The sequence below is a fragment of the Dendronalium phyllosphericum CENA369 genome (assembly GCF_016056275.1).
Taxonomy (GTDB): domain Bacteria; phylum Cyanobacteriota; class Cyanobacteriia; order Cyanobacteriales; family Nostocaceae; genus Dendronalium; species Dendronalium phyllosphericum.
Genome location: NZ_JAECZA010000020.1, coordinates 36,732 through 89,502, shown reverse-complemented (window position 1 = coordinate 89,502; position 52,771 = coordinate 36,732). Strand labels below are relative to the sequence as shown.

Here is a 52,771-nt window from a genome sequence, read left to right as displayed (position 1 = left end):
CCCTTATCCCCAGAGGAGACCCCACCTTCCCCTTTTCCCGACTTCTGCAATAAGTCCAATAGTTATGATTACTTTTAGCTATTGATTTTAGGGTTTTGGCTCTCGACTATTACTAAGTATTTCTGCTAAATTACCAACATCAGAAAGATAAAATCTCTTGTAGTAAGTAGTTTTCTTTTTCCTATGCTTTGGCTATGGAATAAAAAAACAATCATGACATACAACTCATAACACACCGACTAAAGATTTTTGACAATCCTCTAGATTTATCTATGAGGTTTTTCTTTTGTCTTTTTAATTGAAATGGGGTGCAGCAAATGAAAAAATTATTTCGGCAGATGACAACAGCTACTAAAGATGAGAACTTTATGCACTTTATAGAGAATATAGAGGTGCTAGTTTCCAAAGTTCTTTCTATTTTGATGGTCTTAGTAATTTTTGTAGCAACTGGAGATTTAGTAGTCTTTCTTATTAAAGAATTATTTTATGTCCCCTACGGCACATTTAACACAGTTTTATTTAAAACTTTTGGTTTATTTTTAAATATTTTAATTGCTTTAGAAATTTTAGAAAATATTACAGCATATTTACGAAGACATGTATTTCAAGTTGAATTGGTTATTGTCACATCTTTAATTGCGGTGGCTCGTAAAATAATTATTCTTGATTTAGAAAAAGTTTCAGGTATTGATATTATTGGTTTAGGAGTTGCCATTTTAGCTTTGTCAATCAGTTATTTGATAATTCGTTTAAGTAATTCTAAATAGTAAGTTTACAACAACAGCATAAATTTTTACTTTACATTGCAAGTTTAAATTGCTAGTTATGGCAGATTTTTTTGAATTTGAAGCAGATTTTGTTAATTCTTTGCGTTGCATACCTATGCAAGTACGCTACAAATTAGATACTTGTGGCATCAAACTAAAATTGTCTGATTGGAGCAAAATGACTCAAACCGAACGCGAAGCTCTAGTTGAGTTACCTTGCAATTCTGAAACCGAAATTCAGTCCTACCAAGAGTATCTCCAGCAGTTGGTATTAGAGCGTACAGGTACACCACCTACAAAATTGCCCATCGACCCTTATCCTGCATGGATGGACTTTAGCACCGTACCAGCAAGTCTTCAAGAAAAAGCTCAAGAAATAGGTGTCACTTTCACACTACAACAGTGGGCAGCTTTAACTTCCTTACAGCGTTTTGCCCTAATTAAACTCAGCCGTCCAGGGCATGAAAACAAAAACTTTCCCCTAGCCATAGCAGAATTTCATTTGCTTTAACTTAGTTAATAATCATTGGTCAATCGTCAGTGTTAAATTGCAACTAACAACTGACAACTGACAAAGTAAGTGAGAATACTAAAATATGGCAGCAAAGAAAATTTTAATGCTTGTTGGCGACTATGTAGAAGATTATGAAGTGATGGTTCCCTTCCAAGCTTTGCAAATGGTAGGACACACCGTCCATGCAGTTTGCCCAGACAAGAAAGCTGGAGAAAAAGTGCGAACAGCAGTTCATGATTTTGAAGGAGACCAGACTTACAGTGAAAAACCCGGTCATAACTTCACTTTAAATGCCACATTTGCAGAAGTAGAAGCTGAAACCTATGACGCTTTAGTTGTCCCTGGAGGACGAGCGCCAGAATATATCCGTTTGAATCAGCGGGTATTAGATATTACCCGTCACTTTGCCCAAGCAAATAAGCCTATTGCTGCTATCTGCCACGGATTACAAATATTAGCGGCAGCCGATGTCCTCAAAGGCAAAAGTTGTACTGCTTACCCTGCTTGTAGTCCAGATGTACGCAGTGCGGGCGGTACTTACGTGCAGATTCCAGTTGATGAGGCAATAGTTGATGGCAACTTAGTGACAGCACCAGCTTGGCCTGCTCATTCCCGTTGGCTAGCGGAATTTCTTAAAGTACTTGGAACAAAGGTTGAACACCCAGAAATAGCTAAAGTATGAAAGATGAATAGGGAATGGAAAGTATGAGTTAAAAGTTAGGAGTCAGTTGTCAGTTGTTAGTTGTCAGGAGAAAAAGGGAACAGTGAACAGGCAGAAGTAGTTATTATTTTTTCTTTGTCCCCTCTGCCCCTCTGCTCTCCTGCTGCTTGCACTGGTACAAGCTCCTGCTTTAACCTTCATCCTTGATGAAAGATTTTATGTTTTTTAAATACAAATAAATGTGGCTAATACTACTAATATTTAATCGACTGCTGTGCATTTAATTGGCAGTAGGATTTTAGAACTCATTAACTATGCACGCTGAATTAATATGTCTGCTAAACAGAGCACAAAAACTTTCATAATCGCCAGAATGCTTGTCAAAATAGATTTCTATAAATTTAAATTTTGCATGAGTGAATTTTAAATTTATTAGCAGTAAGTAAAGCTATAGTGTATTTAGCAATGCTGCTGTTGGTGTGGCTAAGGTCAAGTCCTAATGCCAGAAATCTTTTATGAATTAGTTTGGAAAGATACTGTAACTCGATGACAGGCAAAAACGCAAGACATAACGCTCTTCTGCGGCAAGTGTCTGGTAATGGAGTAGCTTCTGGGTCAGATCGCTACTCGCTGCTTACCAGTAAAGAGGTGGTGATTGGACGCGACCCCAGCTGCCAAGTTGTCTTAGATGCCATGACGTATCGGATGGTATCTCGTCGTCATGCCGTGGTTCGTCCCCTTTCTTCATCTCCAGATAGCAAATTTAGCTGGCTACTTTGCGACCTTAATAGTGCCAATGGCACTTATTTAAATGGACAACGCTTGTATGGCTGTCAAGAATTACACGCAGGCGATCGCATTGCCTTGGGTGCTGATGGGCCACAATTCATCTTTGAATATGAATTAATCTCTCACCCTACAGTGTTGTCAACACCAACACAAGCCCCACCCCTGCCATCTCCGGCAGCGAGTCTCCATAACCACACACAAATCAAGCAGCCGGATTCGGTTAGTTTTACTCAACTGTTTCCGATTATTTCTACTGGTAAAGATTTGACGCGTAAAGCTTACCTCATACCAGGAATACTAACAGTAGTATTTGTGGTACTGATGTTTGCTACGGTAGGTCAGCCTCAAGCTAATCAAGTCATAGTAGCAATTTATATAGCGTCCGCTGCCTACTATTTTGTTTACCAGCTTTGCGGAAAACAAAAGCCGTGGTGGGTACTCATGTTTGCAGCATTGAGTACGACGCTGATTTTGCTCAGTCCTCTGTTGGATTTATTTATCTTCGTCTTTCGCGTTGTCTTGCCTGGGAATTTGCCCTCACCTCAAGATTTTCCCACCTTCACAGAATTACTAGTGCGAATGTTTTTTGGTGCTGGGTTGATGGAAGAATTACTCAAAGCGTTGCCTGTAATCGGAGCATATTTCATCGGCAGAGGATTACCTTCACCTTGGCGCGAACGCATTGGCATTTGGGAACCTTTAGATGGGATTCTCTTAGGAACGGCCTCTGCTGTGGGTTTCACCTTGTTGGAAACGTTGGCACAGTATGTACCAGAAATTACAAACAATGTTGCCCAACAGGTAGGTATCGGAGCTGCTGGTCAATTGGTGGGTTTACAACTGCTGATTCCCCGCATTCTCGGCTCTGTGGCAGGACACATGGCTTACAGTGGCTATCTAGGGTACTTTATTGGGTTAGCTGTACTCAAGCCTCGGCGAAGCTGGCAAATTCTTACAGTTGGTTATCTTAGTGCTGCCGCACTCCATGCCTTATGGAACGCTACGGGATCGATCAACGCTTTACTTTTGGTAGTCGTTGGAGTGTTATCTTACGCTTTTTTGATGGCAGCGATTCTCAAAGCACGGGCGTTATCACCGACGCGATCGCAAAATTTTGCCACCCGCTTTCTCGGCCCTAAATAGGAGAGGCAGGGAAATTAAAGAAGGATAAAGGGTAAAGGTTAAAGGGAAAGGGGAAAACTTTCAGTACTTACGCACAAAGATTGTCTATGTTATAAGCTGTTACGCTTTGAAATTGCCCATTGACCTAAGTTGACTGTTGACACTCAACAGTCAGCGGTCAACAACCACTATGAGTATTTCCGAAAATTATAGCCGTAGTCACACCTTTTAGGACAATTGCGATTGCTCAAATCCTTACAGCAACCGGATTTTACTCAGCACTTAGTACTCAGCACTCAGCACTTTGCTATGAATGCGCTTTAGCTTATTAATAAATGAAAATTCTTTTTTATGTCTTAGGATAGATAGCGCTAGTTTTGAATATTAACTTATGGTGAGATTACTCTGGAATACCTATACCTAAAGACTGATAGTTGAGGAGTTTTAAAACTAGCAGCACAAGTGCCACCGAGACACAAAATTATCTGCGGTCGAGATTTAATCAAAGCTAAGAGATGCGGTAGGAAAATAACAGAGTTACGCTTTTGGCTGAAAGCTATCTAGTTGTTTGAGAGCGTAGTAAGCGATCGCTATACTAACTTTTGCTTGCTCTACTTCTGATAGACTTGTCCACTCTCGATTCTCAACGTTATTTATTACAGATGTTACATTGTGCGATTCACTACTACGCATAGCATAAGCAAAGGGGCGAGCTAATACAAAAAGGTCGTCTGCTGCCCATGTAGGTAGTACAGCTTGAGCGCACTGCACTAGTTGTTCGCCCATAGATTGTTGCAAAGAAAAAGTTTCAGTAGCTTTGGTAGCAATGTCGTTGAGCCACCCTTGGGGTACACCAGCAGCAAAAGCAGTATGTAAAGTTTTTTGAAGCCTGTTAATCAGTGACTGTTCCATACTACACTTGTAATATGGTTGATTTGAAACTTCTGACCAGAGATTGTCTAGTTGGTTGTAAAAACTTTGCGAACGTATAGACAGTTCCTCGTCTAGCAATTCCTCCATACCCAACTGCCGTTCTAGTTCGTCAAAATATACTTCTGATTCATTATCAGTCGGATTCCAAGGATAAATAGTATCTTCTGGTTCTAGTAATACTTCTAATAGCTCTAATTCCACTTGAGACTCTAAAGAGTGGAAATTATTTGAAGTGTTGATTTTGTTTGCCATTGATAGTCTCCAGATGAATTAATTAGCGTTATTGACAGCTACACCTGTCATTGTCATATTTCCGAAAAAAACTAGATTAATCTAAGAGAAAACTAGCTTTTGAATGCTGGTGCTAATAAAGCAAATCCAAATTTTATTAATAATTAATGAACTGTCAGTTGTAATTTCCCTCTCTTCCCCTGTTCCCTCATCCCCAGTCTCAACCTAAGCATCTTCAATCATAAATTCCCAAGTCTCACCTCTAGAACTTCCAAACTTTAATTGCATTCCCGACTTGAGAGGGACTTCCTCTCGGAGGATTTGTTGCCAACCATTGGGACTGGAACACCAAGTTGTTCCGTAAGTAGAAAAGTCTTGGAGGTAATATGTTCGCACTGGAGTGTTGTTGGCAAGATTGTTCCGACAGAGGATTTCGGCATGACGCTTGGAAACAGATGGTTCTGGGATGACAATATCATTCTCTTTTGTACGACCAATGCGGGTAACACCAGATCGCAAAAACCATGTTTTACCTCCTGGTGCGAGCGATCGCAAACAGGCTCTAGCAAAACTAGAATTTATGCTGGGGATAGCAGTGTCTGGTAGTTCGGTAATTCCTTCATCAAAGCTTTTAATTAGTTCGCCATCAAAATCTGGATGCATGTACAGAACGGGCAACGTCCAAGCAGGTTGGTTGAACTTATATACTGTTAACAAATCTTGTCTGGCTTCTGCTACTGCTTCATCAATGGGTTTACGCGATCGCAAAGCTTCGGCAAAGGATTGAATAAAACTACAGCTTTCGCGATCGGCAATTTCATCGCGCATTCCTAAAACAGCAGGCACACCATGACGAATCATTACTTCTGCCATACTGCTAGCAGGGATAGCTTGATGATTCACAGCAGCCGGTTGCGCTCCCCAACAGGCATTAAAAACCGCCAATTTTAAACCACTACGGGTTAGAGCTTGTGCTAATTCTATGCCATTGAGCGTCATACCCGAACGTAAAAAGAATATACCTCCGTCTGGGTCTGGAAGTCCGTGACCAGCATAAAAAAAGACGTTGTACGCTTTTGTTTCTAGCTCTTGAATCAACTCTTGTGGAGTTGGTTGTATGAGTGTGTTCACTGTACAAGGTGCATAAGCGTTATAATTGTTACCTTTGTGAACGCTATTTGAGAGGGTTTGTTCTAAACTAGCGGCTTCTTTTGACAATTGCAGATTTTCATCATGTCCTAAAACCAGCAAAATGTTTAAAGCTCGATCGGCTCGCAAATATGGCAGAGCTTCAACTTCACTAGTGGTACGACTAAATAGCAAATCTTGCGAAAGAGACATTGCCGATTGACCGGGTTCGCGCTGCATAATTTCCCAAGGCAGGGCGATGAGGTCTGGATCGCGAATTTCTAGTCGAAAGCGCAAACGTGTATGCTGACCCATAGCAATGCCGCGACTGCGTTCGAGACTCCCAAGAATCGGCCCGTCAAATACCCAACGCCATAAATTAATGCCCAGGTGTTGCATCAAACGAATACTGTAACTAGTTTGACCTAAAGGAGGCGAACCTAAGTCTAACGATGGGTTTGCCTGAGTCTGCGTGCCCTTGGAAGAAATATTTAAACCACTATGACCTGTAAATAACTGCTGCCATTCTTGCCAAACTTGAGAAAGTTCAACAGGCCATACACAGTCACGCAGAACATAGCCACTGGGATAGGGAGCTTTGACCACCCAAATGGCAAAGTTATCTGTGCCAGTGTTGATGAGACGGGCGATCGCCAAGTTCAGGGATGGCATTGATTCATAAAACCAATAGGTAAAAGTAAACAGGGGGGAGCACGAGGGCAGAGGGTCAGGGGAGGCAGGGGAAAAGGATATTAAACAAAGTTTTTACCCTTTCCCTTTAACCTTTACCTTTCCCCTTTATCTTTTTAACTTTTAACTCAGCACTCAGTGAGAAGTTGCAAGGAGGGTCTCCCTCCAGGCAAACTTTGGTGACTCAGCACTCAGCACTTTCAAGTTAGGGGTAAAAGCCATAACAGCTTGAGTTTTTATTTTATAATGACCTGTATTATTTCAGGTTTTTACTAGTTTATCGAGTATTTGACTCAGCTGCACTGGTATCAGTTTGGGCATTTGGTGCAGAAGGTTGGCTGTCTGGAGATTGTGACACGGTATCGCATGGACTTCTATCATCTGCTTGTAGGACTGTGACCTCAGAGCGTTGTAGTTGAGATAAGTCAATCAAAACTGGTTTCTTAGATGCCTGCGAAGGTTTGGAAACTACTGTATTCTTGGGATTAGCTGGAGCTAGCGTTCCTTCATTTGAGCATAGTCGCATCTGCACCGAAGAGCCTCCAGAAATCGCTTGAGGATTAGGTTTTTTATCAATTACTTCCAAATAGCTGCCAGGAGGAAAGGTTTCCCGATTGCTTAAGATAATTTCTCGGTTGGTTTTAATCACCCATCCCGGAGCCAGATTCTTAAGCGATCGCGCTGTTGGTGGTTCTAAGGCAGTTGGCTGCAAGGTAGCAACTGGATTAGAGAATACTGGAGTTGTTCCTGATGATGGCGATAGTCGTTGCTTGAGCCAGTATGCCATCGAACCAACTACTACAACTAATATTAACGGTACTATCAAATGAAACGGCAGTTGAGTAGTTGGGGCAGGCTTGTTTTCTGGAATTACTTTTGTTTTTTGGGGAGGGCTATCTTCTAATAGTGTTGCTTGGATCGCAGATGCAGGAGCTTTGACAGGGACATTTTCTGGGATGACTGCTTTCAGACTCAACTCTGGCTCATGGTATTGGAGTTGATAGTGTACTAAAGCAATGGTGACATTATCATGTCCATTCTTGGTGTTGGCAATTTCGATTAATCTATTAGCAACATTGCCCACATTTTCTTCACCAGTCAAAATTGGCAAGATATCCGCTTCCCAGTATTCTTCAACGCGGTCAAAGTCACTCAATCCATCAGATGTTAAAAGAAAAATAGCATCTTCGTCGAGAATAAACCGTTGAGAGGTGGGATGTAATGAGTTGCTGGAACTCATGCCCAAAGCTTGAACTAGAGAGCCTGCACCATTCTGTTGCACGGCTTCCCGATAGATGGCATAGCCGAGTCTGACTTCCCTAGAAGCAACATCATCGTCGAGGGTAACTTGATAACAGTTATGGTGCGTAATCCAATAAGCCCGACTATCACCAACGTGGGTGATATACATTTCTTGGGCAAGAGGCAACGCCATTACCAAGGTTGTGCCCATGCGTTGCCGTCCATGTCGGTGTTCGCCGTCATTGCGCTGACTAATTTTGTCATTGGCAACTGCTACGGCTATGTCTAAGTCAGCCAGCAAAAGTGAGGGTTCTATGTGGTCGTAGGGAACTTTTGTCAGTTGCTGCACCTGCTGCTGAATCGTTTCAATCGCTAAATTGGATGCGACATTGCCTCCCTCGTGCCCGCCAATGCCGTCACAAACAATGGCTAAGGCTGTTGCTTGGGGTGGTTTGCTCACCAGCGTGCCACTGGGCGGGTAACAAGCATCTTCGTTACGTTGGCGGCTCGGTCCAGTATCAGTTTTAGTGATAATTTTGATGCTGGGTGTTTGAGTACGTCCTAATTCTGCCAATCCTCGATCTAAAACAGCAATTAATATCTCTGAGGAATTAATATCCCCTTGAATTAGCGAACTGCTAATTTCTTTCACAAATTCAGCTATGACTGGTTTTGCATGTGAGTGCAATTGTCGCCAAAATTCACCTAATTGAGTTAAGTTAATTGCTTCGGAGTCAAAACGTAATTCTAATAAGCGGACTAACGACCCTTCTACCCTTAATAAATGCGGGTCGAGTAAGCTTGATGCTACGCCTTCAGTTACAAAAGGTTGCCACAAATGAGCTATCTGCCATAGCCAATTGAGTTGACGCATTGATGTGGCATCGCGCCAAGCAGTAATTAATTGGCTACATAGCTGCACTTGGGAAACAGTAGTATCTGTTAACAGCGGCGGTTTTTCTAAAAGTAAGACTTCTTTTTGCGAACGTCCCTCACCTAAAGCAAGAACTCCATATACCTGCGGTACGTTTAAGCGATAGGGAATTAGTCTTAGATAAGCTCTGATGCTTTGCAAATTTTCTAACTCAGGCGCTTCGGGTAGTAACCCTGGCTTGGTGTCTAAAACAATAGATTTACTAATGACTAAATAGCGATCGCTTAATATTTCTCCGGGGCTACCCCCACTCAGACCATCTCCCACAGCCCAGAGATAACGTTTAGGTAGGGGTGTGGAGCATCGCTGGCAAAACTTATGAGTCAGGGGGTTAGCAGCCTGACAAATTTCGTTAGGGCAGTAGAGCGTTGCCGCATCATTTTCCATAGTGTTCGGGGCGATCGGCGATTTCTTCAACAGTGTTAGCAGCGGCAATCTACACCGCTCATATTTCTTAAACTTGATGTATCCAACTGAGGATCGTAAATTTTAGCTGGCAGATACCAGCAGATACTAAATTAATTTACTTATATCTATGCCAAGAACATACTCCTCGATTAACCCTACAGCCTCATGATAGCTTCTATTGCTCTATGGCTCTCTATGGTCATAGCAGCTAAGTTTAATCCTGTCACCAAAGCATAACCCAAACACATCTAAACTGTTTAGTTATTCATGAATTTACCCATTAGCAAGAGGTAAAGAATGCTGATATTTCTTTAGTTTATAAGTCTCGTGCATCAATTAACTTTAATTAAGAATTAAGATGGCTGAGATGCTGTCTCTTAAAGTACTTTTTTACCATTTCCAGATTTGATGAATACTGATGACTAAATAATTTAGGGGTTTGTCTAGTCGCAGGCTTTGTGCCTAGGCACTAGTTACTACAACTGCGTAGTCGTTAATTTAGGAAAACACTTTATCAGGATATTTTTTGGTAAAAAGGAGATAAAAGTCGGAAATTAGCTGAGAAACAGCAAGTTATCTAAAATTTAAGGGTATGGCACTGCCATACCCCTAAGAGTTAGGCGTAATAGTAATTATTACTCATAACTGGTCAGTCTGAAATCTACTTATTCTCGTCAACTGCAACATGAGGAAGTCCCATGCTGTAGTTGGTGACGCGAGCAGAGAGATTGTAGCTGATTTCGCCTTTTTGTAGGAGCGATCGCAAATGATGCTCCAAGTCTGACCCAATGCGGCGTAAGTTATAGTCTGTCAGGTCTGCGCCACTAGATGCTTCTACAAGTTCATCAAACTTCCGATAAACCTGTTGCAGTGCATCTTCATTCCAATTGAATTCGTTGTCTGGGTCAACATCCAACGTTAAAACCTGACTACTGGGAACCAGTTCGCCATCCCGGTCAATTTCTGCCGCAAAAATGCGGATATGCCGGGTTGTGGACTTGAGCAGCATTGGATTGTCCATAGAAGGGTGTAAGGTTTGAGTTGATTACACTGAAATCATTGTAAACGCTATGCTTGGGCTAAAATGCACTTCACGCACAAGCAAGGAATGTAACTTAAACTTCTTGACAAAAGTATAGTAGCCGCAGGAATTGGAACAACAGGGGAAAAGCAAAAGCTTAAAGGGCAAAGGGGTAGTTATTTCCCTTTTTTCTTACCCCTTACCCTTTTGCCAATTCCCAGTTCCCTGCAATTCAAAATGGTATCAGTTAACTTGAGGTTTACTTACACTAAATTTATTCATCAAAGTCTCCTGATTTTGATGATGAATAAAACGTACATCCAGTAATTTTACGTAATTATCCTACAGCTACGTCTGGCTTTAATAAAAGCAAAAAAAAACAGCGTATTTACTTACGTGTAAACACCAAAAGTTCAGTAAAAACTCAAACTATTGTTGACGTTAAGATAAAGTTGATGTAAAAACCTTTAAAAAGCCATAACAACTTCTTACAAAAACTTTATTGTATAGAATCTTAAAAACTGAATAATAGTTATGGCTTACCTAAAGCATATTTAGGGCACGAAGCTCTTGACAGAGGCAGTGTAAAGTTTAGCTATGAAAAAATCACAAGAGAGTGAAATGGAATATAAATGCTATGGACTGAGGAAAAATTTTTAATTTTTGGGCTGTGAACTTAAAAAACATCAAGAATTTTTGCTCTTGGATATAGCTCGCTCACTCTCATGACCACCAAGTACAGGAACCCTCAAAACTATGAACTCGAAAGCATTACCACGCCAAATAAATAATATTGAAGTAGGTGTTTATGAGTGCGAAATACATCTCAAATTTCGGTTGATTGAGGAAAAGAGTTTACTGGGCGATCGCGAACAACTGTTGCAGGTGCTACTGGATGCTTTAACCGAAGGTTCGGATGACTTCCTAGAGACGCTGCAAGCATCTGTTAAAGCTCAAGAAGTATCTGAGTTTAAAGCCTCACCCCAAATGCGCCGCCAACTAATGCGCTTACGCAATTCTGTTGATACAACAACAGCCAATAGTTAAGGCTCAAATTAAAATTTGAGTGGTGGCAAATTGTTGATTGAGGATATGATGGTAAATTTTTATAATTTAAACTTATTCTCTTTGACAATGACTTAGTTTGTACCACCTAACTTTTAGGCTACAAGCTAAAGATGATACTACTCTCTCAAAAGCCAAAAAAGTATCCATAGGGTCTTTGCCCTTGAGGCTACGAATATTTTTAAGTACGTAGTAATGAAGTAATACCTTGCTTGAGGCGGGTTACGGTCTTTGAAAATTTATCTTTCAGGGAAAGAAGCCCTAACTGGGATTTTACTTGAATTTGAAGAACTATGAACTAGTGTATCTACGCTAGAAATAAAACTACCATTCAAAACAGCACAAAAACAACGATTGACCCTACATTACTAAGGCTTTTTTGGGTTTTACTGCGGCTAAAGCCAACCTACAATTTGTCTTACCTCAACTGCATTATCTTGATAGCAGTGAAGTCAGGAGTTAGAAATATCCCTGTTAAGGTAGGTGCAAACGAATTCAAATCCAAGCACAGAAGACTAGTTTTATCTCAACAGAATAAAAGTGTCAGTCGTCAGAATTCATCCTCAATTCTGACGACTTGTTTATAAACTCAGTGTTGTTTGGTGATGCTGTAGCAAAGTGCTGAGTGCTGAGTGCTGAGGAGCCAGCCGCACAGGAAAGGTTTCCTGGGTACTGGGAAATTGCTCCCAAATTTGGGAGGGGTTAAAGCACAATTCCACAATATGAGCGTTTGCTCTACCACTACCCCAATCCCTAATCCCTAATCCCCAGTCCCTTTTACGTTTATTTAGCAAGACCGTGTTCTAGGGCAAAACGAACTAACTCAGTACGACTATTTGTACCTGTTTTACTAAACAAACGACTGACGTATTTTTCTACATTGCGAACGCTGGTTTCTAAGCGACGAGCAATTTCTTTATTCATCAATCCTTCAGCGACCAAGTTTAGAACACTTTGTTCTCTGGGGGTCAAGTCGATTTTAAAGGGAGTTGGGGATTGAGCGATCGCATTTCTTTGGGTTAATAGAGCCTTGATTTGGGCAATCTGACTGGCTAGTTCGGCAATATCTGGTGTTTCACCCTCTTCAGCCTTAGCCAGAAGCTTGGCTGAACGGCGGGTCAGTAAGTTTTCAACTATTGCCACTAATTCATCTGGATCGAAGGGTTTAGGCAGATAAGCATCAACACCAGCATGATAGCCTTGAATGCGATCGCCTGTCATTCCTTTAGCAGTTAAAAATACGACCGGGAGTGATTGAAAGCGGGGGTCTTCTCGCAGTTGTTTGAGGAACTGATAACCATCCACCTGAGGCATCATGATATCAGAAATCACTAAGTCAGGTGTGTTCTGCTGCATCCAGTCCCAACCTTCACGGGCGTTACTGGCGACTTGAACACTGAAACCGCTTTCTTGTAAATAGTCTTTCACGGCTTCCCGCAATCCTGGTTCATCATCCACCAGTAACAATTGTGCTGACATTGAAAATTTCCTTGTATTTACCTTTTTCCAATTTAGCGAAAGTTGACAGTCAGCGATCGGTTATCGTTTGATATTTGTCAGTCAAATACGCTTTAGCTTAGTAAATATCATTAGCAACAATTCCAATTAAATTCAACTGGCTTAAAATTCCTGTAGCCTGAGTCAATTCATTTTGGTTGACCTGACCAATACGCCCCACCATAATGATGCCATTACAAAAAGCTGCTAAAATTCTGCCATCTACCGTGTTTAAAATGGGCGGAGCATCGATCAGCACTAGGTCATAAATTTGCTCAAACAACTCTAGCAATTCTTTCATTCGCTGGGAACTCAGCAGCTTGACTGTATCTTCTGGTGTCGGGCCAGCAGTCAAAATGTCAATGGCGGGGTGAATAGGCTGGATATAATCTTGAACGCGGGTATTTGTCTCATCGAGTAATAACAGCGATAGTCCCCAATCATTGGATAGTTTGAGAGTTTTGTGCAGCCTGGGATACCGAAGATTGCCGTCAATCAGCAGTACCCGTCGATGCATGTGGGCGGCGCTAGCTGCAAGCCCCAAGGATAAGGTTGTCTTACCTTCTCCAGATCCGGCTGAAGTCAACATCAGCGACTTAAAGGTGAAGGGATATTTTAATATTTGAATGTTTTGGTAGACCATATCCAAAGTTTCGTGGTAAGGCAACCAACTGTCTGCTTCGACTAAAGAAGGAGTCAAATAGTGCCTTTCCTGTAAAGACATTGGCAGCCGCTTCTGAGCACGACGGGGCTTGAGGTTTGGCACTGACCCCAGTAATCGGAGATTTGTCAGCTTTTGTAATTCTTGTGCCGAGTAGATTGCATAACTGAACATTCCCCAAGTTAAGGCTACTGCAACGCCTAAAATCGGCCCGGCGATCGCGCCTCCTAGTAAAATGAATAATCTATTGTCACTTGTAGAGGTTTCTAAATCCGATTCTCCTAATACCTGCCAGTCATATCCTCCTTGAGGAATTTTCAATCCTAAAGATTGTTGTGTCTCTAGCAGTTGTTCGAGGATTTTGCGATTGTTTTCGACTGCTGGTAGGAGGCGGTTGTATTCTAATATCAGGCTTGGGTACTTACGTAACTTAGCGCGAAGCTGCTGTTCTGATTGAGCTAGACTTTGTTCGTTGGCACTTAGTCCTTGGGCTGTTGCCTGCAACTGAATTAATTCTTGTGCTAGCTGCGGATTAATTTCTGCCATCTGCCCTTGTGTCAAGGACGCTTTTTCTGTGCTATCAATGGGAGCTTCTTGTTTTAGGGATTGTAACTCTTGCTCTAATAATTTCTGTTGACTTTTGCGTTGCCGCTCTAATTCCTCTACTGTTGGAGATTCATCTGTATAGCGCAGTCGCTCCTTAGCAAGAGCCTGTTCAGTCTGTTGAATCTCATTTAATAACGATTGGTAACGGCTCGATTGACTTAAACGAAAAGAAATAGCTGTTTTTTGCTCTAGGCTTTTGTAGCGAGTTTGTACGTCTTGAAGCTGGGCGCGAGTACTTTGTAGCTGTTTGTGAGTGTCAGTAAGAGATTGTACAACAATTTTACTTTCTACTTCTGGATCGAGTAAGTTATGTTTTCTGCGAAAATCTTCTAAATTTTGCTCTGCTTGACTCACCTCTTTTTTAATTTTCGGCAAGCGAGCATTAATCAAAGAAATCTCTTTATTTAGACGTTTTTTTTGCTGCTCTATATTGTAGTCTTGATAGACTTTTTGTAGGGCTTGAATTACTCGTTTGGCTTTTAGCGGATCGGCATCTTTAAAAGAAACTTCATAGACTTTACTAAAAACTTGATTAACTCCTGTCCTAACTCCTACTTGAGTCACTTCCAAAGGCGCTTTCTCATCTTCCTGATTTTTACCTTTGATGTCTTCTAAGGTAATATCTGGATAATATGGACGAAGCGAATCTACAGCTTTTTCAATTAGTTTAGAACTCAGCATTAGTTTCATCTGAGCTGCGTAGTCAGTTTGTGGATTAGAGCTAGTCAAATCATTATTGACACCTCTTGGCATATCACTTGACTGGGAGTCACCTAAATTGGAGCTTACCAGTATCTGCATAGAGCTTTGGTAACTCGGTTTGTGAATAACTGCCAGTAAGCCAGCAATTGACATGACCGTACAGGAAATACCCAAGATGAGAAAGCGTCGGCGAAGTAAAATCGTAGATATTTGTCTGATGTCAAACGCTCTTAGTGAAGTGTTAGTAACCAGTTGCTCTTGATTCAGACTCGTATTAGCCACTATTAAAGTCCTCTAATATCGAAACAATATGTCTGGTAGATTGTGAAAGAATATCTTGTGCATGAATTTTTTTAACTTATAGACATAACAATATACTAAATGTTTCCTAATCTAGCGATAAAGATTTCTAACAATAAGTAATGAAGGTAAAATTGACACATACTAACTTTCATTAAATCAAGGTGGTGAACTTTAGGTCGGCTACAAGTGGTCGTGTGAATCTTGAGACTATATTGAGGTTATGACGACAGTCAACCCTCTGAGTTCATCTTCACGGTATCCTTAATAGTTAAAATTGTTCTTTTATTTTAGATGTTTTATTATTGATGTGATTTAAGTTTTCTCAGTACTACAGTACATGAATTTTGCTGCTAAGGAAAAATATAAATTGAATAATAATCAATTTGCTAGACTAGAAAAAAGTATATAAAACTACTTTAATAAACCCATTCAAACTTTGTTGTAGTTTACTTGTTGAGAACTGGATGCTTTGTTTGAAAAGCGGTTAACAATCAGCTTTCAATATTGATACTACTGAGTTGATGTGCTCAATAATAATAGGTAGAAATTTAGAAGTTTATTTACAATAAAATCTCTGGCAGTCGGATTAAATTGTATATTTAATGTATGTATTCTTTTTGTAACCTGTTTAAACCTGTATAATAAAATCTGCTATATTCAGTGTTGTCTGTATATTAAAAAAGTAGATTAAATTACAGTTTTATTTTGTCTTTAATATTTTAGATTTAAGATTATATAAAATTAGTCAATTATTTCCGGTTCCTAATTTCAAATGGTAAAAATTCAGAAGCCAGAATTCAGAAATGAGAATAATGGAAGAATCAGGAATTAATTTTCCTGATGAATGTACTTGTAATATCAAATTTTCTCTAAATTCTGACTTCTGACTTTTAATGTAGATGTATTTGCCGTCAATGCTATTTAAGCATTTACCTTAGTTAACTCTACTTCTCTGCGTCTGGGGACATCATAAATCAAGAAATCATAAGCCATATCTGTATTGGGAAAGATTGCACGAGCTTCTTGAAGCAAATCCTTTAACTCTAAAGAATTTCCGGGAGCATAGCGGGGACTGAAATGAGTCATAATTAATCGATGCGCTTTGGCGACTAAGGCTGTTTGTGCTGCCATCGTAGATGTAGAATGCAGCCGCTGAAAAGCCATATCTGCATCTTGATGGGCAAAGGTAGCCTCATGAATTAAAACATCTACATCTTGCGCCAATTCAACTGCGCCCTCGCAATAAACTGTGTCTGTGCAATAAGCAATCTTGCGTCCAATTTCTATAGGGCCGCATAGTTCTGTGCCATTAATCACTCGTCCATCAGTAAGGGTCACTGTTTCACCACGCTTGAGTTGACCGTAAACACGACCGGGAGGAATTTGCAAAGCCTGAGCTTTTTCAACATCAAAACGTCCGGCTCGGTCTTTTTCTGCTACGCGATAACCAAAAGCTGGGATGCGGTGATGCAAAAGACCACAGCTAACAGTGAATTCATCATCTTCATAAATGACTCCAGGACGGATGGTATGAACTTTGACGGGATAAGAAAAGTGCGTATGGGAATAACGAGAAGCAGCTTGGATATATTCATTTAATCCCGGCGGGCCGTAAATATCAACTCGTTGCACGTTACCAGCCAAGCCGCAACTAGCCAAAAGTCCCATTAAGCCAAAAATGTGGTCGCCGTGCATGTGGGTGATAAAAATTCGGGATAGTTGGCTGCTTTTCAGGTCACTCCGCAAAAGTTGATGTTGAGTACCTTCGCCACAGTCGAATAACCACAGTTCTGCCCGTTGGGGTAATCTGAGGGCAACGCTGGAAACATTGCGTCCTCTTGTGGGTACACCAGAACTAGTCCCTAAAAATGTGATCTGCACAGCGTTCTTTAGCCTTCCTCTTGCTCAATTGGAATGAAGAAAGGTTAAAGGATGAAGAATGATGGATGAAAATTTTATTTTTTATTTTTAGTTCAGAGAAGCCTGAATTCATTTCTTAAACTCCAGGATTTATCCTTGAAGTAAACTTCATCCTTCATACTTCATGCTTTACCCTTCTGTTCGCGCTCTTTTTTCTATAGTGGCATGGTTATTGAGCAAAATTCTTTTGAACGGTTCTCAATTGTCGGTAAATATGCTTTATTGTCACAGAAGAGATATAAAGCGATGGCAGCGCCGCTAGTTAGGCTACCATACTGCAACTAAAATTTTGTTACAGGCCAAGATAACTCACAAATAGTTCCTTTGGGAGAAAGGGGCGATCGCAGAAATTTCCCTTTGAGTTGTTGAGCTAAATTGATAAACTGTTGTGTACCGCGACCTTCTCTAAAGGAATTAATTCCCAAGCCGTCATCAATAATACTCAGAGTGTACCAGCCTTGAGATGCAGTGCAGCTGACTTCAAGACAAGTAACTCCTGTAGCATGTTTGCCGACATTGCATAAAGCTTCTTCCAGAAATCGGCACAGTCCTCGCTTGTGTTCGGTATTCATGCATTGCTCATCTAAAGGTTCAAAGGTGCGAATTTTAAGCTTGATAGTTCTAAAACAAGGAAAGTCTCGCTCTAAAGTATGGGTGTAAACTTGATAGAGAATTTCATGAAGAGGATCTTGCAAGTTTAGTACTAGATGATTTCCTAAGTAAAGGCTACTATCTTCAGTTGGAGGTTCGCGTTGCAAAAAATCATAAATTCCCCGCAGTTCGCGATCTAATTTTTCTAGTTCTTTTTCTAGTTCTGGCAATAGTTCTTGCATTGGTAAATCTTGGTATCGAACCAGCTTCAAAACTTTAGCTAGACTTTGTAGGGGGCCGTTATGAATGGTTTCAAATGTACGCTCAATAATAGCTTGACGAGCTTGAATTCTTGAGCGCAAAGCTTTGTCATATTGATATAAAGCAGTCAATTCCATACCATTTATTACCAAAACTAAAACTGCTGGTACTATTGGAACCCACCAACCCCAGGTTAAAAGTAGATAACAAATCAGGACTAAGCTAGAACTAACAACACCAATAACTACTAAATTTGTTAAAAAAGATTTAGTTATTCGAGCAATAGCAATTCCTAAAAAACCCCAGGCAAAAATCCACGTATATTCCCATGCATTGTCCCAAGTATTTAAGAGCGGTCTAGCATCAAGTACTGCACTGATAATTTGGCTAACAGCATATGCTGGGATTTTCACTTCGTAAACTCCCTCTGTTGCAGGTTTATAGATGTAATTGCAGAAGTATTTATGAAGTCTGACGGCTGGGATCGATTATGCCAATAATTGCAAGGCGATCGCGTATTCAATAGTAATGAAAATTATATTAATAACTCTAAGTAATAACCTTCCTAAAAGATTGATTATTCTCTAATCAATCAAACCTTCTTCTCTGGCTCGCATTTCAGTTTGAATCCGAATATTTTTACCCTCAAGAGGATAAATATTTAAAGCGTCTTGTAACTTACTCCAGTAATGACGTACCATTCGTTCGGATATACACATTCTTTCAGCAATAATTTTATCTTGCAATCCTTCCTCAAATGCCAAAATCAAAACTTTCAGCCATTCTGGTTTTACTTCTAATCCTGTATGAATGCCTTTAATATCTTTTGTATGTGTTAATCCCTGTAATGCCCAATCAACTCTAGTCAACATTTCTGGCGTAGCAAGACTTTTATCGGCGACTGTAAAACCTCCTTTATGACTATCAATATCTGGTCTAATTCTGACCAGAGTTCTCACATGGGCACTTTGAATAACAAAATTAAAGTTGGGATAATTTTTCATCAGAGTTCTGAGAAGTTGCACGCCTATCTCCGGTCTGGCCTTAACTCCAGAATTTTCTGGAATAGAAAGATCCATAACTACGATATCTGGCTGTATGATATTGACTTGTTCGAGAGCATTATTAGCGTTTGTAGCAGTGCTAAATTTGGCATGAGGATAATGTTGTCGCAGTACTTCTACTGTTCCATTCAAAACAGATTCATGATCGTCAATTACTAAAATATTTAACAATATTTTTTCAGACAAATCCTGTTTCATAAATAATACTATATTGAGTCACAATCTCGGCATAATATTTATTGTGTTATCTACAATAATTCTTGTTTTATATTAAATTTTCTCAGTTATATAATGCTTCCCTAGAGGGATTTTTTTCAGTACCAATAGATGATTCAGCAAGAACACTTACCAAATAAAATACCAAGTAACTCTGAGTTCTTGAGTACGATATAAGCATTTGCCTGATGTTAAAAATCTAAATGTTTCGCAAAGATGCTTAAATTCTGGTATATGAGAATTAAAGACAAATGTAGATACATCAGGATAATTAATTTGTACTTTTAACTCTCCGACATTTTCCTTTTGTTTTAAACTAAAATAAATTGAAACGGAAGCTAATATTTCTGACAAAATTATTGTTAGTAATTCTTCTAAAGACATTAAAACAATCAGACCGCGTTCTAGTGGCTCATATCGCCAATCAAGCGGCATATCGCTCTGAAAATGTATATGAGGATTGGATACTAGCCAACGTTCCAATAAGCACTGAATAGCTAAAGGAAGGCTATCTTGCAGGAATGGTGGAAACAAGCGATCGCTCAATTGCACTAAAGAATGATGTAAATTGTCTATTTTGTCTAGATACTTTTGAGTTTTATCACTTGATATACTCATATTCTCTAGTTTCAATAAATATAAATTGCAACGAATTGTGAAAATTTCCTGCAATAATTCATCTCGAATTTTCTCAGCTTCTAGGAAAAGCTTGATTGACTGTCTATAATGCCACCATTGCAATGCTTGTTGAATTCTATAATAAAATATCAGAACTTGAACATTGGTCATAACTTCGACAATGAAAAGTAGAACCTACTTTGGATAGTTTTAGAGTAAGAAAACTAAAATATTGTGGTGTGAGTTATTTTACTATCATCAAATAACATTTATAGTAAATTATGTTATTTTTCTGCGAACTAGAGTGTCTGAATGGTATTCAACAATTACCAAAAGATACTATGATGCTTCCCAAAACTACACAGTATCTTATTAACTAATTTAATCTGAAACTAAGCTTTGTTGCATAATTTATAAAGACAATATTCTCTTCCATACATATTCAGGTTACGGCGGATCGCAAGTCGAAAAAACTGCTGCAAACTAACTTGAAGTGATAGTGGCGTAACTGGGTATTTTGTGTATTAACAAATTCTTGTGGGATAAGTTTGCAGCCCGTCTGGTGCGGGCGGGAATGAATTAAACATCCAATTTCCTAGATATAACAGTTGAAAATTCCAGCAAGAAATCATAAATCAGCGATTAATCTGGCTTTTCGGAGCATAAATTGCATAGCTGTTTCTTGTTGAGAAATAATGTTAGCTTTCACCTCCATCCCTGGTTGGATATGACACTGGCGATCGCGATTTCCAAATTCAACATTTTCAGGTTGAATAGTTGCTTCAAAATAACTAGTAAGAGAATTTACAGTACTTGAAGTTTCTGTAGCAAAATTTTTACCTTCGGGTGTAATTACATCTGGAGAAATAGCACTGAGAACAGCTGAAAGAGTGCCATAATCGGGATACGGACAAGCATCAACTCGTAATTGTACTTTTTGACCGATGGCAATTTTGTTAATCTCCGCAGTCGGAATCATCGCTTTGATCACCAAAGGAGCATTTTGCGGCACAATCTCAGCAATAGCTTCGCTAGTACTTACCACTTGACCGGGGTTACGCAAATTGAGTTTCAGAATGATACCGTCACTAGTGGCACGAATAATGCTACTTTGCAGTTGAGTTTCTACCTGTTGCAGGTCTTTTTGAGACTGCTTGAATTGAGTTTGCATTTCAACTCCCTGCTGGATTAAAGCTTGTTTTTCTTTTTGCAAGTTAGCGATGGTTGCTTGACCTTTAGCAACTTCTTGGGCAATGCGTTCTTGGGCGATCGCCACTATCGCTATACTAGGATTGGTAGCAACTCTAGCCGATTGCATTTTGGCTTGAGCAATTTCTACAGTTTTTTTAGCAGCTGCAAGTGTAGATTTAGTTTGCTCAACCACTAATTTTTTTTGCTCGAATTCACGCCGACCAATTGCTCCTATTTTGGTCAGCTGCTGATAGCGATCGCGATCCATCTTGGCAAAATCTAAATCGGCTTGGGCTTTTTGCAAATCTGCCTGTGATTTTTGCCAGCTAGCTTGTGCAGCGATGTATTCATTTTCAGTAGTTACTTGCTGTTCTTGGTAATCTCTTTGGTTGCGGATTAAATCTACTTTTGCAGAAGCAACCGTTCGTTCTATAACTTTGGTTTCAGCTAATATCTGAGTATTTAAATTGCTAATTTGAGCATCAATTTGAATTAGTTGCAATCTCCCTTGTTGGATATTAACTTGTAGTTGGCTTTTTTTAATTTGTAATTGCTCGGTATCTAATCGAGCAATCGCATCACCCTGTTTGACAACCTGATTTTCGCGTACGAAGATATCTCGAACAATTCCCTCTATTTCTGGTTGTACTAGCCGAATGTTACCCGTAGGACGGACAACAGCAGGGGCATTCACCATCACATTATATTTAATCCATGAAGAGAGAGCGATCGCAGAACCAACAGTCCCGACAAGGAATACTCCTAATAAAGATGTCCAAGTACTAATAGGAGGAAGAAACTCCTCATCTCGAACTAATGGGAGAATTTTCTTATTATGTGTGTAAAGCATATTTTTCCGAATAATTGCTAATATTTAAGGATTGACAAAATCTAGATATTCTCTTGATTGTGTTCGCAATTCATCCAGCGAACCTTGAATTTTTAATCTACCTTCCTCTAGCAAAACAATCCAATCAGCCCGATTAATTACTTGGGGGCGATGACTAATTAAAATTGTGGTTTTCCCTTGACGATGCTTTAGTAATCGCTCCAAAACTTGCGCTTCACTCACAGGATCGAGACCGCTAGTAGACTCATCTAAAATGATAATTGATGGATCTGCAATTATCGCTCTTGCTATTGCTAGACGTTGACGTTGACCGCCAGAAATATTTACGCCAAATTCACCTAAAACAGTTTGATATTTTTCCGGAAGTTTACTAATAAATTCATCAGCACCAGTAATTTCACAAACTCTGACAATTTGCTCAAAAGTAGCATAGGGCGCTCCTAAACGGAAATTTTCTACAATAGAACGACTCCAAAAATGAGCATCTTGAGGAACAAGCACCACTTGTTGTCGCAAACAATCAAGCGCAAGGTCTTGCAAATTATACAATCCAATCCGAATATTGCCAGATTGTAGAGAATATAAGCCAGCAATTAGTTTAGCTAAAGTACTTTTACCGCATCCAGATTTACCAATTACTGCTATAACTTCACCACCAGGAATTGTTATGCTAAAGTCTTCTAGGAGGTCAATTCGCCCAGCATAATGAAAGTTAATATGGGCACAAATAATATCAGCATTACCGGGAATCTTCGCAAAAGGTTTTTTACCATCATCTGCATTCTCTGGTGTGGTATCTATAACTTCTGCCAAACGTTGAATGGCAGTTTTGGCACGAGTAAATTCCTCAACAAAACTGATTACAGTACCAATTAAGCTTAAAAAATTCCCATTCATAGAGTTAAAAGCAAATAGTTGCCCGATACTCATGTGTTCGTGAGGATTTATTACTAAGTTTCCGCCAAACCAGAGCAAGACAATACCACCAATTGCAGCCACTAAACCAGAAAAAGTATTATTAATAATTCCAATATTAATTGTCCGAAATGCTAGATTGGCAAGATTACCAAATCGGCTTTGAAATTCATCTAAAAATTGTGTACCTGATGTAGTAGTTTTGAGAGTAAGTGCACCTTTAAAGGTTTCTACTAAAACTCCTTGAGCTTCAGCCTCTTGAACTAAAAGCTCGCGGGTTTTTTGTCGTAAAGTTGGTAAAAATATAATTGTAGATATAGTCATTAATAAAGAAACTAATGTAGCTACTAGAGTTAGTTTCCAACTATAAAAAACCATGAAACTATAAGAAATTACGGCAATAAAAAATTTACTAGGGAGACTGATAACAACTTGAGCAACTAACTGATTAATCTGGCTAATATCTTGCAAGCGGCTAACAATTTCGCCACTCCGACGCGATTCGTAATAAGCTAGAGGTAATCGCAAAATTTGCTTGCCAAATTCCATGACAAGTCCTAATTGGAGGCGTTGAGCAAAGTGGGCGATTAAATTAGATTGTACCCAAGAAAGACTGCTGAGAATCAAATTCATAATTACTACAGCGATCGCCATAGTAGTAAGTAGCTTGGTATCGCCTCGGACTAAAACATCATCAGTGAGAATTTGCAACAAAAAAGGAGATGCTAAAGATAAGACTCCTAAAAGTAAATTGAGAGGTAAAGCTTGCGCTAAAATCGAGCGAAAAATCCAGACGCGCTTGAAGAAACGCCAAAATCCAGTAACTTCATCATCTTCTGTGTTCAAAAATAGTTCTGGATTTGGCTCTATTAAAAGCATTAACCAATCTGTCCAACCCTCGACTAAATCTTTTTGAGAAAGATAACGCACGCCTACTGCTGGATCGGCAATTATACATTCTTTGCCTTTCTTACCATATAAAACAACCCAGTGATTCCCTTTCCAATGAATAATTGCTGGTAGGGGTGCTTCATGCATTCTATTTAAAAGTTCTGGTGAAGTTTTGACCGAGCGAGCATTAAAACCAAGTGTTTTTGCTCCTCGCTGAAGCCCCAACAAAGTTGTGCCAAATTGTCCAGTTCCAACAGCTTCCCGGATGCGATTTAGAGTAAAATTACGTCCATAATATTTGGCGATCGCAGCAAGACAAGCCGCACCGCAGTCTTCTTCACTGTGCTGTTTAACAAATTGATATTTCATAAAAAATTACCATATATTGTGACGACTCAGCGCCTCAAAAGTTGTCAAATGTCTATTTTTTAAATCCTCAATAAATTATTACTACTTTGATAAAGTTAAGGATTTAACTTTAACTAAAAATTGACATTACGTCCAATAATATATTTAATAATCCTAAGTTGCTCGAACTTGAATCACCTCTGCTTTTTCTGTCATTTCTATTGAAACCAATATTAAATTCTGAAAGCTCATAACCAGTATTTTGCGCGTTGTAAAGTTTGTTTATACCGTTATTAAAATTATTTTCATTATTAGCAAATGATTTTACATTCTTAAATTGAAAATATATATCATATATATTGTTAAAAGAAGAACTGCCACCAATTATTGTTTCTTGAAAGTTCTCTGATAGAATAGTAAATAATTCCAATTTTTGAGCTTCTTTATGGTTAAACATGGTGTTATTTCTTACGTTAAACATCTAACTTGTTAGCCAAAATAATTATTTTGCTAACAACAAAACAACAGTATTGCAAAATAACTATGTTTAATGCTTAGTTTTATTTGCAGATAATAATTAACTGAAAATAAATTCGTTTTTAGTTTTAGAAAAATAGGCAATTAATTATTTTCAACTAATTGCCTAAAAATCTGAATGTTTACCCAAATCAAAAGGGGATATTTAGTTATACATACAAATTGACAAATTTATTAGCTGTAGACTTATTGAGATATTTTGCAGCTTGGATATTCTGATATACTGTACCACCGTCCTCATTAGATTTCACATCTGCATAGAGATCGAAATAGTTATCTGCGTCAAAGTAACTAGTACTAATGTCATCTTGTAATTTAGTATTATCATCCCTATCTGGTGTGTAAGACCAAGTGCCACCAGATACAATTTCTTGTTGTTCAAAAGACAAATTGCTAAATAGTTCGTGCAACATGATTGTAGTTTCCTTTGTTTTTAGATAACTTCGAGAGTTGTCTGCCTCTTTTTTGTGTTCCACTCCTCGCTTAATTAATACAATAACGGTAGCTAATAGCTCAGTCATTCTCATTTTCTGCAAACTTAGTTACCCAATCTAGAAAAACATGTTGCACAATTAAGCCAATAATATTTCTGAAAAATACGCAGATAAAAATCAAATACCCGATTTATCAAAAAAATCGGGTATCTCTGGTTTGTAATTATAAAAATTAAATAAAATTGTCATATATAAACTTCAAGTTTTTAACCTATTTTAGGATGCTTTCAAAAGTTTATTAAGTAACTCTTTTACAATCCAAAATGGCATTAAAGGAACTCCAAGAAATAAATTATCCAATTTATGCCTGTAACACTGTTATTTAATTCTTCTCTCCCAGCCTCCCCCTACCTCTAAGCTGGGCCTACAGCATCTATCGCTGCTTCTAAAGCGATCGCCACATGAGTCCAATGAGTCCCACCTTGGCAATAAACTACATACGGTTCGCGTAAAGGCCCGTCGGCTGATAATTCCAAAGTACTGCCCTCAATAAAAGTTCCCCCAGCCATGACTACTTGACTTTCATACCCTGGCATTTCATCAGGAACGGGGTCGAGGTAAGAACCTATAGGAGAATGCTGTTGTATAGCTTTACAGAACGCAATCAACTTTTCGGCACAGCCAAGTTTAATCGCCTGAATCACATCTCCACGAGGAGCCAGAGGTGCGGGATTTACTGCATAACCAAGTTTGTCAAATACATAACCAGTAAGATACGTCCCCTTCATTGCCTCCCCTACCATTTGCGGTGCTAAAAATAACCCTTGGAACAACAAGCGATTTTGATCGAAAGTAGCACCACCATAACTACCAATACCAGGAGCCGTGAGGCGACAGGCTGCTGCTTCCACTAAGTCAGCACGACCGGCAACATAACCGCCAGCGTTGACAATAGTCCCACCAGGATTTTTGATTAATGACCCCGCCATTAAATCAGCACCAACAGCAGTGGGTTCTTTAGTTTCAATAAATTCGCCGTAGCAGTTATCTACAAAGCAAACAGTGTTAGGGTTTTGTTGCTTAACCAAATGAATGATTTTTTCAATATCGGCAATTGCTAAACTAGAACGCCAAGAATAGCCACAAGAACGCTGAATTAACACTAAACGCGTGTTATCAGTCACACTAGTACTTAAAGCTTCCCAATCTATCGTTCCTTCTGGGGTTAGCTCTAATTGACGGTAATTTATGCCAAACTCGATAAGGGAACCTTGACCTTGACCCCGTAAACCAATAACTTCTTCAAGCGTATCGTAGGGAGAACCCACTATTGCTAACATTTCATCTCCAGGACGAAGCACGCCAAATAAAGCGCAGGCGATCGCGTGAGTTCCAGAAACAAACTGCACTCGCACTGCCGCAGCTTCGGCAGCCATCACTTCAGCAAAAACTTTATCTAAAGTTTCTCGTCCTAGATCGTCATGACCGTAACCAGATACACCAGCAAAATGGTGTGCCCCTACACGGTTATTACGAAACCCATCCAGTACTCGTTTCAGATTATGCTTGACCTGAGCGTCAATTCCAGAAAAAATTTTTAACAGTGCCTGTTGTGCTTGTTGCAGCTGTTCCGAGCTGTTCATTAGTTCCTCAATCAAAAAAAAACATTAAGATATGCGGATTTTTAAATCGCGCAGATTAGGCCAAACAATTCCAATTCGGGTTACTGCATGACAATTGCTACCTCAACAAAACCTCAAATTAACTGGGTTAACACCCTATTTTTCGTCGGACTGCACATCGGTGCTTTGTTTGCTTTTGTTCCTGGTAACTTTAGCTGGCAGGCAGTTGGTGTAGCTTTCTTACTTTACTGGGTGACAGGTGGTTTAGGCATTACCTTGGGATTTCACCGCCTTGTTACCCACCGCAGTTTTCAAACTCCTAAGTGGCTAGAGTATCTTCTAGTTTTCTTCGGGACACTCGCCTGTCAAGGAGGCCCAATTGAGTGGGTAGGGACACATCGCATTCATCATTTACATTCTGATACCGATCCCGATCCCCACGATTCTAATAAGGGCTTTTGGTGGAGCCACATGGGTTGGCTAATTCATAAATGTCCGGCTCACGCTGACATTCCTCGCTTTACCAAAGATATTGCCGAAGACCCAGTTTATCAGTTTTTAGAAAAAAATTTCATCTTCATCCAAGTCGCTCTAGGTTTAGTACTATTGCTTTTGGGCGGCTGGTCGTTCGTTGTCTGGGGAATTTTTGTTCGCATTGTCTGGGTTTACCACTGCACTTGGTTGGTGAACAGCGGTACTCATAAGTTCGGTTATCGCAGCCATGATTCTGGCGATCGCTCGACTAATTGCTGGTGGATAGCCCTACTCGTTTTCGGCGAGGGCTGGCACAATAATCACCATGCCTTTCAATACTCAGCCCGTCACGGACTGGAATGGTGGGAAATCGATTTAACTTGGATGACAATTCAATTGCTGCAAATAATTGGTCTAGCCACTAACGTGAAGCTGGCTCCAACAAAGCAGTAAGTCAATTGTGATTAGTCATTAGTCATTTAATTTAAGACTAATGACTAATAACGAAGGACTCAACATCTAAGAAATGGCATCCAAAAGCTATTTACGGGTGCGCTTGGGTAAGTTAGGTTGCTATAATCCAAGACGCTGATATTCGCTATATGTTAATAAATTTTGCGGCAAGTTACTTTTTTAGTGACTTGGTGGAGGAGTTTTGTCGTTTTTCAGGTTTTCATGACTACATCAATAATCAACAGCCAAAAAGTAAATAATGACCTTGGTAATTCCGATCTGAGGCTAAAAGATATTATCAAAACATTGCCACGCGAGTGTTTTCAACAGAACCGTCGTAAAGCTTGGATGCAAGTGCTGTTCAGTGTCTTTGCTGTTGGTTTGGGCTACTTTATTCTGACAATCACACCTTGGTTTCTGTTGCCCATAGCTTGGATTTTTACGGGCACTGCTTTAACAGGTTTTTTTGTAATCGGTCATGATTGCGGACACCGTTCGTTTGCCAAACGTCGTTGGGTAAACGATTTGGTAGGGCATATCTTCATGATGCCCCTGATTTATCCCTTTCACAGTTGGCGGATTAAGCATAATTATCACCACACTCATACCAACAAGCTAGATGAGGACAATGCTTGGCATCCCATTACACCAGAAGTTTTTGCAGATTGGGATAAACCCAGGCAGTCGGCCTTTGAGTTGTTCATGCGTAAACGCCTCTGGTGGGTAGGTTCAATTGGACATTGGGCTGTTGTGCATTTTGATTGGCGGAACTTCAAAACTAAAGACCAATCGAGTGTGAAACTTTCTGTCGCTGTAGTAGTTTTGTTTGCAGCGATCGCATTCCCTCTCCTAATAGCTACGACTGGGATTTGGGGATTTGTCAAATTTTGGCTGATGCCGTGGCTCGTTTACCATTTTTGGATGAGTACCTTTACTATCGTTCACCACACAGCTTCAGATGTGCCTTTTGTCGCTGCAAACAAGTGGGACGAAGCTCTAGCACAGTTATTTGGTACGATTCATTGTGATTATCCCCGCTGGGTAGAATTCCTCTGTCACGATATTAATGTTCATGTCCCGCATCACATTTCTACTGCTATTCCCTCTTATAATTTGCGTCTAGCCTACAGCAGTATCAAAGAAAATTGGCAGCCTTATCTGCATAATGAATGTCAGTTTTCTTGGTCTTTAATGAAGCAGATTGTAGACCAATGTCATCTATATAAAACTGATGTTGGCTATGAAACTTTCAATGAATACTACGCAAAACGCTAAATAATTATCTCGGTAATTTCACGGTGGTCAAAATATTGTTGATATAGCAACAATAGCGTTGAGCGTTCTGTAATTTAAATAGATTCTGGCAATTAGCTGCCCACTAACATTGTTAGGCAAATTGCCAGAAATTATCTTGTTGTGTGTCAGCAAAAGCTAGCGACGTAGGCATTGCAGAAGTGGGATTAGCTTGCCTCAAAGGAAGTTCAGTTTTTTATCCAATCTCAAGAATCTAGTGCAATTAAATACCGTAACTTTCAATCATCCTCATGGCAGCGACCAATTTGAGGATAAGACTATCCTGCCCTTCACTCTTCAGGATTTAAAAGCTGCAATACCTGCTGAATGTTTTCAGCCCGATGTGAAAAAATCCTTGTTTTACTTTTTTCGTGACATTCTGATTATCGGTCTGCTTTATGCAGTGGCTCATTACCTAGATTCTTGGTTTTTTTGGCCGATTTTCTGGTTAATGCAAGGAACAATGTTTTGGGCTTTGTTTGTAGTCGGACACGACTGCGGACATCAATCTTTTTCTAAGCATAAATGGCTGAATGATTTAATTGGCCATCTTTCTCATACACCGATACTTGTTCCTTATCACGGTTGGCGCATTAGCCATAGAACTCATCATAAAAATACTGGCAATATCGATAATGATGAAAGCTGGTATCCCATGACGGAATCACAATATAAGGAGATGCAATTACCAGAAAAGATAGTTCGATTTCATCTTTTCTTATTTGCTTATCCGATATATCTGTTTAAGCGTTCTCCTAATAAGCAGGGTTCCCACTTTTCGCCTAATAGCTCACTTTTCAAACCAGCGGAAAAATGGGATATCATTACCAGCACTACACTTTGGATTTGTATGGTAGGTTTGCTGGGCTTTCTTACCTATCAATGGGGTTGGATGTGGTTACTGAAATACTACGCCGCACCATACATTGTGTTTGTGATTTGGCTAGACTTGGTAACATTTTTGCATCACACTGAGCCAGATATTCCCTGGTATCGTGGAGACGATTGGACTTTCCTCAAAGGCGCAATTTCTAGTATTGACCGCGATTACGGTTTAATCAATCATATCCATCACGATATTGGTACTCATGTTGCTCATCATATATTCCTCAACATTCCTCACTACAATTTGTTGAAAGCAACTGAAGCGATTAAACCTGTGATGGGTGAATACTTCCGTAAATCTGAGGAACCAATTTGGAAGTCGTTATGGCGTTCTGCTATCAGTTGTCATTTTGTACCTGATACAGGTAGTAAGGTTTACTACACATCTAATAACAAGTAATTTGCCCTTAAGCTAAAAGTTACTAGCTAAACAAGAAAATCCACCTAGGTGGATTTTTTTGTATGATTTGGGGTTTATAATTGTTCTGACTAGATAAAAATTAACTATATCTGAAAAGTTTTATGAGTCTAACTATTCAAGATGTAGAAAGACTACAGCAAAAGCTAGAAGATGAACAGCAGGACTACCAAATAGAACTGCAAGAAGGAAATATTCTAGTTATGGGGCCATCGGATATCGAATCTAGTGAAATAGGCGCTCAGTTGATATTTTTATTAAAACTTTGGGTTAATCCTCATAAGCTTGGGCGCATATTTGACTCAAGTGGTGGATTTATTATGCCCAATACAGATTTACGCGCCCCTGATGTTTCTTTTGTGGCAGCAGCAAGACTAAAGCGTACTGTGAGAGATTTTGCTGAGTTAGTACCCGATTTGGTAGTAGAAATAAAATCAAAAACAGACAGAATTTCTAAATTAGAAGATAAAATAAAGCTATTTTTGGAATTAGGCGCAAAGGTAGGAATATTAATTAATCCAGATAAGTTAACTGTGAGTATATACCGCCCAAACGTTGAACTAAAAGTGTTAACAGGTGAAGATAAGTTAACTATTGATGAGTTATTACCTGGTTGGGAAGTTGCAATATCTGAATTATGGCCGCCTGTGTTTGAGTAATTAAATAGCTAATAATTTTCTGAAATTAACCAAGGCTTTTTTCCCAAAAAATACTCAATCGTTCTGGTTTATAACAACCAAATGGAATAATTTTATAAAACCCAAACAACCAATTGGCTTATCGTCTAGTCTGGCAAGAAAAATAGTAATGAGTAACGGATGGATGAAGTAGAGCATAAATATCAAGACCGTGATTACTTTCAGGAGGATAAGAACTGCCAAATAAGAATCAAGTTCTGCAATCAATTCCTGAATCACAGAACTATTCGGATTTGTCAGTAAAATTGCCAACCGTGGATTCATAACTTAATCATTCTCTACTGCTAAAATCGCCCATTCCCTTGGACAATATGCTTGACTGTCGTTAAAGTTTCCAAACTAATAAATCCCCGACGGTGGCCTTTTTGGTTAGACATACCCAAAAATACAGAATCTCCTCGCGAAGGGTTGCGGGAAAAACGCGGGGAAGCGTTGATGTAGGTAGAGGCGCTGTTAACTCCTAGGGCAAACTGCCGACTTTCTTGATAAGATTCTGTGACAATACCATCAGCATGACCGCTACTGTATTGATTAATCCAAGCGATCGCAGCCTCTAAGCTATCCACTAGTTTAAAAGCTATTGTCTTGGTTAAATAAGCGTTGCTCCACTCGCCTTCCCTAGCTAGCTGCAACTGAGGAAACGCCTCTACCAGTTCTGCATCGCCTTTTATTTCAAAGCCTTTTTCCTTTAAGCTGTTCCATAAAACAGCCAAAGATGATGGCAAGGCTTGGCGATGAATTAACACCTTTTCAATGGCATTAACTGGGTCTGGTTGGCTTTGATGACTGTTGAGAATCATCCAGCGTACCATCTCTAAGCTGGCATTCAGCGACCAGTAAAGGTAACAGTTACCCATAGCTGATTTTAAGACTGGGCAAGTAGCCTGTCGCATTACCTGCTGCACTAAGCTGGAACGTCCGTAGGGAATTACTAAATTTAGGTAATGGTCTTGAGTAATTAAATCCCGAATTGAAGCACCATGTTCTGCGGGAATTAATTCTAAACAGCCTGTTGGTAGACCAATTTCAGCAAGAGCGTTTTGCAATACAAGAGCGATCGCTTCATTAGAATGGCTAGCTTCAGCACCACCTTTGAGAATTATACTATTACCAGTTTTAATACAAAAACCAGCGGCGATCGCTCCTAGATCGGGAAAGGCTTCATAAATAAATCCAATTACTCCCAAGGGCATTAATTGGGTGTAACTCTGGGAATCTTCTAGCTGATAGTCAGCTGTTCTGACGCGCCGCAGTGGATCTGATAGTTCCCCCAACCTTTGGAGAATTTCTACTGTCGCCTCCAGCCGTGTGGGAGTCAGTTTCAGCCAATCCAAGATTATTTCTGGCACTGCCATTTCCTTACTGGCTTCTAGATCCAAAGTATTGGCTTCTAAAATGTCGTCAAATGAGCGTTCTAGCGCCCGTGCCATCGCCAAAACAGCGCGACTGCGGTCTGCTCCCTTTGTGAACCCCAATTTTAGGGAAGCTTGATAAGCGCGTTTAGCACTAATAATTGGTTTGGGGTTATCGTCCAAAGTGTCAACGGTCATGGAATTAACGTCTGTAGGTAAGCCAGACCATAAGTGCTGGCAGAATGGCCAACAGCACCGCTACCATTGCCCAAGCAATAATGCTCGAACCATTTGCCAATCGCAGTGCTAGTGGTAACCATATAATCACTAGCACGAAAATAATGCCCAATGCTATCGGCAAATAGCTTTCTCCCAGACGAGAATGGACAACATGCCAACTATTTCCCGTCCAGCGCCAAGCTCGCTTATAGGGATAGGTGGTAGAAAGCTGTTCTAGGATATGTCCATTATCTTCTACTACAAAGATTTGCTGACAGCGATCGCAACCAAATGCTTCTGTCAGGGTAATAGGAATCAACCGTCCCCGACGACGACAGGGACAGGGGTATTCGGTGTTGAAATCGATTTTTTCTGGTTTTTGAGATTGCACAAGCGTTCTAATAACTTGAGCGTGTTTTTTACATCAACTGCGAGAATATGCTCCCTTAGTAAATATTTTGGGGCTTTTCTCAATAATTAACTTTTTATATCAATAGGGAGCCAAATACTGACTTTAACTGTCGTATCCGCACTCTCAGAATCAGTAAATCTGATTTACCTATATCTATCTGTCATCCTTCCCTGGATTGGACAATCTTGTTTAAAAGTTTCCTTGTCTTCATCTGTGGCTTCAAATGTAATGTGGTTGCTTTGGTTGGGCATTTGTTGTGCTTGTATGTCTGCTACAATTCTAAGCTTACGTGGCGATAACTTCTAAAACAACTCGTTAGGGAAAGCTACGCTTGCTCATGCAAGGCAGAAGGAAAGAAATTAAGCTAGCTTAACTGCTAAAAGACGTACTTTGCACCTGATAACATTACTATTAACCTAGCCAGCTTTTATTCAGTGTAATATACCCTACACAATACGAATTTAGCCAATAATAAGGATTCTAGCCAAACTAGCCTTAGCTCAGAATAAATTAAAACTGGTATTTATATTTATTAATAAGCGGGTAACGCGATTCGAACGCGCGACATTCACCTTGGCAAGGTGACGCTCTACCACTGAGCTATACCCGCAGTTACCAATTAAATATAAATATCTCAGATTTATCCTTATTTGTCAACCCCAGAGTTTTGGGAGATGAGGGAGATGAGGGAGCAGGGGGGGATGAGGGAGAATAACTTTCGACCTCCGACTTGCAACTTACGACTTCTGCCTCCTGACCACTAACAACTGACAACTGACAACTGACGACTGACTTAACTGAGTTCTTCTGACTCTGCTGTTAGATTGCCGACGCTGGCATTTTGAAAAGAGGCTGGTAAAGATTGGGGATTCAGAGAATACGGCTCTGCTAAGTTAGAGCGAAGTTGCCGCATGAGACTGGCCATTTCTAGAGCATTGAGAGCGTAATCCCAGCCATGATTGGCTTTAATGCCTGCTCTTTCTAAGGCTTGCTGCATGGTATCTACTGTCAAAATGCCAAAAATTACTGGTACTCCGGTTTGAAAGCTTGCGGCAGCAATACCTTTAGCAACTTCAGAGGATACATAATCAAAGTGGGGTGTTTGTCCTCGGATCACAGCACCCAGACAAATTACAGCATCATAACGATGTGAGAGTGCCAACTGGCGAGCTACAATCGGTACTTCAAAACTACCTGGAACCCAAACGTAGTCTACTTGATTACCGTGAGGATTAGGATCTACGCCGTGGCGTTTTAGGCAATCTTGACATCCCTCTAGCAGCTTTGCGGTAACAAGGTCATTGAATCGACCAATGACCACTGCAAAACGCAAAGGTTCTGTTTGAGTAAAAGTTCCCTCGAAAACTGCCATGACTGCCTCTAAAATCAACTATACTCTTGCCAATATACATTTCTTCTTTAAATGCAGAAGAGCAGGAAAACACAATTAGGTAAAAAGAACTGTCTTTTACCCTTGACTTGGCTTTCCTGCTCTTGTAGTCCCTATGCTATTTGCCTGCACTAGGGCGAAGCTATTGCTTAGACCACAAAAAAGTTTAATACACCAACCAAAAGCACTAAAGCTATCCAAACTCCAGAACCAAGCCAAAGCAGCCTTTTTGATTCAACCCAATTTTGCGGAGTTGCATAAGCAACAGGTACGCCAACAACTAAAACAAAAGACAACACGACTAGAGATATCAAAGCCAATTGGAATATTATGGTCATTTTTGCTTCTCCCAAGACAGCGAAATACTAAAAATAGAATATCCTAAAGAGCGACACTAACTGTTTTCCCTTATTTGTAAGCTAGCAGAAATTGCGTCACTATGGTCATTAGTTAGTTGTCAGTTGTCAGTTGTCAGTTGTCAGTTGTCAGTTGTTACTACTGACCATTAATTCTCAAGGAATTGGCCAATTACTCATTTTGGAAACAAAACTAGCGTGCTGACTTACCACTGACTACTGACCACTAACCATTGACCACTGACAAGTATGGATTTAATTCTCTGCCACACAACAGTTGATTTTGACGCACTAGGTGCAGCGGTAGGGTTAAGTCGCCTATTACCAGGAAGTAAGATTGTGCTGACTGGGGGAGCGCACCCACCTGTAAGAGATTTTTTGGCTTTATATCGAGATGAATATCCACTCATTGAAAGGCGTTCGGTCAATGCGGAAACTATTCGTTCTTTGACAGTGGTGGATACGCAACAGCGCGATCGCTTGGGTAAAGTTGCTGAATGGTTAGATTTACCCAATATCCAAAAAATTATAGTTTACGACCATCACCTCGGACAAGAATCGGATATCCCGGCTACCCAGTCTTATATTGAGCGAGTCGGAGCCACAACGACTTTAATGGTAGAGCAATTGCAACAACAGCAAATGTCTCTGACTCCTGCTGTGGCCACAGTTATGGCTTTGGGTATCCACGTTGATACTGGCTCGTTGACATTTGATAGTGCGACTTCGCGGGATGCTCTAGCTTTGGCTTGGTTGATGCAACAAGGAGCTAGTCTATCAGTAATTTCTACTTATCTCGACCCTGGTTTGTCTCCTCAGCTACAACGATTGTTAACCGAGGCACTAGAAAAATTACAATCTTTTTGTTTGCGGGGATATACCATCGCTTGGGTAACTCTAAAAACAGATAAGTTTGTCCCAGGTTTATCGAGTATTGCTTCGCAACTAACTGAACTCACGGAAATAGATGCTTTACTGTTGGCAAATGAGTATGCTTTGGGAGAAGATGAGACGCGTTTAACTGTAATTGGGCGATCGCAAATTCCTGGTGTCGATCTCAATCAATTATTCCAAACAATGGGCGGTGGCGGTCATTCGCAAGCAGCATCGCTGAACCTGCGAGGAGTAAACGCCCAAGAAACCCTCCAGCAAATGTTAGACTCCATCAAAGCTACAATTCCCCATCCTCCTACAGCCAGGGATTTGATGTCCTCCCCTATCCGCGCTATCCGTCCCGAAACGACGATTGAAGAAGCGCAGCGCATTTTATTACGTTACGGACATTCTGGTTTATCTGTAGTCGATACTCAAGGACAACTAGTAGGTATTATTTCCCGGCGGGATTTGGATATCGCCTTACACCACGGATTTAGTCATGCACCAGTCAAAGGCTACATGACCACAAATCTCAAAACTATTGCACCGGATACGATACTGCCACAAATTCAAGCGTTAATGGTGACATACGATATCGGACGTTTACCTGTATTGGAAAATGGACAGTTAGTAGGTATTGTTACTCGCACAGATATTTTGCGAGAACTACATCAGGTAGAGGGGCAGAGGGGTAGAGGAGTAGAGAGGCAAGAGGGTAAACAAGGAGAAGATGTTAAGTTTACCAGCTTAGTGCAATTACGCGATCGCCTTGCTCCTAAATTGTGGCAATTGCTTACCAAGGCATCGCAAGCAGCCGAAAAACGAGGTTGGCATTTGTATCTTGTCGGCGGTGCGGTGCGGGATTTGCTGTTAGCCGACACAACAGGCACTTTGATGATTAAAGACATTGACCTTGTAGTTGATGGCTTTCACAAATCAGCAGATGTTGGGGCTGGGGTAGAACTAGCAAAAGCACTCCAGCAAATTTATCCGGCTGCGCGTTTAGAAATTCACGGGGCTTTTCAAACTGCTGCTTTGTTATGGCACAAAGACCCAGAATTCGATTCTCTATGGGTAGATATTGCCACTGCTAGAACAGAATTCTATCCTTATCCAGCAGCAAATCCAGAAGTTGAGGCGAGTTCAATTCGCCAAGATTTGTATCGCCGCGACTTTACTATTAATGCAATGGCACTGAGGCTTACCTCTCCCCGTGCTGGTGAATTACTCGATTTCTTCGGTGGTTTACTAGATTTACACGCAAAGCAAATTCGCGTTTTACACGCCAACAGCTTTATCGAAGACCCCACCCGTATTTATCGCGGGGTGCGCTTTGCTGTGCGTTTTAATTTTGAAATTGAACCGCAAACAAAAGAATATATCCGCTATGCCATCAATAGCGGCGTTTACGATCGCACTACTCAAGAAAATAGCAGAACTCCAGCGCTGCAAACTAGACTTAAAGCAGAATTAAAACACATCCTAGAAGCCCCTTATTGGAAGTCGGCTTTGCAGTTACTTGACGACTTAGGAGCGTTGCAGTGTATTCATCCTACTCTCAAACTAGAGCGGGAACTTCTGTGGCAACTACGTTTGCTAGAACGCTGTTTGCAACGATTTGACCCGCAACAGACTCTAATTCATTGGCAAATGCGTTTAGAAGCATTAATTGCCCACTTAGCCCCTGAATATCGAGCCAAAGTTGCAGAAAATCTGCAATTGCCAGAAGACAGTATCGCTAGATTGAAGAACTTAGCCCAAAGCTTGTGTCAAATTGTCGAATCCTTACCTAATTGCCAAAGTCCCAGTCAGGTGGTGCAGTTATTAAGACAATTTGATTTGCCAATGCTAATTTTAATTGCCACATACAGTCCACGCGTCTCTAAACTGAGACGGCAGATATGGCATTATTTAACAGTTTGGTCTCATGTCCAGCCGATATTAAATGGTAATGACCTGAAAAAATTAGGTTATAAACCAGGGCCGCAGTATCGGCAAATTTTAGATAATTTATTGACTGCTACCTTGGATGGAGCTATTAGCGATCGCATTCAGGCTGAAGAGTTTTTAGCACAACATTATCCTAAATAAATTGTTGGGCGATCGCTGATTTTGTGGCAAAAACTTGCATTAGAAATTATCCAATCGAATATCCTTCCAAATATCAGAAACCTGCCACCCAGAATTGCCAACAGATTGGACTATTGGGTTATCGCGTACCGGAATGTAGTTAGATTCTCTAATCTCTATATTAGAGATTTGTTTTTCAACTACTGGTTCTGGATGGTCGAAAGTCTCTGCTGGAAAACTTTGTTCTTCTGATTCCTCCATGATCTTGATTTTGTTAAGGAGGAGCTTTTCAGATTTTTTGATTAGTTTCATATCTATCTATATTAAAACTTTGAAAAAGACATTAAAAAATGAAAATCTGAATATAGATTTTGAAGTAGACTACTATAGCCTTTCAAGAATCTTTAGGAAGATTTACATTTGACTTGGATGAAGTCGAATGTCGAAAAAACTACATAAGCTAAACTAGGATACAGCAGATTTATTGAAAATACCAGCAATCTATCGAGAAATTTAGAAAATTGAGACGAAGAACTATGCTAGCTCTCTATTGTCTGCGATCGCTCTTGCTTGGGAAGACACTTCCAATAAAAAAATTTCTGCACTATGCATAAAAAAGGAACTAGGAACTTCATACTTCTTGAATAAGTGAGAAAAGATTGACATATTAACCGAGAAGTATTGACTAAGAAACTGAGTAATAGTATTTTTACTCAGCACTCAGCAACGCCAGTTGCTTCAACAGAGGGAACCTCCGCAACGCACTGGCTCCTCAGCACTCAGCACTCAGCACTCAGCACTCTCAAGCTAGAGACCCGATTCAATCGTACTACCGTTTACCGTCATAGACTGCCAATCTGGCACAAGAGCTACTGAAATTTTTCAAGTCGCAGACTTATGTTGCTGTTGGAGGGGACTGCTTCATCGGAAATCCATTGTTCGCATTGAGGACACATTGGTATATCCCGGTCACGATTACCAGGGACGAACAGTATCTACATATTGGTAAAGAAAAACTCTGGAATTCCAGGTTTGTGGGACGCAGCCGCAGCCAGTTCATCGAGTTAATGAACAACCTCAACCTACCTACGCCCAAGAAAATGCTAGAAGCGATACCTGCAAATCAACATTATGTCCGAGTTTAAGTAGCGATGGTATTAATTTTGGCAGCAGTCTTGGTCGAGTTTCTGTTTGAGTGGGAATACTAAGTTTAGCTAACCTAATTTTTGGAAAAATTTGTGAGGCTTTAACTTATGCCAGAAATTAATAATATTGGTGATTATTTAGCTCATCCTTTAGTCAGATATCGCAATCATTTAGAATTTAATGGATATCAGGTTCAAGAAGATAACGATTTACTTTTATGTCGTCATCCTAGAAAGCATAATTTACTAGTTAAGCATATTCCTCATAGAGGAGTATTAATTAGAGCACTTTACTCTTCCAAACCCAATATTCATAAAATGTCTCTTCTAGAATATGTCAACGAGTTAAATTCAGAGTTTATGTTTATGAAGGCATATATTCACAATCCAGAAAATAACCTGTTCATAGAAACTTTTTCTGAAGGTGAATATGACAGAATCATATTTTCTATTCTTCTAGATAATCTCGAATACGATATGGAATTGTTTAGCAACCATCAATTAACACGAGAGTATTTACAGTAAATAATTTGGCAATAAAAATTTAATCTATGTAAGCAAATTCCCAATTTATTTAAGGGTGCGTTACCCGATAACGCACCCGATAATTTAAATTTCTTAATTATAGTTGTAAATATTTTTCCAACGAACATTGCTTCAATAGAAATCAAGTTTATGTAAGCGGGCAGCATAACACTACACAAGAGACCTCTTGCAGAAGTCGGGAAAAGGTTTAGTATTTTCCCTTTCCCTTTAACCTTTTCCCTTTGACCACAAGAGTGCAAAAAGCACTTTTGCTCATAGGTCTACGCTAACCCCAAGGGCTACCTCACCACACTGTCTGACGACGCGACAGGCTCAATTTTGTACAAAATCTCAAATTCCAAATAGAATAACGCTTCACTTACTGTTATCTCAACAATCTTTCTGGGCAAACTAGTCTTAATAACTTCAGGAATTACAAAAAAATTATCTCACCTAAAGTTGTTGACTGTTAACAGTCAACAATAGCTATTGCTCGTTTAAAGTCATGTGTTGAAATTAGGAAATAAAGTGGAATACTAAGCTTGAAAGGTTTGCAAGTCATAATTTTAATTAACACATCTTAATAAATGATAACAAAACTTAATTTTTTTGATTATGAGATTATTTCCATCAAAGCGCAAGTTGAGCATCTAATCCTAGTAGAGGCGGAGGTGTTTCATGTCGCCAGTTAGCTTGAGAAAAATTTTTCATAAAAAAGAATTGCCGTCTTTGGTTGAAAATTTAGTCTATCAGTTCAATATTGCCATTGATGTCGAGCTTGTAGACGGCAGTAAACTGATTAGCATTGGGGAGCAAACTGGGGAAAATCGTTATCCCATTGAGGTATCAGGAGAAATCATCGGTTGGGTTATTGGGGAAGAAAAAGCAACCCTAGTGGCAACTTTACTCTCATTGGTGGCAAAACAGGAATCTGAGAAGAAGGTACTCGCCATAGAATTGCTGGAGCGATACCAAGAAATTGATTTGTTTGAGGATATCTCGACTAAGCTCACAACGAGTTTGGATACGCGACAGATAGCCCAACTGGTACTTCAAGAAATGAGTCAATTGATTGAATCATCTGGAGGCATAATCTTGCTCCTCAATTCCGATGCTACAGCATTTGACATCATTGCTGAATTTGGCATGTTTTTTGACGACCAGCCACCAAAACCGGGCAAGGGAATTATTGGCAGTATTGTAGAATCTGGTCGGGCAGAACTTGTCAATAATGTGCAAGCCGATCCGCGATTAGAGGGGCAAAAAAGCGTTAAATCGTTAATTTGTGCGCCATTAAGAGCAAAAGAACACATACTAGGAGCGATCGCCATTGGTAGCCAAAAAACTGACTCATATACAGCCGAACACTTGAAGTTAGTAAGTATCTTTGGTTCGCAAACCGCGATCGCGATTGAAAAAGCTTTGCTTTACGAGCAAAGTATCCAAGCAACTGCCCAAGCAAAAGCCCAGACACAGAAGCTTCAGCAAGCTCTCCAAGACTTACAACTAGCACAAACCCAGTTAATCCAAAGCGAGAAAATGTCGAGTTTGGGGCAACTGATTGCTGGAGTTGCCCATGAAATCAATAACCCAGTTAACTTTATTTCTGGCAATTTGAATCATGTTGCTGAATACGCTCAAGACTTGTTGCACCTGCTGCGAGACTATCAGAGATTTGTACCTGTTCCTCCACCAGATTTGCAATCAGAGTTAGACGCTATCGATTTGGAATTTCTCATGCAGGATCTGCCTAAGCTACTGGATTCAATGAAGCTTGGCACAGATCGCATTGTGGAAATTGTCCAATCTTTGAAAAACTTCTCTCGCCACGACCAAGCAGAAATGAAAGCCGTTAATATCCACGATGGTATCGACGGCACATTGATGATTCTTCGCCATCGCCTGAAAGCGGTCGCTCGCCGTCCGACAATTGAAATCGTCAAAGATTATGCAAAACTTCCTTTAATTGAGTGCTATCCCGGACAACTGAATCAGGTGTTTATGAACATCTTAGTAAACGCCATTGATGCCTTAGAAGAGCGAATGGTAAATGAGGAATTGGCAACTCAGCAGTCAGAATTAATTCAAGATTCCCCTACTTCCTACTCTCCACTGCCTACTCCTCAAATCATTATTCGCACTGAAGTCTTCGACGAACAGTGGATTTTGATTCGCATTGCCGACAACGGCCTGGGTATGAAAGAGGGAGTAATTCGACGCATTTACGATCCCTTTTTCACCACTAAAGAAATTGGCAAGGGAACCGGGTTAGGTATGGCCATCAGCCACCAAATTATTGTGGAAAGACACCGAGGAGTTCTCAAATGTCGTTCGCAACCGGGTGAAGGAACAGAATTCTGGATTCAAATTCCAGTGAATTGTTCGGTGGAGACTTCCGAGGCAAAGAGTTACACGATTTCTACTCCCAAGAACGCGATCGCCTCGCCAATTTTCCTTGCCGATCCATCCTCCACTTCTGATACAGACGGCTTTATTCCATCAACAACTCCAATACTTAAACCAACTGACTTACTGATCCGCCACACTCAACTGATCCGGCGACTTTCACAGCAAAATCCAGAAGTTACCACTGCATCACCCGACCACATTTACCAGATATTCCAACGCCACCCAATTTCGTTAAAACTGTACGCTACTTTGTTGTCTTGCTTCTATTGTCCTCACTCTAACCAGCAACAGGATTAATCCCAAATTAGGACTAATCAAAAACTCTCTCAAAGCCTCTTTTCTAAGCTTTGTAAAGCCACTACTCTTCGAGAAAAGGAAACCTCAACCATGTCTAGCAAACTTGAGGAATACAATCGGCAGTTATTTGAACAATGTCCCGTTGGTTTGGTACTGTGCCAAATAGATGGAACATTGATTGATATTAATCCTGCTTATGCTGCCATTTTAGGACGCAATATTTCGGAAACTTTAAATCTTACTTACTGGCAAATTACCCCAGAAAAGTATGCTGCCACCGAGCAATCTATACTGGAATATTTGGAACGAACAGGTAGTTATGGCCCTTATGAGAAAGAGTACATTCACAAAGACGGGCATCTAGTTCCTGTCAGGCTTTCTGGACGGCTAATTGAAAAGGATGGAGAACGCCTGATCTGGTCGAGTGTGGAAGACATCAGCAACCTCAAGCGTGCCGAAGAGGAAGGCCTACACTCCGAAAAAATCTTAAAACGGAGCGAAGCCCGATATCGTTCTCTGATAAAAGCTAATACGCAAATTATCTGGGTCAGCACACCAGAAGGAATTTGCTTTGAATTGACAGACTGGATTGCCTACACAGGTCAAAGTCTAGCTGAAGCTGAGAATGGGGGCTGGATTGATGCCGTACATCCCGACGATCGCGGCTATACCGGAGAAGCTTGGGGTATTGCCGTAGCAAACCGGAGTATGTATCAAATTGAATACCGAATTCGCGGCAAAGATGGCAATTATCGCTACTTTTGGGTCTGGGGTGCCCCCGTCATCGAAGAAGACGGCAGCGTTCGGGAGTGGATTGGCACTTGCACCGATATTCAAGATCGCAAACTAGCAGAAGCCGAAAATCAACGGCTGAAAGAACGATATCGTTCTTTAGTAACTGCCACCTCACAGATTGTCTGGGGAGCTACACCAGAAGGACTGGGGATTAGCAGTGAAATGCTCACTTGGATAGCTTATACGGGGCAGACTGAAGAGGAGGTCGAGGGTTGGGGCTGGGTCGATCCAATTCACCCTGATGACCGTGCCCACTCCGCCGATGACTGGAATCGGGCTGTGGCCAACCGAAGTATCTATGAAACCGAGTACCGACTGCGGGGCAAGGATGGCATCTACCGCTACTTTTCAGTTTGTGGTGCTCCTGTACTGGAAGAAGACGGCAGTATTCGAGAGTGGATTGGCACCTGCACCGACATTCACGAGCGCAAGCTGGCAGAAGCCGAAAATCAACGATTGTTGGACATGTTAAATCATTCTAGCGATGCGATCGTGGTGCGCGACATGAATGAAAAAATCTCTTACTGGAATCAAGGAGCAGAAAGGCTCTATGGTTGGACTCGTGAGGAAGTCAAAGACCGATACATTCACACATTTTTGAACACCACTTTTCCCAAACCTTTAGAAGAAATCATGGCAGACTTATTACACCAAGGGAATTGGGAAGGAGAAGTGCAACACATCACCCGTGACGGCAGAGCGATTGTGGTTCAGAGCCGCTGGACTTTACAACGGGATTTATTTGGTCAACCCTGCGCGGTGCTGAAAATTAATACCGATATCACTGCCCGCAAACAAGCAGAAATTGCTCTGCGGCAATTGAATCAACAACTCGAAGCGAGAGTTGCAGAACGCACGGCTGCCCTGCAAAATACCCTAGCAGAAGCGCAAGGTTTAAATGCAATTTTGGATAACTTAGCAGATGGTCTTTTGGTAGCAGATACCACTGGGCAAATTACTCACTTCAATCCTGCCTTTTTAGCTATGCATGGATTGACAGCTAACGCCGTCAGCGGTCACTATCGGGAACTGCCAATATCCGGTTTAGCAAATTTAATTGAACAAACCCAGTCCCATCCTCAAGAGGTATTTGCTGCTGAAGTTTCACTAGCAAAAGAACGTATCGGTCAGGCAGTGGCAAGCGCTATCTTCAAAAAAGCGACAGTCAACGAACCTGCTACCTGTTTCGGTTCGGCGCTGCTGATTCGGGATATCACGGCGGAAAAAGAAATCGACCAGATGAAAACCGACTTTATTTCCACAGTTTCCCACGAACTCAGGACACCACTGACCTCTGTCCTCGGTTTTGCCTCCATTATTAAAGAAAAGCTGGAAACTGATGTGTTCCCCATGCTTTCTACCGAAGACCGCAAACTTCAGAAAACGATCCAGCGGGTGGATAATAATCTCAACATTATTGTGTCGGAAGCAGAACGGCTGACTTCTCTGATTAATGATGTTTTAGATATTGCCAAGATGGAAGCAGGTAAAGTGGAATGGCAGATGCAGCCCATCGACCCCAGCGAGTTACTAGATTGGGCAACTACTTCCACAGCAGGATTGTTTGAAACCAACGGTTTGCAGCTAATTAGCGAGATTGAATCTAGACTGCCTCAAATTGTCGGCGATCGCAATCGTCTGCTGCAAGTCCTGATTAACTTGATTTCCAATGCTGTTAAATTCACTAACTCCGGTTGTGTAATTTGTCGTGTTGGACTACACAACGACGGTGTTTGCATTAGCGTCATCGACACAGGCATTGGTATTGCACTAGAAGACCAACCCAAAGTCTTCGAGAAATTCCGCCAAGTTGGTGACACTCTTACCGACAAACCCAAAGGTACAGGACTAGGACTGCCAATTTGCAAGCAAATCATCGATCATCACGGTGGTAGAATCTGGGTAGAGAGTGAATTAGGAAAAGGTAGCACCTTCTCGTTCGTTATTCCCATTTACACCAGCTACAACAAAATTAATACCAATTTGAATCTGGATGCGCTAGTTAAACAGCTCAAAGAACACGTCATCACCACAAATACCGTGCCAAACGAAAAGCGCAAAACCATTCTGGTAGTGGATGATGATGCCAACATTCGAGAACTGCTCCGCCAACAACTAGAAAACGAAGGCTATAACGTTCGAGAAGCAAAAGATGGTATGGATGCAATTCATCAAATCAAAATAGCTCGTCCCGATTTGATTCTCCTAGACGTGATGATGCCCCAAATCAACGGTTTTGATGTGGCGGCTGTTCTCAAAAACGACCCCAAAACCTCAGAGATTCCGATTATCATCCTGTCAATTATTGAAAATAAAGAACGAGGCTACCACATTGGTATCGATCGCTATCTCACTAAGCCTATTCAAACAGAGAAACTTCTCAACGAAATTGTCTCGCTGCTTTCTCAGGGCACTTCGAGTAAAAAGGTTATGGTTGTTGATAAAAATGCCTCAACCTTAAAAATCATATCCGATGTACTACAAACTCAGGGATACAGCGTCATTGAAGCCTCTGACCCCCAAGAATGCATTAATAAAGCACTCTCAACCAAACCTGACACGATCATCATCGATTCTATCTTCTCTCAAGAAGCTGACTTAGTGAAAAGCCTACGGTTTGCAAAGGGGTTGGAGAATGTATTTTTTATTATGCTGTCCGATCGCTAATTGTTTGGGGACTAATTAATTAAAAATATAAAATTCCAAATTTTTAAATTTTAATTTTTCCCAGAGTCTACCCAATCGCTAATCCCCAATTCTCACTTTCCAAAACATATGATGCAGAAAATTCTCATTGTTGACGACGAACCTAATATCGTAATTTTAATGGAACAAGCCCTAGAAGCATTAGAAGATCGGGGGGTTGAACTTTTGACTGCTAGAAATGGAGAAGAAGCCCTCGAAACTATTAAAACCGAAAAACCAAACTTGGTGTTTCTCGATGTGATGATGCCTAAAATGAGTGGTCTAGAAGTCTGCCATACCGTTAAACACGACTTGCAAATGACTGATATCTATATTGTAATGTTAACAGCAAAGGGGCAGGAATTTGATAAACAAAAAGGAATTGACGTTGGTGCTGACTTATATCTAACTAAACCATTTCGCCCCAAAGAAGTACTGGAAAAATCTAAGCAGGTATTAGGCTTTTAAAAATTCATTGCGAATTTAGACAAGATAATAAGGCTCAAACTAGGCAATTTAGAATCCTTTATTTCGTTACCTAAATTGAACTTCTTGATTAAATCAAGTAAAGATAGTTACATTTACCTTCAGGCGATCGCCTCTTAAAAGCCAAAACTTTTTTCAGATTTTCATAACCGTAAAACATCTCAAACAATCAAAGTGGTAACTCAAGTAATGTAAGATTTTGGAGATAGTAAAAGGCGATTAAAAGAGTCTGAATAGAATGGCACAAGATCGAAAGTCAACAGTTGTAATTACAGGGGCCTCTTCGGGGGTTGGTTTGTATGCAGCGAAAGCACTTGCCGAAAAAGGATGGCATGTGGTGATGGCCTGCCGGGATACAATCAAAGCACAAAAAGCTGCCCAAGCTGTAGGAATGACCCAAGACAGCTACACCATTATGCTTATTGACCTCGGCTCGTTGGAAAGTGTGCGCCGATTTGTGAATAACTTTCGAGCCACTGGTAAATCTTTAGATGCTTTGCTGTGTAACGCTGCAATTTATATGCCTTTGTTAAAAGAGCCGTTACGCAGCCCAGAAGGCTACGAGCTAACTATGACTACCAATCACCTCGGTCATTTCCTCCTATGCAACTTGATGCTTGAGGATCTGAAAAAGTCATCTGCCTCAGAACGGCGACTTGTGATTTTGGGCACTGTAACCCACAACCCCGACGAACTGGGTGGAAAGATTCCACCGCGTCCAGACTTGGGGGATTTGCAGGGCTTTGCAGAGGGCTTTAAACCGCCGATATCAATGATTGATGGCAAGAAGTTTGAACCTGTGAAAGCCTACAAAGACAGCAAGGTTTGTAACGTCTTAACTATGCGGGAGTTACATCACCGCTATCACGATTCTACTGGTATCGTCTTCAGTTCTCTCTATCCGGGATGCGTTGCCGAAACGCCACTATTCCGCAACCACTATCCTTTATTTCAAAAACTCTTCCCCTTGTTCCAAAAGCATATTACTGGAGGATACGTCTCGCAAGAGTTAGCAGGGGAGCGAGTTGCAGCAGTGGTTGCCGATCCGGAATACGGCCAATCTGGTGCTTATTGGAGTTGGGGAAATCGCCAAAAGAAAGATGGTAAATCTTTTGTGCAAAAAGTCTCTCCTCAAGCCCGCGACGATGAAAAAGCCGAGCGCCTGTGGGAACTGAGCGAAAAGTTAGTGGCACTTGTGCCAAGTACAACAGTTTATTAAGTTATTAGGGTGGGATTTTGTGATGTTGCAATTACTTGCCTTAAAGACTAGGGGCGATCGCCACGATCTAACCAATCAATTGAGCGGTTGCATACTCTCTTGACTCCTACTGAAGACAGATATACAATTTTTATCAAACAGAAGGGGAGTAGCTGCTGGCACAAAAATTATCAGCCAGTACACCTGAATCAACATACTGGCGATGAGCCTGGTTCAGGTGACGAGTAATAAATATTTGGAAGCGAGACCTTCACTGAGTTCACACCCAAGAGTGTGAAGCTTAGTGAAGTATTGCACTCTCATTAAGCTTCACATCGATTAGCGATTCTTCAGGAGCTTGAGAGAGTGTTAACAGCTTTTACCGCAGGTTTACTACTAATTACAGTTTCAGAGCTAGGGGATAAAACTTTTTTTATCGCCGTAATTTTAGCGATGCACCACTCCCGGCGGCTGGTATTCATTGGTGTGATAGCCGCTTTAGCTGCGATGACCATACTTTCGGTGCTATTAGGACAAACAGTATCTTTACTGCCAAAAAATTATATTCACTACGCCGAAATAGTTTTGTTTATTGCCTTTGGTTTGAGGCTGTTGTACCAAGCTAAGAAAATGCCTGCTGCTTGTGATACAGAAGTAGTAGAAGAAGCAGAAGCAGCAGTAAAACAAGCAGATTTACAATTACCAAAGCAAAAAAGTTCCTGGGCAATTTTAACAGAAGCATTTCTATTAACATTTATGGCCGAGTGGGGCGATCGCACGCAAATTGCCACTATTGCTTTAGCAGCAGGAAATAATCCCATAGGAGTAACAATCGGTGCAATTTTAGGACATGCCATTTGTGCCGCGATCGCTGTTATCGGTGGCAAAATGATTGCGGGTCGCATCTCAGAACGCCAACTCACCTTTGCTGGTGGATGCCTATTTCTAATTTTTGGTGTAGTTGCTGCCATAGAAGGAGCGTGAGGAGTTAAGAGTTTTATCTCCCTCATCTTCCTCATCTCCCTCATCTCCCCCAGTTTCCTCATGGCGACGGTGCAGGTGATGCAGCCGGAGTTGGAGTAGGAGAAGCGGTTGCTGCTTTGTTAATTTCGTCTTTATACTTGGCAGGAGCTAAAGCCACAGCACTATCAAATAAAGGTTTTGCTTCTGTAACCTTTCCTTGTTGTTTCAAGAGCATCGCTTTTGCTAAAACGGGACGGAAATCTTTAGGATCTTTCTTAATTGCTTGGTCGAATACAGAGGTAGCTTGAGCGTAGCGTTTCTGCGAGGCATGAACGTTGCCTAGTAAAACCTGCACTGCAACTGTATCTACACTTCCAGGCTGAATTGTATTTGCTTGAGCTGCATTTTTGAGCGTGTCTTGCAGCAAGCCAATAGCGGCTTCTGGGCGTTGCTGATTTAGCAAAAGAGCTACCATTCCCTGCAAAGCATTCAAATCACCAGGTTTTGTATCTAAAATAGAGCGGTATGCTTGGGCAGCTCCTTCCTTATCGCCAATTTGTTGCTTTGCTTGAGCTAATAACACTCCGTATTGTGTATTTTCTGGATTCAGCTTTGCTAGTTTTTCTAGAGGTTCAATCACCCCTTGAATATTTCCTTGTTTTAAACTCAATAGTTGTAGCCGTGCCTGCAATAAGCCTTTGAGAGCAGTTTGATTGTCTGGTTCTCTTTGCAAAACCAGTTCATAACCTCGTTCTTCGTCTTCCAATTTTGATTTTTGGTCAGAGGAAGCTAAACCACCTCTAGTACTACCATTATTCTGGTTTGTGGATGGCGTATTATTAAATGCTCCAATTATGGGAACCACTGAAACACCTACAAAAACAAGAACTGCCAGCACCAAAATGACCTGAACTATCCAACGGTTGCGCGGTTGAGACACTGTTTTGTACTTCTCCAGAACTCTAATGACATTATTATTTACATAAATCGGAAAGTTAAAAATTTCCAAAACTTTGCGGAATACCGCCAATGGTCTGTGAATTTTATAACAAATAACTATCTACGCTGCTCTAGTAATTGATGACTTTAGGAGGAGCCATCAAAATAGTAGCTATGATATGCTTCCGAAACTAGTATAAAGGCGCTAAATTACAGATTTATGGTATAAAGCTAAATTTAGCGTCTTGCAGATTGGATGAGGCGCTCTAGTGTGACTTTGGGGAAAGTAAATATACTTTCTTTACTCCGCACAAACGCTCTTTTCATCTGCTTTCGTAAAATCCCACAATTGGGATGTGTCTCCGCCGCAAGGAGTTTTTATGAATTCCGACCTGATGCCTTCGCCTGAATCCTCCAATGCCTCCAACGAGCCTCAAATCAATATAGAGGCAACCGCTAATGTTCATACAGTAGCAACCCAGTCTCCTAAACTTGAAAATTCGCCCGTTAACCCTAGCGAAACTGCCTCAAATGGGAACTTAGCAAATCGGCAGCAACCGATTCCACCTCCCAGCGAACCGATGCAGTACCGAGCGATTGGGTTAGTCCGGGGTCGCTACCTTGCCAGTAGCGAACAATTTACTCAAGGTACATTGCTGACTGTAGATGGTGTAGAACTCAACGCCGTCCTTCTCGGTCGGATTATGAGTTTAGTCAAGAATCATTTAGACCTCGAAAAAGATCATCTGTGGGTAGTTTATCCACGCACAAGGCAAGAAAATGACACCTTGCATATCCAAATTGTAGGCGTTTGGGAGCCAGAAAATCTGGCTCAACATGCCATTGAGGAAGACAAGGAATCGGGGTCACAAGAATTGCCGTCCCCCGATGAAGATTTAACTGACAATCCAGAAGAAACTATCAGCGACTTAGCACCTTCATCTGACATTCCAGATGGTGGTTTTTCTGTTCGAGGTGAAGTAGTTTACCAATCTTTTGACGCTAAAAGCTTAGTGGTCAAAATTAAGCAGGCTGCACGAAAACCGACTGAAAAACCCAAATATTTTAAGCTAAAACTGCGGGGTGTGCTGACTACTAAAGCAGTGGGTAAGTTTTGGGACTTCCAAGTCAAGCGAGAAGCTGACGTATTAGTAGTAGAAAATGCTGAGGCGATCGCTGAATTGCCGAAAAAACGCAGGCCACCATTTGCTAAAGGTGGCCCTCGTGGTGGTGGTGGTGGTAGTAGAAAACCATTTCCCCCCAGACGTAGTACTGGAGAAACACCACGTCCAATTAAGAAAACCAGCGGCGATGCGCCTGTAGTGTCAAAACCTATACCAAAAGCACCCGCCCCTAAACCGATTAAACGACCAAAACCAACACAAGAATAAAACAAAAGTAAAAAGGTAAAAGAAAAAGTAAATTCTTTTCTTTTACCTTTTTACTTTTAAGTAACTACACAAAATTAATTACAGTCATTGCGAGCAAAGCTGCTTTGCGTCTACATTTCACTGCCCTTTAGGCAACCCAAAAAAGTACGCTAAATTTACAGCCGTAGTTACACCCTTTAGGACAATTGCGATTGCTCAAAACTTTACAGCAAATGACTCTTGGAAAGACTTGGGTTAATCGCGTCTCTACTGCTAACTCAGCACTCAGCACTTTGCTAATGCTTTGAACATTGTGTAATTAATTATTCCACATTTTGTCGGTCTTTCAAGTCAACGGACGGTAGACACGATAGTTGATGTTGGGGAAGATATTATCCATTAACTCGACTTTTTCTAGCCAGCTGCTGTCGATTTTACCGATTTTCGCGTCTTCGTAGAGCTTGTTGAACCGCATGAGGTGCGATCGCGTCCGCCGGACTGCATAAGGCACCATTGTCCCCGTTCGCATAATAAATGCCCAGTCAGAAGATTGCGCTAATAGTAATTCCCGTGCTGCTTGGTTCAGCGCCCGCCACTGCAACTCATCCTCTGGTTCTAGGTGCGATATCTCAATCATGCGTTCTGCCGCTTTGTGCAAATGCGGGTAAATCCAAGCATTTGTTTCGTTCAACCAATACTCATGAAATCCTTTGTAACCCCAACTCGATTGCGAAGGACGGCACACTTGCTGAGTAGGTTGTGCCCGTAAATAATCTGCTAAATGAGTCATTGCATAAGTTCCTTGGTCATACCACGATTTCCGGAACAGATAATCAATGAACCAAGGCCCTTCATACCACCAATGCCCAAATAACTCTGCGTCGTAGGGCGAAACAATAATCGGTGGACGCTGCATAATACCATGTAGGTGTTCGGCTTGCCGTTCTCTGTTATACATGAAATTATCAGCATGTTCGGCTGCCTTTTCTCGCGCCCAATAAGGATCGTAGAGTGCCTTATCTGAAAGCCCTAAGCCACGTCCAGTAATTTTGTGATATTTAATTCCCGTATTTTTCCGCTGACCGTTGGGCATGATGTAGGGCTTAATGTAATCATATTCAGCTTCCCAGCCCAAATCTTTATAAAATTCCCGATATTCCGCTGCACCAGGATAGCCGACTTCCGAAGACCATACTTGCTGAGAAGATTCATGATCTCGACCAAAAGCAGCAACACCAGTTTCTGTAAAAATTGGAGCATAAGTACCAAAGCGCGGACGGGGACGAGCGTAAAGAATACCATGCCCATCGGTGAGGAAATAGCGCAACCCGGCATCTGCCAACATCCGCTCTACACCTTCATAGTAAGCGCATTCTGGCAACCAAATACCTCTGGGTGCTTGTCCAAAGGTTTGCTCGTAGTGTTCGCAAGCTACCTGAATTTGTGCCCATACGGCTTGCGGATACATTTTCATCAGCGGTAAATAGCCGTGAGTAGCACCGCAAGTAATAATTTCTAGATTATTGCTGTCTTGGAACTGCTTAAAAGCAGTCACCAAATCGCCTTTATAGCTTTCCCAAATCTGACGTGCTTCGTTAAACTCAGTAGCGTAATGCTCGGCTAGATAACGAATATGTCCGTTGTGGGCATTATGCTCGACTTCCAGTTCTGTAAGTTCTTCTAGCTTGGCTAAGTGGGCATCATAGCGTTCTTGCAGCAGCGGATCGCGGAGCATCGACACTAAAGGAGGTGTCATACTCATCGTGATTTTAAAGTCGATGCCGTCTCGCTTTAAGCCTTCAAATACTTTCAATAGAGGAATGTAGGTTTCAGTGATGGCTTCATAAAGCCATTCTTCCTCCAGCACATAGTCACTTTCTGGGTGACGAACGAAGGGCAAGTGTGCGTGGAGTACAAGCGCGACGTAGCCAATAGCCATAATGATTCTGGGGTGGTACTTGTAAGTTGAAGGTCGAGGAGTGTGGCCGAAATTAACAATATTTTAAGACTTTATCGGGATCGTTATAGTATTTCGTGATTTTTTCCCAATCAATACCACATCTAGGGATTAACCTGAGTTCGCGATCAGCCCAAAGCATGATTCTATCGTTGACTGAAACTCCTATAGGATTTATGCAAAAGACCTCTCAAACTCTCATACCTCTGTGGCCTCTGCGCCCACCGAAGTTTGCAAGGGCGGGGGGAACCCTCCGAAGTTGACGACAGTTGCCTCAAGTCGAGCCACTGCCTTGCGGGGGTTCCCCCCGTTGTGGCAAGTGGCGTGGGAAACCCGCCCACAGCACTGTCTCCTCCACTTGGTGAGGAAGTTCA

General features: G+C 41.0%; 39 protein-coding genes, 1 tRNA gene and 2 pseudogenes. 18 read left to right on the top strand and 24 right to left on the bottom strand.

What is annotated here, in order from left to right; all coding sequences use genetic code 11:
- Nucleotides 1-317: 317 nt before the first annotated feature.
- The 4 genes from I8752_RS07850 to I8752_RS07835 all read left to right on the top strand — a co-directional run bounded on the left by I8752_RS07850 (nucleotide 318) and on the right by I8752_RS07835 (nucleotide 3,874).
- A complete protein-coding gene (locus tag I8752_RS07850) occupies nucleotides 318-767 on the top strand; it encodes a phosphate-starvation-inducible PsiE family protein (protein WP_214431753.1) in 450 nt (149 codons plus the stop codon).
- Between the two features lie 58 nt (nucleotides 768-825).
- Nucleotides 826-1,278: a nitrate reductase associated protein gene (locus I8752_RS07845; protein ID WP_214431752.1), complete on the top strand. Its 453-nt coding sequence runs from the start codon at nucleotides 826-828 to the stop codon at nucleotides 1,276-1,278.
- A gap of 85 nt (nucleotides 1,279-1,363) precedes the next feature.
- On the top strand, nucleotides 1,364-1,963 hold the full coding sequence (locus I8752_RS07840) for a DJ-1/PfpI family protein (RefSeq protein ID WP_214431751.1): 600 nt from the start codon (nucleotides 1,364-1,366) through the stop codon (nucleotides 1,961-1,963).
- A gap of 525 nt (nucleotides 1,964-2,488) precedes the next feature.
- Nucleotides 2,489-3,874, top strand: coding sequence for a PrsW family glutamic-type intramembrane protease (locus I8752_RS07835; RefSeq protein WP_214431750.1), 1,386 nt, complete (start codon nucleotides 2,489-2,491; stop codon nucleotides 3,872-3,874).
- Between the two features lie 516 nt (nucleotides 3,875-4,390).
- On the opposite strand, the gene I8752_RS07830 is transcribed toward I8752_RS07835, so the two are convergent.
- From I8752_RS07830 to ndhM, 4 genes are all read right to left on the bottom strand, one after another.
- Nucleotides 4,391-5,038, bottom strand: coding sequence for a hypothetical protein (locus I8752_RS07830; protein ID WP_214431749.1), 648 nt, complete (start codon nucleotides 5,036-5,038; stop codon nucleotides 4,391-4,393).
- Nucleotides 5,039-5,242: 204 nt separating this feature from the next.
- Nucleotides 5,243-6,817, bottom strand: coding sequence for a CHAT domain-containing protein (locus I8752_RS07825; RefSeq protein WP_214431748.1), 1,575 nt, complete (start codon nucleotides 6,815-6,817; stop codon nucleotides 5,243-5,245).
- Between the two features lie 295 nt (nucleotides 6,818-7,112).
- Nucleotides 7,113-9,398 (bottom strand): PP2C family serine/threonine-protein phosphatase, encoded by a 2,286-nt coding sequence (locus I8752_RS07820; protein ID WP_214431754.1) that lies wholly within the window; start codon nucleotides 9,396-9,398, stop codon nucleotides 7,113-7,115.
- Between the two features lie 682 nt (nucleotides 9,399-10,080).
- Entirely contained in the window at nucleotides 10,081-10,440 is a 360-nt protein-coding gene (gene ndhM, locus I8752_RS07815; protein WP_214431747.1) for an NAD(P)H-quinone oxidoreductase subunit M, read from the bottom strand.
- 756 nt (nucleotides 10,441-11,196) lie between these two features.
- Here ndhM and I8752_RS07810 point away from each other — a divergent pair.
- Nucleotides 11,197-11,487, top strand: coding sequence for an Npun_R1517 family heterocyst differentiation transcriptional regulator (locus I8752_RS07810; protein ID WP_214431746.1), 291 nt, complete (start codon nucleotides 11,197-11,199; stop codon nucleotides 11,485-11,487).
- A 599-nt stretch (nucleotides 11,488-12,086) separates the two neighbouring features.
- Here the strand turns inward: I8752_RS07810 and I8752_RS07805 are convergent.
- The 12 genes and pseudogenes from I8752_RS07805 to I8752_RS07750 form a co-directional block, all read right to left on the bottom strand.
- Nucleotides 12,087-12,299 carry a hypothetical protein gene (locus I8752_RS07805; protein ID WP_214431745.1) on the bottom strand — a complete coding sequence of 71 codons (213 nt, stop codon included), beginning with the start codon at nucleotides 12,297-12,299 and terminating at the stop codon, nucleotides 12,087-12,089.
- Nucleotides 12,289-12,984: a response regulator transcription factor gene (locus I8752_RS07800; RefSeq protein WP_214431744.1), complete on the bottom strand. Its 696-nt coding sequence runs from the start codon at nucleotides 12,982-12,984 to the stop codon at nucleotides 12,289-12,291. Before I8752_RS07800 ends, I8752_RS07805 begins: the two co-directional genes overlap by 11 nt.
- 97 nt (nucleotides 12,985-13,081) lie before the next feature.
- Nucleotides 13,082-15,253 (bottom strand): GumC family protein, encoded by a 2,172-nt coding sequence (locus tag I8752_RS07795; RefSeq protein ID WP_214431743.1) that lies wholly within the window; start codon nucleotides 15,251-15,253, stop codon nucleotides 13,082-13,084.
- A 942-nt stretch (nucleotides 15,254-16,195) separates the two neighbouring features.
- Nucleotides 16,196-17,155: a ribonuclease Z gene (locus I8752_RS07790; RefSeq protein WP_214431742.1), complete on the bottom strand. Its 960-nt coding sequence runs from the start codon at nucleotides 17,153-17,155 to the stop codon at nucleotides 16,196-16,198.
- Nucleotides 17,156-17,475: 320 nt separating this feature from the next.
- Nucleotides 17,476-18,565 (bottom strand): annotated as a pseudogene (locus tag I8752_RS07785) (CHASE2 domain-containing protein); the annotation flags it as partial.
- Between the two features lie 65 nt (nucleotides 18,566-18,630).
- Nucleotides 18,631-19,308 carry a response regulator gene (locus I8752_RS07780; RefSeq protein ID WP_214431740.1) on the bottom strand — a complete coding sequence of 226 codons (678 nt, stop codon included), beginning with the start codon at nucleotides 19,306-19,308 and terminating at the stop codon, nucleotides 18,631-18,633.
- Nucleotides 19,309-19,455: 147 nt separating this feature from the next.
- Nucleotides 19,456-20,115: a hypothetical protein gene (locus I8752_RS07775; RefSeq protein ID WP_214431739.1), complete on the bottom strand. Its 660-nt coding sequence runs from the start codon at nucleotides 20,113-20,115 to the stop codon at nucleotides 19,456-19,458.
- 457 nt (nucleotides 20,116-20,572) lie between these two features.
- Nucleotides 20,573-21,985 carry an HlyD family secretion protein gene (locus I8752_RS07770; RefSeq protein ID WP_214431738.1) on the bottom strand — a complete coding sequence of 471 codons (1,413 nt, stop codon included), beginning with the start codon at nucleotides 21,983-21,985 and terminating at the stop codon, nucleotides 20,573-20,575.
- Between the two features lie 24 nt (nucleotides 21,986-22,009).
- Nucleotides 22,010-24,160: a peptidase domain-containing ABC transporter gene (locus I8752_RS07765; RefSeq protein WP_214431737.1), complete on the bottom strand. Its 2,151-nt coding sequence runs from the start codon at nucleotides 24,158-24,160 to the stop codon at nucleotides 22,010-22,012.
- Between the two features lie 109 nt (nucleotides 24,161-24,269).
- Nucleotides 24,270-24,596, bottom strand: a complete 327-nt coding sequence (locus I8752_RS07760) for a hypothetical protein (RefSeq protein WP_214431736.1) — start codon at nucleotides 24,594-24,596, stop codon at nucleotides 24,270-24,272.
- Nucleotides 24,597-24,825: 229 nt separating this feature from the next.
- Nucleotides 24,826-25,197, bottom strand: coding sequence for a hypothetical protein (locus tag I8752_RS07755; RefSeq protein ID WP_214431735.1), 372 nt, complete (start codon nucleotides 25,195-25,197; stop codon nucleotides 24,826-24,828).
- A gap of 326 nt (nucleotides 25,198-25,523) precedes the next feature.
- A complete protein-coding gene (locus tag I8752_RS07750; RefSeq protein ID WP_214431734.1) occupies nucleotides 25,524-26,753 on the bottom strand; it encodes a methionine gamma-lyase family protein in 1,230 nt (409 codons plus the stop codon).
- Between the two features lie 87 nt (nucleotides 26,754-26,840).
- On the opposite strand from I8752_RS07750, the gene I8752_RS07745 reads away from it, so the two are divergent.
- From I8752_RS07745 to I8752_RS07730, 4 genes are all read left to right on the top strand, one after another.
- Complete coding sequence (locus tag I8752_RS07745; protein ID WP_214431733.1) at nucleotides 26,841-27,659, top strand: acyl-CoA desaturase; 819 nt, start codon at nucleotides 26,841-26,843, stop codon at nucleotides 27,657-27,659.
- Between the two features lie 222 nt (nucleotides 27,660-27,881).
- Nucleotides 27,882-28,934, top strand: coding sequence for a fatty acid desaturase (locus I8752_RS07740; protein ID WP_214431732.1), 1,053 nt, complete (start codon nucleotides 27,882-27,884; stop codon nucleotides 28,932-28,934).
- A 235-nt stretch (nucleotides 28,935-29,169) separates the two neighbouring features.
- Nucleotides 29,170-30,237 (top strand): fatty acid desaturase, encoded by a 1,068-nt coding sequence (locus tag I8752_RS07735; RefSeq protein WP_214431731.1) that lies wholly within the window; start codon nucleotides 29,170-29,172, stop codon nucleotides 30,235-30,237.
- 122 nt (nucleotides 30,238-30,359) lie between these two features.
- Nucleotides 30,360-30,914, top strand: coding sequence for a Uma2 family endonuclease (locus I8752_RS07730; RefSeq protein ID WP_214431730.1), 555 nt, complete (start codon nucleotides 30,360-30,362; stop codon nucleotides 30,912-30,914).
- 323 nt (nucleotides 30,915-31,237) lie between these two features.
- Here the strand turns inward: I8752_RS07730 and I8752_RS07725 are convergent, their stop codons facing one another.
- The 5 genes from I8752_RS07725 to psbZ form a co-directional block, all read right to left on the bottom strand.
- The gene (locus tag I8752_RS07725) at nucleotides 31,238-32,503 is read right to left on the bottom strand and encodes a glutamate-5-semialdehyde dehydrogenase (RefSeq protein WP_214431729.1); all 1,266 of its coding nucleotides are present in this window, start codon (nucleotides 32,501-32,503) and stop codon (nucleotides 31,238-31,240) included.
- 4 nt (nucleotides 32,504-32,507) lie between these two features.
- The gene (locus I8752_RS07720) at nucleotides 32,508-32,915 is read right to left on the bottom strand and encodes a hypothetical protein (protein WP_214431728.1); all 408 of its coding nucleotides are present in this window, start codon (nucleotides 32,913-32,915) and stop codon (nucleotides 32,508-32,510) included.
- Between the two features lie 559 nt (nucleotides 32,916-33,474).
- Nucleotides 33,475-33,546: transfer RNA gene (locus tag I8752_RS07715), tRNA-Gly, on the bottom strand.
- A 183-nt stretch (nucleotides 33,547-33,729) separates the two neighbouring features.
- On the bottom strand, nucleotides 33,730-34,308 hold the full coding sequence (gene ribH, locus I8752_RS07710; protein WP_214431727.1) for a 6,7-dimethyl-8-ribityllumazine synthase: 579 nt from the start codon (nucleotides 34,306-34,308) through the stop codon (nucleotides 33,730-33,732).
- Between the two features lie 167 nt (nucleotides 34,309-34,475).
- Complete coding sequence (gene psbZ / locus I8752_RS07705; protein ID WP_214431726.1) at nucleotides 34,476-34,664, bottom strand: photosystem II reaction center protein PsbZ; 189 nt, start codon at nucleotides 34,662-34,664, stop codon at nucleotides 34,476-34,478.
- A 267-nt stretch (nucleotides 34,665-34,931) separates the two neighbouring features.
- Between psbZ and I8752_RS07700 the strand changes: the two genes are divergently transcribed.
- Nucleotides 34,932-37,649 (top strand): CBS domain-containing protein, encoded by a 2,718-nt coding sequence (locus I8752_RS07700; protein ID WP_214431725.1) that lies wholly within the window; start codon nucleotides 34,932-34,934, stop codon nucleotides 37,647-37,649.
- A 39-nt stretch (nucleotides 37,650-37,688) separates the two neighbouring features.
- Here the strand turns inward: I8752_RS07700 and I8752_RS07695 are convergent, their stop codons facing one another.
- Nucleotides 37,689-37,940: a hypothetical protein gene (locus tag I8752_RS07695; RefSeq protein WP_214431724.1), complete on the bottom strand. Its 252-nt coding sequence runs from the start codon at nucleotides 37,938-37,940 to the stop codon at nucleotides 37,689-37,691.
- Nucleotides 37,941-38,574: 634 nt separating this feature from the next.
- Between I8752_RS07695 and I8752_RS07690 the strand changes: the two are divergent.
- The 7 genes and pseudogenes from I8752_RS07690 to I8752_RS07660 all read left to right on the top strand — a co-directional run.
- Nucleotides 38,575-38,773, top strand: a pseudogene (locus I8752_RS07690) (MBL fold metallo-hydrolase); the annotation flags it as partial.
- Nucleotides 38,774-38,881: 108 nt separating this feature from the next.
- Nucleotides 38,882-39,298 (top strand): DNA mismatch repair protein, encoded by a 417-nt coding sequence (locus tag I8752_RS07685; protein ID WP_214431723.1) that lies wholly within the window; start codon nucleotides 38,882-38,884, stop codon nucleotides 39,296-39,298.
- Between the two features lie 678 nt (nucleotides 39,299-39,976).
- Nucleotides 39,977-42,004 carry a GAF domain-containing sensor histidine kinase gene (locus I8752_RS07680; RefSeq protein WP_214431722.1) on the top strand — a complete coding sequence of 676 codons (2,028 nt, stop codon included), beginning with the start codon at nucleotides 39,977-39,979 and terminating at the stop codon, nucleotides 42,002-42,004.
- A gap of 90 nt (nucleotides 42,005-42,094) precedes the next feature.
- The gene (locus I8752_RS07675) at nucleotides 42,095-45,466 is read left to right on the top strand and encodes a PAS domain S-box protein (RefSeq protein WP_214431721.1); all 3,372 of its coding nucleotides are present in this window, start codon (nucleotides 42,095-42,097) and stop codon (nucleotides 45,464-45,466) included.
- Nucleotides 45,467-45,574: 108 nt separating this feature from the next.
- Nucleotides 45,575-45,952 carry a response regulator transcription factor gene (locus I8752_RS07670; RefSeq protein ID WP_214431720.1) on the top strand — a complete coding sequence of 126 codons (378 nt, stop codon included), beginning with the start codon at nucleotides 45,575-45,577 and terminating at the stop codon, nucleotides 45,950-45,952.
- Between the two features lie 256 nt (nucleotides 45,953-46,208).
- Nucleotides 46,209-47,189: a protochlorophyllide reductase gene (locus I8752_RS07665; RefSeq protein WP_214431719.1), complete on the top strand. Its 981-nt coding sequence runs from the start codon at nucleotides 46,209-46,211 to the stop codon at nucleotides 47,187-47,189.
- Nucleotides 47,190-47,534: 345 nt separating this feature from the next.
- Nucleotides 47,535-48,152, top strand: coding sequence for a TMEM165/GDT1 family protein (locus tag I8752_RS07660; RefSeq protein WP_214431718.1), 618 nt, complete (start codon nucleotides 47,535-47,537; stop codon nucleotides 48,150-48,152).
- Between the two features lie 58 nt (nucleotides 48,153-48,210).
- Here I8752_RS07660 and I8752_RS07655 read toward each other — a convergent pair whose 3' ends face one another.
- Nucleotides 48,211-49,071 (bottom strand): tetratricopeptide repeat protein, encoded by an 861-nt coding sequence (locus tag I8752_RS07655; protein WP_214431717.1) that lies wholly within the window; start codon nucleotides 49,069-49,071, stop codon nucleotides 48,211-48,213.
- Nucleotides 49,072-49,450: 379 nt separating this feature from the next.
- On the opposite strand from I8752_RS07655, the gene I8752_RS07650 reads away from it, so the two are divergent.
- On the top strand, nucleotides 49,451-50,461 hold the full coding sequence (locus I8752_RS07650) for a hypothetical protein (protein ID WP_214431716.1): 1,011 nt from the start codon (nucleotides 49,451-49,453) through the stop codon (nucleotides 50,459-50,461).
- A gap of 325 nt (nucleotides 50,462-50,786) precedes the next feature.
- Here I8752_RS07650 and I8752_RS07645 read toward each other — a convergent pair whose 3' ends face one another.
- On the bottom strand, nucleotides 50,787-52,379 hold the full coding sequence (locus I8752_RS07645) for a glycoside hydrolase family 57 protein (protein WP_214431715.1): 1,593 nt from the start codon (nucleotides 52,377-52,379) through the stop codon (nucleotides 50,787-50,789).
- Nucleotides 52,380-52,771: the final 392 nt, after the last annotated feature.

Coding starts and splice junctions, on each gene's coding strand:
- I8752_RS07850 (WP_214431753.1), top strand. CDS start 318: ATGAAAAAATTATTTCGGCAGATGACAACAGCTACTAAAGATGAGAAC.
- I8752_RS07845 (WP_214431752.1), top strand. CDS start 826: ATGGCAGATTTTTTTGAATTTGAAGCAGATTTTGTTAATTCTTTGCGT.
- I8752_RS07840 (WP_214431751.1), top strand. CDS start 1,364: ATGGCAGCAAAGAAAATTTTAATGCTTGTTGGCGACTATGTAGAAGAT.
- I8752_RS07835 (WP_214431750.1), top strand. CDS start 2,489: ATGACAGGCAAAAACGCAAGACATAACGCTCTTCTGCGGCAAGTGTCT.
- I8752_RS07830 (WP_214431749.1), bottom strand. CDS start 5,038: ATGGCAAACAAAATCAACACTTCAAATAATTTCCACTCTTTAGAGTCT.
- I8752_RS07825 (WP_214431748.1), bottom strand. CDS start 6,817: ATGCCATCCCTGAACTTGGCGATCGCCCGTCTCATCAACACTGGCACA.
- I8752_RS07820 (WP_214431754.1), bottom strand. CDS start 9,398: ATGGAAAATGATGCGGCAACGCTCTACTGCCCTAACGAAATTTGTCAG.
- ndhM (WP_214431747.1), bottom strand. CDS start 10,440: ATGGACAATCCAATGCTGCTCAAGTCCACAACCCGGCATATCCGCATT.
- I8752_RS07810 (WP_214431746.1), top strand. CDS start 11,197: ATGAACTCGAAAGCATTACCACGCCAAATAAATAATATTGAAGTAGGT.
- I8752_RS07800 (WP_214431744.1), bottom strand. CDS start 12,984: ATGTCAGCACAATTGTTACTGGTGGATGATGAACCAGGATTGCGGGAA.
- I8752_RS07780 (WP_214431740.1), bottom strand. CDS start 19,308: ATGAAACAGGATTTGTCTGAAAAAATATTGTTAAATATTTTAGTAATT.
- I8752_RS07775 (WP_214431739.1), bottom strand. CDS start 20,115: ATGACCAATGTTCAAGTTCTGATATTTTATTATAGAATTCAACAAGCA.
- I8752_RS07770 (WP_214431738.1), bottom strand. CDS start 21,985: ATGCTTTACACACATAATAAGAAAATTCTCCCATTAGTTCGAGATGAG.
- I8752_RS07765 (WP_214431737.1), bottom strand. CDS start 24,160: ATGAAATATCAATTTGTTAAACAGCACAGTGAAGAAGACTGCGGTGCG.
- I8752_RS07760 (WP_214431736.1), bottom strand. CDS start 24,596: ATGTTTAACCATAAAGAAGCTCAAAAATTGGAATTATTTACTATTCTA.
- I8752_RS07755 (WP_214431735.1), bottom strand. CDS start 25,197: ATGACTGAGCTATTAGCTACCGTTATTGTATTAATTAAGCGAGGAGTG.
- I8752_RS07750 (WP_214431734.1), bottom strand. CDS start 26,753: ATGAACAGCTCGGAACAGCTGCAACAAGCACAACAGGCACTGTTAAAA.
- I8752_RS07745 (WP_214431733.1), top strand. CDS start 26,841: ATGACAATTGCTACCTCAACAAAACCTCAAATTAACTGGGTTAACACC.
- I8752_RS07740 (WP_214431732.1), top strand. CDS start 27,882: ATGACTACATCAATAATCAACAGCCAAAAAGTAAATAATGACCTTGGT.
- I8752_RS07730 (WP_214431730.1), top strand. CDS start 30,360: ATGAGTCTAACTATTCAAGATGTAGAAAGACTACAGCAAAAGCTAGAA.
- I8752_RS07725 (WP_214431729.1), bottom strand. CDS start 32,503: ATGACCGTTGACACTTTGGACGATAACCCCAAACCAATTATTAGTGCT.
- ribH (WP_214431727.1), bottom strand. CDS start 34,308: ATGGCAGTTTTCGAGGGAACTTTTACTCAAACAGAACCTTTGCGTTTT.
- psbZ (WP_214431726.1), bottom strand. CDS start 34,664: ATGACCATAATATTCCAATTGGCTTTGATATCTCTAGTCGTGTTGTCT.
- I8752_RS07700 (WP_214431725.1), top strand. CDS start 34,932: ATGGATTTAATTCTCTGCCACACAACAGTTGATTTTGACGCACTAGGT.
- I8752_RS07695 (WP_214431724.1), bottom strand. CDS start 37,940: ATGAAACTAATCAAAAAATCTGAAAAGCTCCTCCTTAACAAAATCAAG.
- I8752_RS07685 (WP_214431723.1), top strand. CDS start 38,882: ATGCCAGAAATTAATAATATTGGTGATTATTTAGCTCATCCTTTAGTC.
- I8752_RS07680 (WP_214431722.1), top strand. CDS start 39,977: ATGTCGCCAGTTAGCTTGAGAAAAATTTTTCATAAAAAAGAATTGCCG.
- I8752_RS07675 (WP_214431721.1), top strand. CDS start 42,095: ATGTCTAGCAAACTTGAGGAATACAATCGGCAGTTATTTGAACAATGT.
- I8752_RS07670 (WP_214431720.1), top strand. CDS start 45,575: ATGATGCAGAAAATTCTCATTGTTGACGACGAACCTAATATCGTAATT.
- I8752_RS07665 (WP_214431719.1), top strand. CDS start 46,209: ATGGCACAAGATCGAAAGTCAACAGTTGTAATTACAGGGGCCTCTTCG.
- I8752_RS07650 (WP_214431716.1), top strand. CDS start 49,451: ATGAATTCCGACCTGATGCCTTCGCCTGAATCCTCCAATGCCTCCAAC.
- I8752_RS07645 (WP_214431715.1), bottom strand. CDS start 52,379: ATGGCTATTGGCTACGTCGCGCTTGTACTCCACGCACACTTGCCCTTC.